This is a genomic window from Deltaproteobacteria bacterium, assembly GCA_019309545.1.
GTDB lineage: Bacteria > Desulfobacterota > Desulfobaccia > Desulfobaccales > Desulfobaccaceae > Desulfobacca_B.
The window spans coordinates 1-57,671 of record JAFDGA010000007.1; the positions used below are offsets into that span (position 1 = coordinate 1).

Below are 57,671 nucleotides of genomic sequence, written 5' to 3' on the forward strand. Positions count from 1 at the left end.
ACAACCAGAAGTTTCAGGTCGATTACAGCCGCCTGATCCGGGACTTCTACGGAGCCGGCGACCAGAACGACAACCGCTTCCGGGCCACCGCCTATTGGCTGTTCTGAGCGGCGGATTTAATTTTTTCCGATTCCTTTTTTAAATTGAGTTTCGAGGGTCTGGCCACTCTTAATCGGTGGCCAGGCAAGTCGTAAAGCCCTTAAAAGTCAAAAAGGGCCTGCGTTGACGTTTTTTTGAAAAACATTCATTAACGGGAAGTCCCGCAAATAGAGAGGATAAGCCGTGGCAACGATCTTAACCATCGATGCTGATCCAGATTATGGCACCCTGATCGGAAGCGTGCTGGGGAAAAAGGGTCATAAAATTATCAATTTTACCGAGGAGGAGGCGGCCTTGGCAGAGGCCTGGAGGCAAACGTTGGATCTGGCCATCTTAGAGACTCGATTCAAGAAGTCAAACTTGCCGGAGGTATTGGGACAGTTGCGCCAGCTCCATCCGGACCTCCGAGTGGTTATCCTGACTGACCAGCCGACAACGGCAACGGTCCGCCAAGCTATCCGGCAGGGGGTCCAGGAGTACCTGGTGAAGCCTGTGGATAGCGAAGAGCTTGAAACCAGGGTAACCCGGGTTTTGAAAGCGACTAAGCGTACTATTAAAGAGGCCCTGGCCCTTTAAAGGTATGGAGGTGGGGTGATGACCGCGACCAATGTGGAATTAAACCGGCAGCGAGCGCAAATATACCAATTACTATCAACTTTATATAGAGATGAACTTTCCTCGGCGCTTTACGAGAAATTACGGGGCGCAGAGTTTCTCCAGGGTTTAAAAAACATTATCACCCGATGCAGCTTACCAGAGCTGCGCATTGGGTTAGAAAGCCTGCTAACCTACTTGGAACATTGTGAGGCGCCGGATTGGGCCGACCTGCGGTATGAATACGCCGATATCTTTCTCAATGCCGGGCCCAATCCGGTCTTCCCGTACGCCTCCTCCTTTATCCACCGGGTCCCGGTGCTGATGGGGGCAGTCCCCGAAGTGAGGCGATATTATCGCCAGGCCGAGGTTCACAAATCGCCCCGCTATCATGATCTGGACGATCATCTAGCAGTAGAATTGGAGTTCATGCGCTTTCTAGCCGAGGCCAGCATTACAGGCGGGGCGTCGGCCGCGGATTGGGAAAAACTGCGATTCAAATTCCTAAGAGATCACCTGATGGGCTGGGCCCTCGAATTCTGCGCGGTGTTGGCCAGTTGTGCCCAGTCCGATTTCTACCGGGCCTTAGCTGAAGTTACCTTGCAAATACTGGTTCAAGACCGGGCCTTGGCATCTGCCCAGCATTCCGGTCAGGCCCTTCCCGGGGCTCCATTAGAGGCCTTTGCCGCTCTGGGGGAAGTCATCTCCACTCTTGAGCTCGATAAGGAATATTTCACGTTGGACAAAGGGGCAATCCCGGAAGAGCCGGAAAAAGTACTGCCCACCCATTGTTACATTTGCAATGCTCTTTGTGGAAAGACCGTCAAGCTGAAAGACGGGATCATTACCGGATTGGCCGGTTTAGAAGGCGACATTCGGGGGGGCGGTCGCCTTTGTCCCAAAGGGGGCTCTTCTAATTACCATGTCTATAGCGCCTACCGTCTCAAGACCCCGTTAATTCGAGAAAATGGACGCTTCCGAAAGGCCTCCTGGGATGAGGCCCTGGATCGGATCGCTCAGGGCTTAAAATCTTTAGAGCCCCATACCGTGGGATTCCTCCGGGGTAATGACTTTAATAACTGGCTCACCGAAGGGGTGATGAACGCCTATGGGGCGCATATTTGTACCCATCGGACCATGTGCGACAATCCCATGCGCCAGGCTAACGAGCACAACCTGAACGATAAACGGCCCTGGCTTAACTATCAGCAGTCAGATTATATCCTCAATTTCGGACACAATGAAGTGGCCACCAGCCAGAGTCAGCGCAAGCTCCGACTGCTTCGAGAAGCTGTGACCCGAGGGGCCAAACTAGTGGTGTTTGACCCCCGCCGGTCGGAGACTGCGGCCCTGGCCACCGAATGGATCCCGATCAAATCCTCTACCGATGGGGCAGTGGCGATGGCCATGTGTCACGTTATAGTCAAAAACGAACTTTACAATAAAGAGTTCGTCGAAAATTGGACCTTTGGCTTTGAGGATTTCAAGCGCCGCTTACTAGGGGAAGAAGATGGATTGCCCCGCACCCCGGAATGGGCCGAAAAAATCAGTGGGGTGCCGGCGGCCACCATTGAACGGATAGCCCTGGAGATCGCCCAGTCACGTCATCCGGGTGTGGTGACCTGGACCGGGGTGGCCCAATCACCCAACGCCTTTCATGGCACCATGGCGGTATGGGCGTTAAATGCCCTATTGGGTACTTTTGACGCCCCTGGAGGGCCAAGCTTGCCTTACAAACGCAAATTGTCCAGTCCCTGGGGGCCGGGCCAAGAAAAGCCCCCGGTCAAGCCCAAGGATAAAATGAACCAACTGAGGATGTGGGCCGGGTGGGCCTCCGGCTATTTCCCCGAGGATGTCGCCCAGCGCCGATTCCAGGGATTCCTGTGTTATTATGGGGATGCGGTGCTTTCCTGGACCAACCGGGAGGCCGCCGAGAAGGCTATCAAGGAGCTTAAATTTAAAGCCACCATCGATTCATTTATGAGCAACACCGCGGTGTTGTGCGATGTGGTGCTGCCGGGGGTAAGTTGGTTTGAGCAAAGCCGGGTTTACGCCGAATGGCTTTATGATGCGGCGATTCACCTTACCCAGCAGGTGATCGATCCGCTATACGATAACCGGTCGGATTTCTTTATTTTTACCGAGCTGGCCAAGCGTCTGGGGCTGGGGCAATATTTCCCCTGGACCGATATCGAGGACGCGATGCGCAACCAATTGGCCGGGACCCCCTGGAGCCTGGAAGAACTCAAAGCCAAAGGTTACATTATCACGGATCAGGCCGAATATTATAAATATCAAAAATGGGGCGGCTTCAATCCTCCCGAAGGCTATGGTTCATCTGGCAAGACCATAACCGGCAAATACAATTTCAAGAACCCGGTGGCGGAAGAGAAAGGTATGGATCCGCTGCCGGATTACCGCGATCCCTACGAAGATTGGCCCCTGCTTAAGCCGGATGAAGATTATCCTCTTATCCTGGGCAATTTCCGGTTCGCAGAACATGAACATTGCAGCACCCAGAACAATTTCTATCTGATGTCTCAGGTGGGGAAAAACCCCATCTGGATTAATTACCTGGATGCCAAAGCCCGGGGCATTGAAAACCACGACCCGGTTCGGGTGACTTCCCCCTGGGGACAGACGACTACCGAAGCCTATGTAACCTGGAATATCCGCCAGGGAACGACCGCCATGGGGGGAGGCTTCGGCCATATCCGGGGTCTGGAGGCGGATCCCAAATATCCCCAATTCGGGGGCTGCGGAGGCGTCGGAGACCTGATGCCTCCCAATGTGACCGATGTTTATGCCGGGACCGCCCCCCTAAAATTGATCAAAGTTCAAGTTGCCAAGGCATAATTACCAGGCCGAAGAATCCGATGTCGGGCCCGAACTTCAACCCCTCCCTCCATACCCTACCCAGCCGGCTGGACCTGTAAGGAGCCAGTCGGCTTTTTTCTATGCCCTATCCGGGAAGAAAACTTTTCCGGAAATGTCAAACTTGTGGATAACTCCAGAAAATTTAAGTTACTGTAATAATTGTCAATCTATCTGTAGAAGTGCAACGCTCAGTGGTGGGGCCCCCGGACTTCAAATCCGGTGTGCCGTCTGAGGAAGGCGGCGGGTGGGTTCGAGTCTTATGCCCTTACGCCGGTTTATTTAATAAATTCAATTATTAAATTTATAAAATGAGGTTATTTTTGTGTCCCCAATCTGTCCCCAGCAGTATTAATACCAAGTTGCGATCAAAGAGCTAATGCCCCCTCACACTCGGCCTCCCCCCCGCCAGCGGGGAAGAGGCGATATAAGGATAAAATTACTCAACTGAAAATAAAATATGTTCTTGGGGTGAGCGACGGGACTTGAACCCGCGACCTCCGGGGCCACAACCCGGTGCTCCACCGACTGAGCTACGCCCACCACCTATTATTTGTCTATCACAGAATGGCCTGATTTACAAGCCTCTTTAAAGGCCAACGAAATACTCGAAACAAGCCCTTACTCCTCCAGGGGCACTCCCAGTTCCTGCTTGAATCGGTCCAGGCCGATTTCATCGATTACCCTTCCCAAACGTTTTCTTTTCCCGGCCTGACTGAACCAATCAATGATGCGGCCAGAGAGCGCCAAGGCCTCTTCATCGTTAAGGCCTTTGGCAATCACATCGGCCAGCCGCGGCTTATGGCCGGAGGCAAAGCCACCTGCCAGCACCCGCCAGCCTTTGGCGGTACCCACCAGCCCCAGGTCCTTAATCGAACTCTCGGCACAATTATTAGGGCAACCGGAAACTCCGATCTTAAATTTAAACGGTAGAGGCGCACCATGGTATTTCTCATCCAGTTTCAGGCCTACTCCCACCGCATCTTGAAGGCCCATCTGGCAAAAGGTAGTGCCGGGGCATAACTTGATGGACCGGACGCAGAGGCCAATGGCGGCTCCAGGGACCATCCCCAGTTCCTGCCAGACCTGGTCGAGATCCTCAGCCTTGATTCCTACCAAGGCAAACCGCTCTGCTGAGGTGAGTTTGACAACCTTGACGCCATATTTTTCCGAGACCTCCGCCACCCGGCGCAATAATCCAAAATCGGTGATAATCCCCCCCGGAATATGCGGCGCGATGGCATAGGTTTCTTTATCTCTCTGGATAATGGCCCCTTTTTCAGGTAGATTTTCTGCCATTTAAAGCCTCCTCTGGACAAATTGGATAATTATTCAAAGATAATTAATAATAATTACTGGAAATTATATTAGCAAGCAAAAGTTTGACTTTCCCTACGGTCAGGCGGTCTGGAGGGATGCATCTTTGCCTCGGTTAGGTCAATCCAAGGGGAGGACCCAGATGGCCTGAGGGCCTTTATCCCCGCTTTCCAGGGCCAATTTTACCGGTTCTCCGATCTTAAGTTTATCAAAGCTGCCTTTTCGCACCGCGTGGGCATGAAAATAGACTTCCAGACCATCGGTGGTTTCAATGAAACCATAATCCTCTTCCGGGAACAGCCGCAGGATTTTGCCCAGCTGAGCATGGTCCTCATGGGCCTTGACCATGCGCTGGCGGATATGGGAGTGTTCTTCCAGACTTCGATCTAGTGCATCAAAGGCCTCGACGATCAGGGGCAGGACAAACTCCCCCTCACGAGTCAGGGTAATGGTATCTCCGGGGATGGATATTAGCAGATGAATTTCGAAGGCCCCGTGGCGGTGGTGACCAGAACCGATGATCTCCACCCGGGCGTGGAGGATCGGATCATAATAGTGTTTTTGCAGACGTTCCAGTTCTGTTTCGATTTTTTCCCGCCATTCCGGCAGGATTTCCACGTGACGGCCTGAGATGCGGATATCCTGGGGCAGCATGTTGGCACCTCCTGAGTATTTTCCGACTGACTTCTTTTTAACAGAGCCCAGAGCTTCTGTCGATATGGCGATCAGGTATTTTTAGCCGATCGACAGCCTTGGCCTTTACAATATCAGGTAAAAGCATTACTTTTAAACTAAAGTTCTTATCTGTTTGACCCCGCGGCAAACTGATGGTGAGGTAAAACTATGCAAGAAGCCAGATTTTATGAGAAACTTGAGGATAATAAGGTTCAGTGTCATCTCTGCGCCCATGAATGCCAGATCGATCCTGGCAAACGGGGCATATGTATGGTTCGGGAAAACCGGGAAGGCGTCCTCTATTCCCTGGTTTATGGCAAGCTCATCGCCCAAAATGTCGATCCCATCGAAAAGAAACCGTTATTCCATTTCTTGCCTGGCAGCCGGTCATTTTCGATTGCCACGGTAGGCTGTAATTTTCAGTGCCTGCACTGCCAGAACTATGATATTTCCCAATACCCGCGGCTGCACGAAAAAAAGATTATCGGTCAGGAGATGACCCCGGCGGAGGTGGTCGCCCAGACCCGGGCCAGCCATGCGGCCAGCATCTCGTACACCTATACAGAGCCAACTATTTTTTCGGAATTTGCATATGATACTGCGGTGTTAGCTAGAGAACAGGGAATCCGCAACGTCTATGTTTCTAATGGTTTCATGACCGAGACCTCGGCCACGGTGCTGGCGGAGGTGATTGACGCCATTAATATTGATCTGAAAAGTTTTTCGGATGATTTTTATCGCAAGGTTTGCAAGGCCAGGCTCCAGCCGGTGCTGGATAATATCGCCCGGATGAAGCGCTTGGGGGTCTGGGTGGAGGTGACCACCCTGGTGATTCCGGGATTAAACGACTCCGAGAGCGAACTCAAAGAGATCGCCGCCTTCATAAAAGGAGTGGATGCCGGAATTCCTTGGCATGTGTCGGCGTTCTATCCGACTTACAAGATGTTGGATCGCCCCCCGACTCCGACTGCAACGTTACTCCGGGCCAGAGAAATCGGCCTGGAAACCGGACTTCGATATGTCTATACGGGCAACATCCGGGGTGATGCCGGTGAAGACACTTTCTGTTACCAATGTCAGGCGCTGCTCGTCGACCGCCTTGGATATACTATCCGACACAACTATCTAAAGGAGAGCCACTGCCCTCAATGCGGGGCTTTAATCGATGGGGTCTGGAAATAGCGCCGCCCCCCGGATTAACTCCTCAGTCATCACGAGCCTTAAACTATAAAGGCCACTTCAGCAGAGCACGTTTCCTGGCGCCCTTGCCGTTAGGATTCAATCCCCTCCCGAGCGGGGATGCCGCGCTCGTAATAATGTTTCAGGTTCTTCATCTCGGTGACCAGATCAGCGGCGGCAATAATCTCGGGAGGGGCATAGCGGCCGGTTAACACAATCTCCACTTGGGGAGGACGGGACTGAAGCAGGTCAAGCACCTCGGCCACTGAAAGCAGATTAAAATAAAGGGCGATGTTGATCTCGTCCAGGATGACCAGGTCATATTCTCCGCTCTGGATCGACTGTTGCGCCAGGGCCAGGGCTTCCTGGGCCTGAGCCACGTCCTGGGGGTCGGGATGATCTTTTCTGATAAAGCCACAGCGGCCGAAGTGGCGGATGGTAAACTCCGGGGCTAGCCGCAGCGCCGCCAATCGTTCCCCGCTTTCTTCCCCTTTTAAAAACTGAATCATTAAGACCTTGAATCCCCGGCCTACCGCCCGCAGCGCCAGTCCCAGGGCACAGGTGGTTTTGCCTTTGCCGTCCCCGGTGTAGACCTGGACCAGACCCTGGGTCAATTTTGGGGTCATCGAGTTCTCCTTTCCGAATATTGGAGCAATTGAATTTTGAACCTCAAACCAGCCCCTCAAATTTTATCTCTAAACAGATTACGGGCAATAATTAACCGCATGATCTCGTTGGTGCCTTCATAGATCTGGGCGCCCTTGGCGTCCCGCAAGTGTCGCTCCATGGGGTAATCTTTCAGGTAGCCATACCCGCCCATGATCTGCACGCCCTCCACTGCGGCCCGCATGGCCACATCAGTGGCAAACAGCTTGGCCATGGCCGCCCCGGTATCGTAAGGCAGTCCTTGATCTTTGCGCCAGGCCGCTCTAAGGGTCAAGAGTTCCGCAGATTCCAACTCGGTGGCGATATCGGCCAGCTTCCACTGAATGGCCTGGAACTGGGCAATGGCTTGGCCGAACTGCTCCCGGCGGCGCGCATAGGCCAGCGCTTCCGTTAATACTGCCCGCCCCAGCCCCACTGCCTGGGCTGCGGTGCCAATGCGGCCGTCATCCAGAGTTCGAAGCATCACCTTCAAACCCTGATTTTCACCACCGAGAAGATTTGTTCCCGGAATGCGGACATTATCGAAAATTAAATCCACCGTGCCGGTGGCCCTAAGCCCCAATTTATCCTCCAAGGGTCCTACGGTAACTCCTGGGTTATCCTCCAAGTCCACAATAAAGGCGCTGATGCCTTTAGCCCCCAGCTCCGGTGCGGTACTGGCCGCCACCAGCCCGTAGCTGGCCACCTGGCCGCTGGTGACGAATTTCTTTTCGCCGGTGAGGATATAGTCCTGGCCCTGGCGGATGGCCGTGCATTGCAGCCGGCTCGGATCCGAGCCCGCTTCGGCCTCGGTGAGGGCAAAACAGGCCATTTTGTGGCCCTGAGCCACCGGGGGCAGATATTTCAGCTTCTGAGCCTCCGTCCCCCAACTATTTACTGTCCCGGCAAATAAGGTATGATTGACATGCATAATCAAGGCACAGGAGGTACAGGCCTGAGCAATTTCCTTCACCGCCAGCACATAACTGACAAAATCTTTTCCGGCCCCGCCGTAGGCTTCCGGGAGGGCCAGTCCCATGAAGCCCAATTCCCCAAGGCCGGCCAGAATCTCCGCTGGATGCCGGCCCTGGCGATCTAATGCCGCGGCCTGGGGCTGGATCTTTTCCTGGGCGAATTGTCGGGCGCTGTCCTGGACCTGTTGTTGGGATGGGCTTAAAGTAAAATCCATGACGGCAACTCCTTTGCTGTTTTATCTTAATCCCTAGAGCATGCCAGGTAAACCATATTTAACCAGATTCTCATCATAATTGCTCTTCCCTTTTATTTATTGGTTGCTAAAATTACCAATCAATTTTATATACCGGGTTAATCGGAGGAACTGGCCATGAAGCTGAGCTCGGGTTCGAGGCGAAAACTTTGTCGGCTCCTTATCCTGTTTTTTATTATCTCCGCCACTGGTTGGTTGATCCCGTCCTTGGCCAGGGCCGACAATTTGCCGGTAAAAGACCCGGCCGCGGCCGGACTAAAGGAGAAACCGCATCCGGTCTGTAATCTGTTCACGGTGGAGCAGCTCTATGCGGCGATCAAAGACGGCGACGAGCAAGGCCTGGCGTTTGATCTGACCGGCATTACTACCTTGCTGGACGGCACCGGCATCGACCCCACCAAGATCTACGGCTCGATTTATGTGGGTCCGTATCCCTTCGAGGGCCGCCGGACGGATTACGAGGTTAAACGGTTCCGGATAACAAGGACTGGCCGTGGTGCGGTTGGAGCTCTGGCGGGAAACGTCCCGGTCAGATAAAACCCTTGGAACTTATGATATTTTTGTCAGATTTAAAAGGACCCCGGCAGGCTTTGTCAAACTCCCCACCATCATCGAAGGCCCCTTGGTTAATCTGGTCTGTAGCGAGGCCAACGATCGGGTGGTCATTACTTTTCGGACCAGCGACCCGGGGGTGGGAAAGGTTATCCTGAATAACGGCCCGGTCTTTGCAGACCCGACTCCGACTACTCATCATGAAATCCGAGTCACTGGTCTTCAACCCCAGAGGGTCTATCGCTACCAGGTGGAATTCGACAATTTCAGAACCAACGCCTATACTTTCCGCAGCGCGCCGGCCCCGGGGCAGGGACCGGTCACCTTTGCCTTTCTGTCTGACAGCCGGGAAGGAATTGCGGGCGGCAACCATAAATTCATGGGTCTAAACTATGCGGCCTTGGACCAGAGCCTGAGATTAGCCTATCGCCGCGGAGCTGAGTTGATCATCTTCGGAGGTGACCTGGTCAACGGCTATTCAACCTGCCAAGACGACTTTAAAACGCAACTCTATGCCTGGAAACAGGCGGCCGCGGGGTTCTGGCACGAGCGGCCGGTCTATACCGGCATGGGCAATCATGAATCACTGATTAAAGCTTACCGCGATGGTTCAAAATACGGCACCGTGCTGGATAAATGGCCCTATGCCACGGACAGTGCCGAAGCGGTCTTTGCCGCAGAATTCGTAAATCCTGCCAATGGCCCGGTTCCGGCTGACCCGCGGCGGCCACCTTATAGTGAAAATGTCTATTCCTTCCAATACGGCCCGGTAAAAATTATTGCCGTTAATAATTGTTATTGGCTGTCCTGGAAGGCCGGCAACTGGGAAGCAGCCAAGGAATTCGGCGGTTCCCCGCAAGGCTACCTCCTGCCTGATCAGTTGGAATGGCTCAGAACCGAGCTCAAGAAAGCCGACAAGGATGCCTCCATAAAATATATCGTTCTCTTTGCCCATGAGCCGATTTTCCCCAATGACGGCGGCCTTAGAAATTGTATGTGGTACCGGGGCAACAACCGCGTCCGGGCCTATACCTATCAGGGCGGGGCGAAACCGACCCCGGACGGCCCGGGTATTATTGATCTGAGGAATGAACTGGTCCGGATGTTGGCCGAAAATCCCAAAGTGGCGCTATTCCTGGCCGGCCATGAACATTCGTATAGCAAGATTTTGATCCATAACCATGTCCTTATTGGTGACCCTGGCCCAGATGATAAAAACCACAACGGTAAGATCGGCGAAGCCGGGGAAACCTGTTCGCCCCTGCAAGACCTCAAATATCCGACCTGGTACATTACCTCGGGGGGCGCGGGGGCGCCCTATTGCGGGGAGCAATTGACTCCCTGGAATAAATACTGGAAAAAAAGCCCCCGCCATGGTTATTATTACTACTCAACCCAGGAAAATTTCTTGCTCTTCACTGCCGACCATAGAAAAATCTCCTTGCAGGTGGTCAATCTGCAAGGACAAGTCATAGATCAGATCGAGAACCTGATGGCGGTCAAAAAACAAAAATTTTAAACTCGGTTACCTCTGGCAGGAAAAAATATCGTTAACAGGGAAAGTTAGCTTGACCCTAAAGGTTGATAACTTCCGGTTGGCCCTAATCACCGGCGGGGCCAAAAGCGGCAAAAGCCGCTATGCCCAGAGGTTGGCCGAATCCCTGCCCCGCCCTTGGCTCTATGTGGCCACCAGCGAAGCCCTGGATGAGGAGATGTCTGACCGTATTGCCCGCCATCAGGCCCGGCGGGGGCCGGAGTGGACCACCAGGGAAGAGCCTGTGGCCTTGGCCCGGACGCTCCAAGAGGCGGACGGCCGGTATGGAGTGATTCTGGTTGACTGCCTGACGGTCTGGTTGTCCAACCTGATGACCCGATTGGCCCCTGACTCGGATATCGACAGCCTTGAAGTCATGGCTCTGATTAATGGTTTAGAAAACCTGAATACCCCGGTTATCCTGGTCACCAATGAGGTGGGATGGGGAATAGTTCCGGACAATATCCTGGCCCGCAAGTTCCGCGACCGGGCCGGAGACCTGCATCAACGGTTGAGTGAGGTGGCCGACCTGGTGGTATTGGTGGTGTGCGGCCTGCCTCTGATTCTAAAACCTGAGTCAACGGCCCCGTCCAGGTAAAGGACCATGTATGCCATTAATGATTGAACTTGAACAATTAATCGATCAGATCCAACCCCTCAACCCACACTGGTTCCAACAGGCCCAGCAGCGGCTCGATCAACTCACCAAACCCCGGGGCAGTCTGGGGCGGTTGGAAGAACTGGCGGCCCATTATGTGGCCATCCGGGAGGAACTTTTCCCAACCATTAATCGCAAGATGGTCTGTGTCTTTGCCGCCGACCACGGCGTGGTCGTCGAAGGCGTCAGCGCCTTTCCCTCGGAGGTGACCTTTCAGATGGTGGCTAATTTCCTGCGGGGCGGGGCGGCGATCAATGTGCTGAGCCGGCATGTGGGGGCCGAGGTGCAGGTGGTGGATATCGGCGTTAAGACAGATTTTGAGCCGCAGCCAGGGCTGATCTCCCGCAAGGTGGCCTATGGCACCCGCAATTTAGCCGCGGAGCAGGCCATGCGTTGGGAGGAACTAGCCCAGGCCTTGCAGGTGGGTCTAGAGCTGGCCCAGCACAATATTGCTGCTGGGGTTGATATTCTGGCTACCGGCGAAATGGGGATCGGCAATACCACCCCGGCTGCGGCCCTGGCCGCGGTGTTCACCGGCCAGCCCGTGGCCGCGGTCACTGGCCGGGGGACCGGCGTTGATGCGGCCACCTATCGCCACAAAGTCGGCGTCATCGAACGGGCTTTGGCGCATCATCGCCCTGATCCGCAAGACCCTTTGGCAGTGCTGGCCCAGGTCGGCGGCCTGGAGATCGCCGGTCTGACCGGTCTGATTTTAGGGGCTGCTGCGGCCCGGCGGCCAGTAGTAGTAGATGGTTTCATCGCCACTGCCGCGGCCTTGGTGGCCGCCAGACTCTGCCCTCGGGTTAAAGAGTATATGCTGGCAGCTCACCGGTCAGTGGAGCCGGGGCATCAGCTGATATTAGACAGCCTTGGTTTAAAACCATTGTTAAATCTGGGGATGCGCCTGGGAGAAGGCACCGGGGCCGTCCTGGGGATGAGTCTAATCGAAGCCGGGCTTAAGATCTATAAAGAAATGGCTACCTTTGCAGAAGCCGGGGTCTCGGACCGGACTGAAGGAGACGGGTCGCCATGACGGAGACTGCCTTAGTAGGCCAAGATATAATAAATCACATAGAGCCAGGACAAGATTCCATGAACTATGGCCCAAAATACTGATTTGTGCAGACTCCAGGAAATGGTGATGGCCAGTGCTGAACCAAAGGTCATGCCCCCGGTCGCAATATATCTACCGTACATGGTACTCCCTTTAAAGACTTGCATCTGCGAATTAGCAGGTAATATCAACGCAGCAACTCTTCACAGCCGTTGTTCTAGTCTGAAGGGCAATATACAATAAGGCTGCCCCAAACCGCAACTGTTAGTTTTGTAAGAAAAGGCCGGTTAACAGAAATTTATGAAAATGGAGCCTCTTAAGGATTTATGGTCCGTACTTTAGGGTTGGCCCTGACCTTTCTCACCATCTTTCCCTATCCCCGCCATCTGGAAAGTAACCCGGCGGAACTGGCCCGATCCATGGTATGGTTCCCCTTGGTCGGTCTGCTCCTGGGTCTGTTTCTGGGGGCGGTTTACTTAGGACTGGCACTCATCTTCCCCAATCCGGCGGTCGCCGCCTTCCTGGTCGCGGTCCTGGTGGTAGCCACCCGGGGGCTCCATCTGGATGGCTTGGCCGATACCCTGGACGGCCTGGGAGGCGGGCAGACCCCGGAAGCCCGGCTGCGGATCATGAAGGACAGCGCTTTAGGAGCTTTTGGAGTGCTGGGTTTGATAGTCATCCTGCTCCTCAAGTTTGCCCTGATTCTGGCCCTGATTGAACAGGCGGATGTTCGGGCGCTGGTGTTATTTCCGGTGCTCAGTCGATGGTCTATGGTCGCCTTGGCATATCTGTCGCCCTATGCCCGGCCGGAAGGCGGGCTGGGGCAGGCCATGACATCATTGGTTTCCGGGCGGTATCTGTGGGTGGCCAGCCTGAGCGCCTTATTTTTGGCGCTATTGACTTATGGGCGACGCGGTTTAGGGGCTTGGGGACTGATAGCCTTATCGACCTGGCTGGCCAGCCATTATTTCCAGCGCCGCTTGGGGGGTATTACCGGTGATGTGCTGGGCGCGGTCAATGAATTCAATGAAGTGTTAGCCCTAGCTGTGGCCCTGGCTTAAAATTGGCTGGGAAGATCCTCTGGTCTTTTTAAATTTGGCCTTATCTGTTATATTTAAAATATAATCCATCAGATTTGGGGGAATTATGTTATTTGATGTCTCAGAATTAAAGGCCCGTTTACAGGCCCTCACTCAGCGTCTGCATCAGCTTCGAGGTCGTCTTTGATCTGGACCAGAAAAAAACCCGCCTGCAAGAAATCGAAACCATAATAGCCAAATCCGACTTTTGGGAGGATACGGGTCGGGCCGCCATAGTATTAAAAGAACGGGGGTCTCTGATCCAACTGCTCGATCACTGGCAGAATCAACAACAACTGCTTGAAGAACTTGACCTCATGCTGCAACTGGCCCTGGAGGAAGAGGATAATCAGGCCTTAACCGAGGTGGTCGCTGACCTGGCTGCTCAGGAAAAGGCTATGCGGCAGTTGGAGCTCGAAGTCCTGCTCAGCGGCAAGGATGATAACAAAAACGCCATCGTTACCATCCACGCCGGGGCAGGCGGCACCGAGGCCCAGGACTGGACGGAAATGCTCCTGCGCATGTATCTGCGCTACGCCGAACGCAAGGGCCTGGAAACCGAACTTTTTGACCTGCTGCCGGGAGACGAGGCCGGGGTCAAAAGTGTGACCTTCGGCGCTGCCGGTCCCTATGCCTATGGCTATCTCAAAGCGGAAAGCGGCATCCATCGCCTGGTCCGCATCTCTCCCTTTGACGCCGGGGGCCGCCGTCACACCTCCTTCGCCGCGGTATTTGTCTATCCCGAAGTGGACGACAGCATCGACATCGAGATCAATGACAAAGACTTGCGCATTGATACCTTCCGGGCCAGCGGGGCCGGCGGCCAGCACGTTAACAAGACCAGTTCGGCGGTGCGGATCACCCATCTGCCGACCGGCATCGTGGTCTCCATGCAGAACGAACGGTCCCAGCACCGCAACCGGGAACTGGCCATGAAGGTGTTAAAGGCCCGCCTTTATGAAATAGAACAGCGCAAACGTCAGGAGAAGGTTCAGGAAGTTATCGACGCCCAGAAAGAGATCGCCTGGGGCAGCCAGATCCGCTCTTATGTGCTGCAACCCTATCGGCTGGTCAAGGACCACCGCACCAAACATGAAGAGGGCGATGTTGAGGCAGTGCTGGACGGCGACCTGGACCCCTTCATTGAAGCCTGTCTGCTCAATCCGGGCGAAGCTATTACTCAGGTCATAAATAAATGAGTTGGGGTTAAAATTAACAGATCTTGGGGGAGGGAGGGGGGCCAGCGCTCCCCCCTCCCTTCAAATTAACCTTTTAAATGCTCGGAGTAATAATTAATCTTAATCCATACCCTACCCTACCAAAGGAGGAGGAAAAATATAAAGTTTTCGAATGAAAGCTAATTAATATTTTGGGGTGGGTGCTGGGATTACACCGGCCCCCTGGCCTGTAACGGGTTCTGCCAATCTAAATTTTGCTTTCCTTTAAACCAGCAAACACATTTTCAGGTAGGTTGTGGATCGACTCTTCACCCAAGTACAGAACTTTATTCAGGTTACCCTATGGCAGTATAAAGCCACCGGGCTTGGCCAAGTGGGGCTGCAGGTCTTGCGGATTGGTACCCTAGCCGTCTGGGGTCTGATCCGCAACCAAGCCATGGTGCAGGCCTCTACCCTGGCCTATTACACCATGCTGGCCCTGGTGCCATTAATGGCCTTGTTGTTTGCGGTCTTCAAAGGACTGGGGTTGCAGCATCTGCTGGCCGATTATCTGTTGGAACGGCTGGCGCCCGGATCTCAAGATTTTGCCCACCAAGTTCTTGATTACATTGAAAATGCCGATGTGGCTGGGCTAGGTGCGATGGGGGTGGCCAGCTTGCTGTTGACTCTGGTTTTGGTGATGAATAATGTGGAACGGGCTATAAACCTGACCTGGGGGGTGACACAGACTCGCCCCTGGCGCCGCCGCATCAGTGACTATTTCAGCATATTCCTGCTGCTTCCCATTCTGGTGGCAGTAGCCGGAACTTTCAGCAGTGCCTTCCTGGGACTCCCCGAGGTCCAACAACTGCTCACCACCCTCTCCCCCGGTCTGTATAATTTCGCCACCAGTGACCTGGCCTCCTTAATAATTCTATGGGTCGCCTTTACCTTTCTTTACCTAGTCATGCCCAATACTCAGGTTAAACTGCAATCCGCTCTGATCGGCGGCCTGGTCGGGGGTAGTTTGTGGGAAATCGCCCGTTGGCTCTTTATCTATTATCAATCCACTAAGGAGGGCACAGTCTATTATGACGTCATCTACGGAGCTTTCTTCCACCTGTTGTTCCTGGTGCTGTGGATCTATTATAGCTGGGTGGTAGTGCTGATCGGCAGCGAAGTAGCCTGTGCGCACCAGAACCTGGAGCCTCTCAGCCGGGAATTTCGCCAACCCGCCGCCGCTTCTGAGCCGGTGGACGAATACCTGGCCCTGGCCGTCCTGTTAGCTATTGCCCGGCGTTTTTATCTTCAGCAACCTCCTCTCTCCCAAAAAGAACTGAGGCAGATGCTAGTCCACGACCATAACCTGACCGACAGAGTAATGAAATCCTTAACAGAGAGCAATCTGGTGGTCCTGATAACCGGACCCGATCAGGAGAATGGCCTTCGGTTTCTGCCCCTTCGGCCTTTAGAGCACAGCCAGGTGGAAGATATCTTAAAAACCTTGCGCCAAAGGCGGGGAGAAGCAGTATCATTGGCCCTGGCCGACCTACCCCAACTGACCGATGCGGTCAAAAATCTGGTGGAAAATAACACTCCCACCCAAAGGCAGGCCCTCGCCCTCCAGGATGTGATCAGGACTCTGGAATCCTAAGCAGCTTTAAACAAACCGAGGGGCGCCTAGAAATTCTCACCGCCCCTCGATAATTTATAGATTTTTATCTATTTGGCTGGCTTAGCTTTATGTCACTCTTCTTCAGTCTCGATGATCAGTGAATCAGCAATCAATTCCCAAATGTACTTGACTTCATAATCCAGGTTGAATTTTTTCTTGATGTTTTTCATAATGTTGTCCCGGCAATTGGAACAGGCGCAGATCACCAGATCGGCTCCCGTAGCGATGATATCTTGAGCCTTGAACCAGCCGTGTTCGGTCCGCACATCCTCATAAGGCCCGGGCCAGTTGCCGGCTCCGGCCCCGCAGCAATAGGCATCCATCCGGTTATGGGGCATTTCCACGAAATTTTCCATGTCAATGCAATAAGAGAGGATTTCCCGGGCTTCTTCAAAGCGATCGTCCCCAAAGGTAAGCCGGGCGGCCCGGCCATGCTTGCAAGAGTCATGATAAGTGACAATACGACCCGCATGGACCGATTTATCGACTTTAATACGTCCTTCCCTCAGGAACTTCAGGAGCACGTCGAACAGATAGACATAATTGCGGCCGGTTTCCGGGCCGAATTCATGTTTGAAATATTTCTCCAGATTGTAGCGGGTGCCCCAAGAAGAGCCGCCGCAATCGGGCAGAATCATGGTCTTGATGTTGAGATTCTTCATATGTTCCACCCGCCGCCGGGCGAACTCTTTGCTGGCAGGGAAGTCGCAGGTGAAAATCCCCCAATCCACCGACTCCCAGTTCTTGGAGACCGTCGTCCAACTGGCCTTGGCCGCGTAGAAGATCTTCCACCACCATTTCATGTCATCGGGTTCGGCATAGACTTCCTTGGAGTTTTCAAAGAACAGATACTCGGCGCCCTCTTTATCAATCGGGGTAACAAAGCCGGGGCATTCTTCCTCTGCCAATTCCTCTCCCAGTTCCTCCAGCAACATGAGATAATCTTCTTCCGGAATTCTCATGTTATTACCGGTTTCCACGTTGTTGTCCACGCCTTTTTGCAGGACGCCGGGCACCTTGTCGCGGGGCCGCAAGGATTTGGCCCGATACCAGAGGTCGGTGAGATGCACCCCCATGGGACAGCCGTAAACACAGCGATAGCAGGCGGAACAAGACCACACCCACTTGGAGTCAATCAGCTCCTGCTCCATGCCCAACAGAATCATGCGAATCGCCTTGCGGCAGTCCATATTCTGGTCTTTCAAACATTCCATATAGGTCAGGGGGCAACCGCCGGAGCAGGTGCCGCAGGTAAAACAGATATTGGCGTGGGTTTCGGTCAGCAGATCTGCGAACCGGCTTTCTTTTCTTATCTGCGGTAGAGTATTCAGATCCAGGGCTTCCATTAATCTCTCCTTAAGGTTTGGCAAAATTGGCCTTAGGTTTGGGTTGCTCCAAGCAATCTTGATTCAGCGAGCCAGACGATTTTCTGGCTGACATATTGGGTCTGAATGATTAAATCCTCGCCTGTGTATCCAAAAAAAACTTTATTCACAAAGCTCATTATTACTTGGGAATAGCTCGGCTGTCAAGCCAAATCTGTAAATCTTATTAATTGTTGGGTTGGCCCAGATACACTCTTACTTTCGGTGGTCAAGATTGGCTAGGACCTGACTTTAGTTGAACCAATTGCGGCGGGACCAGGCCCCGCGGGTTTTCTGGGTCATAAACCGCCCGCGCTCTGGGGCGGATGCGCAAGACTCCGGCTTCGGCCCGACGGATACGCCGCCGGGCAATTTCGCAGTACTCGGGCACCAGTTCGGCTCCCATCGCCCGCCGCTGATGCATCAGGGCAGCAATGGCAGTAGTCCCCACGCCCATAAACGGGTCCAGCACCCAGTCGCCGGGCTTGGTCAGGGCCAGCACCAGGCGCTCGATCAATTCCACCGGAAACTGGCAGGGGTGACTGGTCTTCTCCACGTGATTGGCTTTAACGTTAGGAATGTCCCAGACGTCGCCCGGGTTTTTCCCCAGGGGATGACCGGACAACTCCCCCCGCTTGGGGCCTTTGAAATACTTTTTGCGCGGATACTTCTGGGGTACCCGCACCACATCCAGATCAAAAGTGTAATCCTGCCCTTTGGTGAACCACAGAATGACTTCATAGCGCCCTGAGAAACGTTTGGCCGCGTGCAAACCATGCCCGAAGTGCCAGACGATCCGGTTCCGCAAGTGTAAACCGAGGGATTGGAAAATAGGATACAGTACGATGTCCAGGGGAATGATCTCCCCTTGGGCCACGTAATTGCCCACCTGCCAGCAGATGTTGCCGCGCTCCGCCAGCACCCGGACAGATTCGCTGATTACCTGCCGCTGCTGGGCCAGGTAGTCATCCAGGTCAAGGCGATTTTCATAGGGCTTGCCCAGATTATAGGGCGGCGAGGTCGCCACCAACTTAATCGCATTATCCGGGATCTGGGCCAGCAGCTTGCGGCAATCACCCTCGAATAGGATAAAGTCGGCCTGGGCATCAAAAATGGGAGAAATCTTTACTTGGTCCACTAGTATGGAGACTCAAATCGGCCAGGAATCTTTGGCATTGACATTTCTATATTCTTTTTTCCACCAGTTTTGCTCAAATTGAATCTTTATGTCAATTATTATTCCGAATATTTCAAAAGTTAATTTGAGGGGAGGACCGGCGCCAGGTGGGTCATCAGGGATAAATGCGATCCAGCAAACGCGGAAAGGGAATGGCCTCTCGGACGTGTTTCAGGCCGCAGAGCCAGGATACCAGCCGTTCGATCCCCAGCCCGAAGCCGCTATGGGGCACGCTGCCGTAGCGCCGCAGGTCCAGATACCACTCAAAAGGCTGCCGGGGCAATTGATATTCCTGCAGCCGATTGATCAACGTCTCCAGATCATCCTCGCGCTGGGAACCGCCGATGATTTCCCCATAACCTTCAGGGGCCAGGATATCGATACACAAGGCCAGGCGGGGATCGGCCGGATCCGCCTTCATATAAAAGGCCTTGCAAGCCCGCGGGTAACGATGCACCATGACCGGTCGATCATACATTTCCGAAAGCCTGGTTTCGTCGGCGCCGCCCAGATCCTGTCCCCACGGCAGTTGGTGGCCGGCTTCCTCCAGACGCTGACGGGCCTCGGCATAGCTCAACTGGGGAAATGGGGCTTGCACGGCCCGCAACGGCTCCAGGGGCCGTTCCAGGATCTGGAATTCGGCCTGGCGGCGGTCTAACACCCGAGATACTAGGTAACCGATGAGCGCTTCGGCTAAGGCCATGATATCATCCAGTTCGGCAAAGGCGACCTCGGTCTCCAACATCCAGAATTCGGTTAAGTGCCGGCGGGTTTTGGACTTTTCCGCCCGAAAGGTCGGCCCCAAACAATACACTTTCCCCAGCGCCATGGCTGCGGCCTCCAGATAGAGTTGGCCGCTCTGGGACAGATAAGCCTTGCGCTGATCAAAATAATCGGTCTGAAACAGGGTAGTGGTCCCCTCACAGGCCGCCGGAGTAAATATGGGAGTATCAATGAGAACAAATCCCTTATCCGCAAAAAAATCCCGACAGGCCCGGATTACTTCATCCCGGACGCGCAGGATGGCTTGCTGGCGGGGAGACCGCAGCCACAGATGGCGATGTTCCAGGAGAAAGGCAACCCCGTGTTCCTTGGGGGAAATCGGATACTCAGCAGCAATGTGGAGGGGTTGCAGGCTGGTCACCTCCAGTTCATAACCTCCGGGGGCGCGGGCTTCGGCCCGGACCTGGCCTTGCACCATCAGTGAGGATTCCTGGGTAAGCAGATCGAACTGCTCGAATTCCCCCTCTGGAAGGTGGCCTTTGACCATGACCCCCTGGACGATCCCGGTGCCGTCCCGGATTAACAGGAATCGCACCTTGCCACTGGAACGTTTATTATAAAGCCAGCCGCGGATGGTGACCGACTGGCCCTGCCGCTGGGATAAATGTGCGATATAGGCAAAGTTTTCCGGAGTGGTCATGCAGGCCGAATCTAATAAAGGATTTTAATGTGAGCCTTGTCGCGCAGGGTTTTGAGCCATTCCGAGAATTTTTTGGCCATCTGCTCTCTTAGCAGAATCCGCTCAATCTCTGGTTTAACCTCTGCAAAACTTTTGCTTCGGCCCGCGCGGCGATTCACCAGTTTAAACAGATGGAACCCCTGGGGGGATTCGATCGGAGCATACTCACCCGGGCAGAGGCGCTCAATTAAGGCATAGATATTAGGATCAATATCAGCGCGATCAACATATCCCAGATCGCCGCCATTGGCGGCATTAGGACCTTTGGAATATTGCCGGGCCAGGCTTTCAAAGGACGCCCCTTGACGGCATTCCTGTAGAATTTTTTCGGCCAGAGCTCGGGTTTCTGCCTTCTGGGTCTCAGTAGCACCAGGCGGATATGGTAAGACGATCAACTTTAAATGAACCTGACTGCCTCCCTGGCGGTAAACGTTATCGTAATATTCCCTGATTTTATCCTCACTGACCCTAACCTTACCCTTAACCGTATACTGGATGAGGCGTTCTTGTTGCATCTGTTCAGTAATCTGCTGGCGCAACTGGTCCAGGGTCATCCCCTCCTTGGCCAGAGCCTGCGCCAGAGCTTCATCATCAGGAAGGTTATTCTTTTTTTTGATTGCCTCTAAAGCCTGAGCTACTTCATTATCCGGAATGGTAATGCCCAAACGGTTGGCCTCCTCCTTGGCCAGTTTGCGATCAATCAGGACATCCAGCATCTGGCGCCGGGTAGCCTCATTATCCTGGATGCGACCCCCGGTCTGAGGGTTGGACCGCATGAATTTAATACTCTGCTCCACATCGGAGAGGGTAATAATCTCACCGTTGACCTGGGCCACGATGCGGTCGACGATCTCGGCCGGGGCCGGACCAACCAAAGCCAGAAATAAAACCAACAGGATTATAAATCGGCTCGATATCTTCATACCGTTTAATCCCTTTCCGCCTCGGCGGCTGAAGGGGTCGTCTCTTCCCCCTTAACAAAAATCTTGATTTCTTTCAAGCAGTTTTTTACCATTTCCAAAGGGCTGTCTCCTTCGGTAAGGTGCACCCGGATCTGTTGGTCCGGGGTGAGTCGGAAGCGCTGCGGCTGCCGGTGCAGCAAATCCACCAGGCGGGCCAAGTCAATCCTGCCGTTATCGGCAAAGGAAATGGTCACCTGGCTGTCACTCAGGTCCAGCCGCTTGATACCCAACTCCCTAAGGGTTACTTTGGTACGCACGACTTCCAGCAGATTTTCCGCCTCAGGAGGCAAGGGACCATAGCAATCACGCAGTTCGGCATCGATATCGGCAATCTCCGCTGGAGACAGTCGCCCGGAAAGCCGCCGGTAAAACATCAGCCGCTGGTCTATATCAGGCACATAAGCATCGGGCAGATAGGCAGCTAGGGGAAGGTGGAGCTCCGGCAGGGGACCCTCGTCGAGTTGGGGACCACCCTTCAGCTCCTGAACCGCCTGCTCCAGCAGTTGCAAATAGAGCTCGCAGCCCACTTCGGCAATGTGCCCGGATTGAGCCGCGCCCAACAGATTGCCAGCCCCCCGGATCTGCAGGTCATGCAAGGCAATCTTGAACCCCGAACCTAATTCGGTGAATTCCATCAGGGCCTTAAGGCGTTTCTGGGCCTCGGGGTTGAGGGCTTCCTCTTCCGGAACCAGCAGGTACGCATAAGCCTGCTCCCGGCCCCGGCCCACCCGTCCCCGTAATTGATAGACCTGGGCCAGCCCCAGGGCATGGGCGCGGTTGATGATGATTGTGTTGGCGGAAGGGACATCCAACCCGGCCTCGATAATCGCGGTGCAGACTAACACGTCTACTGTGCCGCGCCAGAACCGCCACATTATCTGCTCCAGTTCTTTGGCCGCCATCTGTCCATGCGCCACCGCCACCCGCGCTTCCGGCACCAGACGCCGGATATAATTGGCCCAGGTATCGATATTTTGCACCCGATTATGGACAAAAAAGGCCTGTCCGCCCCGACGCAATTCCCGGCGAATGGCCTCCATGATAACCGTGTCATCCGGACGGCACAGATAGGTCCGAATCGGCCGCCGCGCCTCCGGCGCGGTGTCGATAGTACTCAGGTCCCGGATACCGGTCAGGGACAGTTGCAGGGTACGGGGAATAGGCGTGGCGGTTAAGGTCAGGACATCCACGGTCTGGCGTAACTGTTTGAGCTTTTCCTTCTGTTTGACTCCGAACCGCTGTTCCTCATCGATAATCACCAGTCCCAATTCCCGAAACTGCACATCTTTTTGCAACAGCCGATGCGTCCCAATAACGATGTCGGTCTGCCCCGAGCTTAACTCGGCCAGAATCTGTTTTTGCTCCGCCGTGGTCTTGAACCGGCTCAGCATCCGGATCTGCAGTGGGTAGGGCCCCAGGCGCTTCCGGAAAGTTTCATAGTGCTGTTCCGCCAGGACCGTGGTGGGCACCAGAATGGCCACTTGTCTGCCATCCATGGCCGCCTTAAAGGCCGCCCGGATGGCCACTTCGGTCTTGCCATAGCCGACATCGCCGCAGATCAGCCGGTCCATGGGCTTGTCACTGGCCATATCCAGGAGCACCTCCTGAATGGCCTGCAGCTGATCAGGGGTTTCTTCATACTCGAAAGTGGCTTCAAATTCCCAAAACACCGGATCCGGGGGAGAAAACTGATGCCCCTGGACCACCTGGCGGGCCGCGTAAAGTTGCACCAGTTCCCGGGCAATCTTTTCAACCGCCTTGCGCACTCGTTTTTTGGTCTTCTCCCAGGACTTACCTCCGAGCCGATCTAAAGGCGGAATCAGCCCTTCCACGCCCAGATACTTTTGGACTAGGTGAAGACGGTCAACCGGCAGGTAGAGTTTATCGCCGCCCAGATATTCGAGCCTTAAAAAATCATTGACCTCCTGACCTACGGTCAGTTTCTCCAGACCGCGATAAAGGCCGATGCCGTGGTCCAGGTGGACCAGCAGGTCTCCCACTTTTAACTCGGCAAGTGATGACAGCAATTGGCCCGGCCGAGACCGCCGCGGCGGCCGCCGCTCTGGCTCAGCTCCCAGAATCTCCTCGGCGGTGAGCAGGACCAGCCCCCAGGCCAGAGAGCGAAATCCGGCTGACAGGCCGTTCCAGGTCAGTTGCAGGCGGCCCGGCAGGTCCCAACCCGGCGAGCCGGTAACCTCAGCCTTAACCTCCTGATCGGCCAGCAGGAGTCCCAGGCGTTCGGCCTGCGAACGACTACGGCACACCAACACTACCTCAAAACCGCTGTTTAGCCAAGGTTTCAGGTGGGCCGCCAGGGGCCGGACCAATCGGCCCTGATCCGCGGCGGCCGTAGCCAGGGCAGCGGCCAGATCCTGGTTGGTCTCGATAGCAAAATAAAATGAGCGGCGAGCTTCGCCAGGTTCGGTGGAAAACTCCAAACTGTGACAACGGATGGTTTGAAAACGGTTGATCCGGCCCTCGAAGGCCGATATTGCCAACCCGGCTGATCCTTCCGTTTCTTGGGCCTGGATTTCGGTCAACCGTCGGACTTCCTGGGCCAGATTGAGCGGGTCCCATTCCACCAACAGGGCTTGATCCGGCAGGTAATCCCATAGGGTCTCCGGTTGCGGATAAAAATAGGCCAGATATTTCTCGATTTCTGGAAAATGACGCCCTTGTTTAACGTATTCCCGTAATTTGGGGTCTTTAAAAACTCGCAGGCGATGGGCGGCATATTTTTGCGTCTCCGGGTCCAGAATAACCTCATTGACCGGCAGTACTAGCAATTCCACCAAATGACCCAGGGAACGCTGGCTGGTGGGATTGAAATACCTGAGCGACTCAACCTCATCGCCCCAAAACTCCAAACGTACCGGATAGGGCTGCAGCGGGGGATAAAGATCTATCACTCCACCCCGGACGCTGTACTCCCCTCGGGCCTCCACCAACGGACTTCGTTCATAGCCACCGGCGATGAGTTGCTTGATAAAGCGCTCCCGGTCCAGTTCTTCGCCGGGGACCACGTAATCAATGGCCGCGGCCAACCGTTGGCGGGGCGGCAGAGGTTGCAGGGCCGCCAGCGCCGAGGCTACCACGATCGGAGCTTTACCCCTGGCCGTCAGCGCATAAGCGGTTTCTAGCCGGGCACTGCTGACCCGGGCGTCCATGGTCAACTCTTTAAAAGCAAGCTGTTCATGGGCCGGAAAACTGAACAAGGCCGGAGCCTCTGCCGAAACAGAGCCGTTCTCTTTGTCTCCCTGACCCAAAAAAAAGGACAGGTCCCGATAAAAGGCTTCCTGTTGAGCGCTGCTGGGCACCAGCACCAGCAGAGGCCGTTGTAATGTGCCCACTAGCCGAGCTAGGACAAAGGCCCCGGCAGCCGGGGTAAGGCCGTAAAAATCAATCCTTCCCACCCCGGTGGCGATGGCCTCCAGGGCCTCCTGCCAACCCGCCCCTTGGTTGCCAGTTTGGTGAGCAAATTTTTCCATGGATCGAAAGGTCATGTTTCTTAATAAGGTGAGCCTGTACTAGTATTAAAGATAACCTGCCCGTGGCAATAAAGCAAATTAGGAGGTGAATAGACCTAATGGCCGATAATTTACGATTTCGGCTGCGAACTCTTCCGGAAAATCCGGATGACCTTGATTTATCCGCCTTAATATCGGACTCAACTAAATTAATTTTGAAGATATTAAAAAGACAGATTGACTTGCCTAAATGCCCCGGGCTGAGTAAAATAGGATAGCTTCTAAAGGAGGAAATAAGATGAAGATAACCCGGATTGATCATCTTGGCATCGCCGTTAAGGATCTGGAGCCAGTAAAAAAACTTTATGGCGATAATCTCAACCTCACTTGCCATCATGAGGAAGTGGTCGAATCTCAGAAGGTCAAAGTCTGTTTCTTTAAGGTCGGAGAAACCAATCTGGAACTGCTGCTGGCCACCAGTCCCGACAGTCCGGTGGCCAAATTCATCGACAAAAATGGGGAAGGCATCCATCATATCGCCTTAGAGGTCGAGGACATCGTTGCCGCAGTGGAAGAACTCAAGGCCGCCGGGGTCCGGATGGTCGATGAGCAACCTCGGGAAGGGGCCCACGGCGCCAAAGTCGCCTTTATCCATCCCAAATCCACCCACGGAGTCCTAATCGAACTGTGCCAGCATATTCATAAATAAGCGATAGAGGCCAGGGGAGATGGTGCCTGATTCGCTCAAAGACCAGGTCCAGGTCAGCGTCCCGTTTTCGTTGCTGGTAAAATACTATCTCCCCACCTTTCTCCAGAGGCGTCTCAATCCCGAAATCAGCATTGATGCGGACAGCCTGGAGCAGTGTTCTCAAGCCGATTTTGCCCAGGTGGCCCGGCAATTTCAGGAAGCTGGGCTGATCATCACCCTCCATGCCCCCTTTCAGGACCTGTGGCCGGGAGCACTGGATGGATTGATACGATCCGCTAGCCGGACCCGGCTCAAGGAGGCCTTGGCCCTGCTGGAGATCTTTCAACCCTCCAGCATTGTCTGCCACCTGGCCTATGATGACAACTATTACCATCACTGCCAGGACCTGTGGCTGGACCATAGCCTGGCCACCTGGGGAGAGATGGCTGCCTTGGCGGCCGAGTATAATACTCGGCTGATGCTGGAGAATGTTCGGGAGCCGCATCCCCACCTGTTGCTGTCCTTATTCTCTCGGCTTACCGCCTCCAACGTGGGATTTTGTTTGGACGTCGGCCACCTGCAAGCCTTTGCCGGCGGCCGTTTTCAGGATTGGCTGGAGGTTCTCTGGCCTTATGTTGAAGAACTGCATCTCCATGATAATCATGGTCAGGCCGATGAACATCTGGCCCTGGGGGCCGGGATCGTCCCCTTTGCCTTGATTCTCAACTTCCTGGCGGCAAAAGGCCGACGGCCGCTGATCACCCTGGAACCGCACCAGGAAGAGAGCCTGGAACCTTCTCTAGCTTATCTGGCCGACATCTGGCCCTGGTGAGATTATCTGTTTTCGGTTTCCTGGAGAATATTGTGGAGATTATTTATAAGTTGGTATCATTAGTTTTTCTTCTGAAACCAAAACTGGTATTAAACCTCTGAGTCCCGGTTCCGCCGGTGCCTTTCTGGCCGGGCAAATTCTTGACATCGATATTTCCTGTGATAAGATAAAGTTTGTGGGCGATTAGCTCAGGTGGATAGAGCGTTGGTCTCCGGAACCAAAGGCCGGGTGTTCGAGTCACCCATCGCCCACCAAAGAAATCAAGGGGTTAGCTGACATGCTGCCTCTTTTATTGCCTTGGTGTCCATGCCTCAGATTTTCTCCACCACCAGGGTCTTTAATTCCACTTTGCTCACTGGGTTATAGCGCTTTAATACTCAACTTGATAAAGCCGCTCTTAAGGTCCACCTGGTCCCAAGTACCGTTTAATACCAAGTTGCGATCAAAGAGCTAAAATGGTATTAAAATTATTATGTTATCAGGAAGATTGCAAAGTTTACGGGTAATTGGGGCCGTGGGGCGGCCTGGCACGGCCAGGATTGCCAAAAAGCCTTGCCTTGCTCCTGTCCATGCCAGGCCCGATCAATCGAGCAGTAAAGATAAAGAAACGTTGTGGCAGCGAGGGTTAATCAGCCTTATTTTCTCTTGACATTTTCCCGGATAAAATTAACGATGTCGGTGGTTTTGGCGCCCGGACCGAAGATTTCGGCAATGCCCGCGGCCTTGAGGGCGGGGATATCCTCTTCCGGAATGATGCCGCCACCCAGGACCAGAATATCGTCAATGCCCTTGCTTTTCAAGATTTCAGTGACCCGGGGAAACAGATAATCATGAGCCCCGGACAGGCAGCTCATGGCGATGACGTCGGCATCCTCCTGGATGGCGGCGCTGACGATCTGCTCCGGGGTCTGTCGCAGCCCGGTATAAATTACTTCCATCCCGGCATCCCGCAGGGCGGCACAGATTACCTTAATGCCCCGATCATGGCCATCCAGGCCCGGCTTGGTGGTCAGCACCCGGATCTTTTTCTCTACCGGCATGATTTTCTCCTTATTCTCTGAGTTTCATATAGCTCAGGTTGTAAAATAAGATTGATTGAGCTGAGATGTCGCTGGACTCAGACAATCGGAGCAGCTTCATATTCTCCAAAAACCTCGCGCAAGACATTGCAAATCTCTCCTAAAGTGGCCAGAGATTTGACCGCCTGGAGGATGGGGGGCATGAGATTGGCCTCGGTCTGAGCCGCCTGCTTAACTTCCTGCAGGGCCTTAGTTACTGCCGCGGCATCCCGCTGGGATTTTAAAGTACTCAACCGGGCAATCTGTTTTTCCCGCACAGTGGGGTCCACCCGCAGCAGTTCCTTGGGCCGTTCCTCGGCCACCTGATACTTGTTGAGGCCGACAATAATTCGCTCCCCGGATTCGATCTCTTTCTGATAGCGGTAGGCGCTTTCCTGAATCTCTTTCTGAATATAGCCCTTTTCAATGGCCGCCACCGGGCCGCCCATTTTTTCAATGGTGTCGATGTATTCCTGGGCCTTGGCCTCGATTTCGTCGGTAAGTTTTTCCACATAATAGGAACCGGCCAGGGGATCAACCGTATCGGTGACTCCGGTTTCATGGGCGATCAATTGCTGGGTGCGCAGCGCCACCTGGACGGCCAGCTCGGAAGGCAAAGCCAGAGCCTCATCCATGGAATTGGTATGCAGAGACTGGGTGCCGCCCAAAACCGCGCTCATCGCCTGAAAGGCGACCCGGACAATGTTATTTAACGGCTGCTGTGCGGTCAGGGTGCAGCCCGCGGTCTGGGTATGGAACCGCAACATCAGCGAGCGGGGATTTTTGGCGCCAAAGCGCTCTTTCATAACCCGGGCCCAGAGACGCCGGGCCGCCCGGAACTTGGCCGCCTCCTCAAAAAAATCATTATGGGAGTTGAAGAAAAAGGACAGGCGGGGGCCGAACACATCCACATCCAACCCGGCCTGGATGGCGGCCTCGACATAGGCAAAGCCGTTGGCCAGGGTGAAGGCAACTTCCTGGACCGCGGTTGACCCGGCCTCGCGGATATGATAGCCGCTGATGCTGATACTGTTCCACTGGGGCACTTCCTGGGAACAATAGGCAAAGATATCGGTGATGATGCGCATCGACGGCCGGGGCGGAAAGATATAGGTGCCCCGCGAGGGATATTCCTTCAAGATGTCGTTCTGAATGGTGCCCCGCAGTTGATCAAAAGGGATGCCCTGGTTCTCGGCCAGGGCCAGATACATGGCCATGAGGATGGCCGCCGGTGAATTGATGGTCATCGAGGTGCTGACCTTGTCTAGGGGGATACCCTGGAACAGGGTCTCCATATCCCAGAGGGAATCAATGGCCACCCCGACCTTGCCGACCTCTCCCTGGGCCAACTCGTGGTCCGAGTCATAGCCGATCTGAGTAGGCAGATCAAAGGCCACCGACAGCCCGGTCTGTCCGGCCTGCAGTAAATAATGATAGCGCTGGTTGGTCTCCTCCGCCGAGCCAAACCCGGCATACTGGCGCATGGTCCAGAAGCGGCCCCGATAGGCCGTCGGCTGCACCGCCCGGGTATAGGGATATTGCCCCGGCATCCCCAGCTTCTCCAGATAATCATAATCCTCCAGGTCTAGCGGCGTATAGACCCGTTCCACCGGAATGCCCGAGGTATTGACAAACTCGGGTCTGCGCTCCGGCATCTTCTTCAGAGTCTTCTCCACCGCCTCCTGATATTTCTCCAGGGCGGCGCGGAGCTGCTCCAATTTCTGTTTATCAAACATCGGCTTTCCTCCCTCTCCCGGATGAGTGGCGCAACTCATCCTGGTAAGTTACATATGCTAAATATGGATGGTTGAAAGTAGAAAGTAATTGTGCACTGACCACCTAAAAATCATTCTCCAAAGATTTATTCCTAAGGACTACTTTATAGTCTCCTGTCTCCGTATCAAGTTGCAATATTTCCACATAGTTACCCGAGTCGTTTGCTACCGCCTCGAAAAGACCTATAATATACCCAAGCTCAATGTATTAGAGGGCCTTGTCCCTGGTTCGATCCGAAATGACTGGTAACCTTGAAAGACCGCCGGCTTCTCCAAAGGTAGGCGAGAATACGTAACTGTGTCCAACTGGGTTGGAAATCCACTGAATAGATCGGATTTGATGGTTAGGCGTTCAAAATCATAAAGTTGATCAATATTGTGCCAGTTTAGATGATTTACAGGTTCACCCCTCCAGGGAAAGGCAGTGGCCGGTATGGATCTCTTAACAACATCGATCGTGAGTTTCTTAGCCTCTAGCAGCTTGCGTATCGAATAGAAGCCGATCATCATATTCTGCTCCAGTTTCGCAAGGAACCGATCCGGCCAGCGCCGCTGATTGACTCTTTTCCTCAAGGCAGCGCCCTGCCTCACAAGTTCCCTCTTCCAGTAGGACAATTACCAGATCATATCTTCAGCCCGGTAGGGTGGGCACTGCCCACCTTATGGAGCGCATTCCTCATTTGAATAAACCTGTGGTGGTGATGCCTTCCTACGCTTGCTAACAACTAACAATTAACAATTAACAACTCATAACTCAACCCCCGCATATGGCCCACAGGATACCGGCGGTCAGGGTGGAAGCGATCAGGCCGCCCAGATTGGAGGCCAGGGCGTGGATATACAGGTAATTATGGGGATCTTCCTGACGGCTGACTAAATGCACCATCTGGGCGGCATCCGGGACCAGGCCCAATGCCGCGGCCCCGACCAAAGGGTTGATCTTTTGGTTGAGTATCAGATTAGCTAGTTTTACCGCCATAATACCGATAAGGGTGACCAGCAGTAAGGCCGCCACTCCTAAGCCGATTATTTTAATAAAGGTCAATGATAACAATAGGCCGGCCTGACATCGGGTTCCCAGGTCAAAACTAAAGAGGACGATGACCACATCCAGCATACCCACCGCGATAGTGCGGGCCAGACGATCAGTAACGCCGGATTCTTTGATAATATTACCCAAGAAAAACAGACCGGTCAGGAGTATGGCGCGCGGGACCAACAGCCCGGTAATCAGCAGCCCGCCCACGGCAAAGCCCAGGCACTCACTTTTGGGCACTTTACGCATCGGCGGCATATAGATCATCCGTTCGGCGGGAGTGGTCAGCAGGCGGATCAGGGCAGGTTGGACCAAGGGCAGAAATCCTATAGCCAGAAAGGCCAGCAATCCTAAAGGGCCTACCAGTTCCGTCGCCAGATGAGAGGCCAGGAAGACGGTGCTTATGGCTTCGCCCCCGCCGATGATGCTGATGGCTCCGGCTGTTGCCAGGTTAAATCCCCCCCCCCAGGCCAAGAGGAGGGTCAGAAAGATGCCCAAAGGAGCCACCAGGGCCAGGAATAACTGGCGGGGATGAGCGATTACACTGCTTAAATCGGCGTTGGCTCCCCAGCCCAAAAAGATCAGGGCCGGGTAGAGACCGTTATCGAGACCGGCATGGAGTATGTCCAGAAAAGGCTTGAGGTGGTATTTTAAGCCAGGGTCAGGGAGGTTGGCCAGGATCATCCCGGCAGTCAACGGCAGCAAAAATTGGGGTCGGAGACGTTGGGCAATAGCCAGATAGAACAACAACAGGGCTAATAAGGTCATAAAAGCCGGGGCCAGAAGCGGGAAGCCCTGAGTTGCTGCTTCCGCTACCCCGGCGTGGGCCGCCACTCTCAGGCCTCCGCCACTACGACCAGAACTTCTCCGACCGAGACGCTGGCCCCTTTGTTCACCCGAACCTCGGTTACCGTTCCGGAAACTGAGGTCTTAAGATCATTTTCCATCTTCATTGCCTCCAGCTTGACCACTGTGTCGCCGCTTTTAACCTGGTCGCCGACCTGGACCAGGACATCCAGAATTAATCCCGGCATGGGGGCGACCACGGTCCCAAGCCCGACGGGTTCGGCCATCACCATCGGCTTTTCGGGCGGCGGCGATGGCGTCGGAGTCGGAGTTACGGGCGGTGGTGAGGGGGTCGGTGAGGCCGGCCGGGGCGACTCGGTCAGTCTGGGACTCGGCTGCCGGTCCCGAGGCCGGAATTGGGCATCATAGAGCACCCCGTTGACTTTAACCCGGGCACGGTCACCGGTTACCTCCAGAATCTCAATATCAAACTCTTCCAAGCCGATGGTGATGTGGAAATGGCGCACGGGTTACCTCTTTCTAACTGTGAGGCGAGCATTCATGGCCTGCCAGCGTCCGGCCAGGGTCCAGGGGGAGCTGGGTCTGAGACCAGGTGGCTGTATTGGTTCCACGCCCGGAGAAGTTTCCAGATATAAGGATAAGGCCAGTCCGACCGCAGCCACCGTTTTGGGATCGGTGAGCTCAGCCTGGCTTTCTTGATCCCAGGCCACGGTGCGCGGCGGTATGGGGACCTCCTCCCCTTTGACGGGCATTAGCGCGGCAGACAAGGGTTCGGACTCTTCCGAGGCTTTCATGGGGGAGACTGCTCTTTCCCCCCGGTTAAGAAAGGTAGGGAGAAGATAGAGAAACAGGGCCAGCAGGCCGCCGACCAGCAATAAGACCGCCAGCCCGCCTATCAAGGTCCCGATGACTTCCCCGAAATACATTCCAACACCGTCCTGACTGTTAAGGTGGCCAACTTTATGAGCAATTATGGTTTAATGGCAAAGGCAAGTGCTCATTGCTCCTGTCGGACAGCTAAAACTTCGTCTTAACCGGACTAGATTCCTTGGCATCAGCATCAAGCTCGCCATCCCGTTCCATTTTGGCCAGGGCCTCGAACCGGATGTCCATACCCAACACCCCCTGGATTTCATCATCATCATTGCGGACGGGTACGCTCACGGTGATACATAAGGCCTTGGTAAAGAAAGATGTGTAGAAATCAGAGACATAGACCTTGCCAGACTTTAACGGCTCAATAAACCAGGGGCGATCCGAAAAATCCTCATCCAGCTTCATGGTCTCATACTTGGACCGGTCCACAATATGAGTAATATTCCGAGTAATCTTTTTGCCGTCCAGATTGGTGACATACATGAATTGGATAAAGGGGTTGGCGTTCAACACCTCCTGCATTATGGGTTCCTGGGTGTTGGGAACCATGCTGCGGATTTCTTCCCGTTCGGCCAGATCCTCGGCCAGGTGAGCGGCCACTTCGCGGGCCTTCTTCTTTAACAGATCGAATTCCGAGACAAACAACTCGGGGAGATGTTTACGGGCCAGGGTCTCCATCTCATTGTTGGAAATGGAGGTCACCCGCCCTTCGTTATACATTTCAGTGATGCGATTCGAGATCTTGATGACCCCGGGATGACGCTTGTCGATAGCCTGATCACCGGTCAGCCCCAGGCGGCTATTGAGCCAATGGGCAATCCCGGCCCGACCGGTCTTGTCAGTGATAGTAATGGTGATCGGCCGCCTCAGGATCTTATCAGTATCAAAAATATTGTAGATTTCCGGATTTTTCATCAGGCCGTCAGCGTGAATGCCGGCGCTGGTGGCATTGAAATCCTTGCCCACAAATGGATAGTTGGGAGGAATATGATAATGCAATTCCCGTTCGAAATACTCGGCGATGTCGGTGATCACCGTGGTATCGATGCCGTTGGTGTCCCCATGCAAGGCAATGTATTCGATGATCAAGGCTTCGATGGGAGTATTACCGGTACGTTCGCCAAATCCCAGCAGCGAGCCGTTGACCGCGCCGCAGCCATACAGCCAGGCGGTGGTGGCATTAATAAAGACCTTGTGGAAGTCATTGTGGCCGTGCCATTCCAATAAATGGCTGGGGACCCCGGCATCCTCAACAAAGGCCCGGATCAACTTGGGAACCCCCCGCGGCAGGGCGGCGCCGGGATAGGGGACGCCGTAACCCAAGGTATCGCAGAGCCGCAGCTTGATATCAATTCCTGATTCTTCCCGCAGTTTCATCAATTCGATGGCAAAAGGGACACAGAAGCCGTAGATATCGGCTCGGGTGACGTCCTCCAGATGACAGCGGGGGATGATTCCCAGTTCCAGGGCAGCATTGACGATCCGCAGATAATTGTCAAAGGCGCGACGGCGATCCAGGTCCATCTTGTAAAAGATGTGATAATCCGAAGCCGAAGTCAGTATCCCGGTTTCTTTCAGGCCCATCTCCTTTACCAACGGCAGGTCCTCAGGTTTGGCCCTAATCCAGCCGGTGATCTCCGGATATTTATAATCCCGCCCCAGGCAACGCTCGACCGCCTCCTTGTCTTTTTTGCTGTATAGGAAGAACTCGCACTGCCGGATCACCCCACTTGGCCCCGACAGTTTATGTAACATATCGAAGATATCCACAATTTGCCGGACTGTATAGGGCGGCCGGGCCTGCTGCCCATCCCGAAAGGTGGTGTCGGTGATGACCATTTCTTCGGGGGGACAGGGCATGACAAATTTATAATCAAAGTCGATGCGGGCGATTTCGGTATAAGGAAAAACCCCGCGCATCAGGTTGGGACGATCGACTTCCTGGAGGCGATGCTGCCAGAAGCTGGTGTGTTCATGATCGAGGAGCCGACGCTCTTTATTCCAACGGGCCATTCTTAGACTCCTAATTATAAAAATTCCAGCAAAAGCTTGTTTTTGGGTATTGCAATAAGTAAAGCCAATTAACACCGGACCCTATCGATTAAGGCATCTTCTAGTAAAAAATTATTAGTACTATTGGCTACAGTTCAGATATTTTAATGAGCAAAATCTACCATAGTTTTTAACCTTGTCAAGGCGGAGCTTGGCTGGAGAAAAACTGCCTTTCGCAAGTTGTAAAGCTGCGGCCAATTTTTTATCTCCATCTTAAATAGCCTTTTCCAGGCAAACGTTACCGATCGAGTCTTATCCCCAGCTCCAGGAGCTGGCCTAGATCTACCGGGGCCGGGGCCTGGGTCAGCGGACAAACCGCCTTCTGGGTTTTGGGAAAGGCGATCACTTCGCGGATAGATTTAGCTCCCGCCAGGATCATCACCAGCCGATCAAAACCAAAAGCCACACCCCCATGTGGCGGGGCGCCGTATTCCAGGGCCTCCAACAAAAAGCCGAAACGTTGCTGAGCCTCATCGGCCGGGATACCCAGAGTCGCCAGGATACGTTCCTGGAGATCGCGGCGATGGATACGAATACTGCCGCCGCCGATCTCACAGCCGTTCAGGACCAGATCATAGGAGCGGGCCCGCACCGCCTCGGGATTGGTGTCCAACAGCTTTAAATCTTCTTCCAAGGGCGCGGTGAACGGGTGGTGCACCGCCACATGCCTTTTTTCTTCATGGTCATATTCCAACAAGGGGAATTGGGTGACCCAGACAAAATCGTAGGTGTCGGGATGAATCAGCTTTTCTTTTTTCCCCAGATGCAGACGCAACTGGCCCAGAGCGGTGTTGACCACCGGGGGCAAATCGGCAACAAACATCAGCAGGTCACCGACGCCGGCATCCAGACGTTGGTTAAGCGCTTCTTGCTGACCGGAAGTGAAATATTTGGCCAGGGGCGATTGCCAGCCTGATTCGGTCAGCTTGATCCAGGCCAGTCCCTGAGCGCCGTAAATACCGACAAAATCGGTCAATTCATCCAATTCCTTTCGGGTTAAGCGGGCCAGACCGGGGCCCCGGATGGCCTTGACAATCCCTCCTTGGGCCACCACCTCGGCAAACTGACGAAACTCGGCCTGCCCGACGATATCGGTAACCTCGGCCAGTTCCAGGCCAAACCGCCGATCCGGACTATCCACTCCGAAGCGATCGAGACATTCCTGACAGGTGAGGCGCGGGAAAGGCAATGACAGCTTTTTCCCCAACAATTCCTGGAAAAGAACCGCCATCATCCCTTCCACCACCGCCATGATCTCCGCTTCTGAGACAAAGGACATCTCCAAGTCAATCTGAGTAAACTCTGGCTGGCGGTCAGCCCGTAAATCTTCGTCTCGGAAACAACGGCAGATCTGATAATAACGATCGACCCCAGCCATCATCAGCAATTGTTTAAACAGCTGGGGGGATTGGGGTAGGGCAAAAAACCGCCCCGGGTTGGTGCGGCTGGGCACCAGATAATCCCGCGCCCCTTCCGGAGTGCTGCGAGTCAGGATCGGGGTCTCGACTTCGATAAAGCCTTGGTGGTTGAGATAATTGCGCACTATCTGGGCGGCTTCATGCCGGAGTAGCAAATTATGCATCAGGGTAGGACGGCGCAGATCCAGGTAACGGTAACGCAGGCGGATGGCTTCGGCAGTATCGGGCTTATAATTCTCCAGCTCAAAAGGCGGAGTTTTTGATAAATTGAGCAGCCGCAATTCCTCGACTGCCACTTCGATCTCTCCAGTTGGCAGATTGGGATTGGCCATCCCTTCCGGTCTCATAAAGACGAAGCCGCGCACGGCCAGGACAAATTCGTCCCGCAAGATATGGGCTTTTTGATGAGCCTCGGAATTAACCTCGGGGTTGAAGACCACCTGGGTGATCCCTTCCCGGTCCCGTAAATCTACAAAGATCAATCCGCCATGATCACGTCGACGCAGCACCCAGCCCATCAAGACCACTTCCTGCCCAAAATTCTTGGCCCGTAAGGCCCCGCAGGAATGGGTGCGGGTTAAGCCCTGTAGAGAATCCAACACCTCAGGCTCCTTTCTTTAGGGCGACCTGGGTAGTCAATGTTGGGACCACGTCGTCCAATGAAATAATTTCCTGGTCACCACTCGCCATCTGACGCAGGGGGGCCTGCCCGGCTGCCAATTCGCGATCACCCAGAATCAACACATAATCGGCTTTGCGGCGATCCGCAATAGTCATCTGGGCCTTCAAAGAGCGATCCGTAAAGTCCATTTCTGCTGCCCATCCCAACTTCCGAAATTCCTGCAAGAGTTGAAATCCCCGGCTGCGGGCGGCCGCGCCCAGGGCGGCGATAAATAGTTGCGGGTGCGGTTCCGCAAAGCGACGAAAATCAGTTATTAACGCGGCCAGCCGTTCCTGACCAATGGCAAAGCCCAGGGCAGGCAGATCTGGTCCGCCTAAGGCCTTAACCAGGCCGTTGTAACGCCCGCCGCCGGCAACGGCATCCTGGGCCCCCAACTGCGTGGTCAACACCTCGAAAGCGGTTCGGGTGTAATAATCCAGACCCCGCACCAACCGGGGGTTCATCTCAAAAGCGACTCCAAAGCTGTCCAGTAGCTCTAACACCCGGTCCAGATGCCCACGGCACTCCAGGCACAGATGTTCTAGCAGGATGGGGGCCGCGGTGACGATCTGCTGACAGGCCTTGGATTTGCAATCGAACACCCGCAAAGGATTGCTGCTCACCCGGCGTTGACAGTCAGGACACAGTTCACCGGCCCGGTGGGCCAAAAAGGCGGTCAATTCCTCTTTAAAGCCCGGCCGACAGCCGGGGCAACCCAGGGAATTGACGACCAGACGGACCTGTCCGAGGCCAAATTTATCCAGCATATCCATCAACATCAGGATCAGCTCGGCATCCAACTCGGGGGCGTCTTCCCCAAAGGCCTCGCAATTGATCTGATGGAACTGACGGTAGCGACCTTTCTGGGGCCGTTCGTAGCGAAACATCGGGCCGATGGTAAAATATTTTTTAACTCCAGCACCCTGATCAAGATGATTTTCAATAAAGGCCCGGACCACCGAAGCGGTGGCTTCCGGCCTCAAGGTGAGGGAATCCCCATGCCGATCCATAAAGGTATACATCTCTTTTTCCACAATATCAGTGGACTCTCCGATGGAACGGGCAAAGAGTTCGGTCCGTTCCAGCAAAGGCAAGCGCAACTCCTGGAAGCCGTAGCACTGAAAAACCTGACGGGCCTGCTGTTCGATGGCGTACCAGCGGGCCGCCTCCGCAGGCAAAAGGTCCTTCATGCCCCGGACGGCCTTGATCATCCCGGACTCCTCGAAAAGACTGTTCAAAATTTATAAATTTAACAGCTTAAACGCATCACTGTCAACAATTTTGTGTTTTTGGTAACTTGTTGCTGGGAGAGAGACAGTTGTCGGCGGGTTGGTTAGGTCGGGGTAAGGGCAAAAAACGCCAAAGCTCCGAAGTTTGGCAGGGCTTCGGAGCTTTGGCGCTCAGTATGTTATTAATTTCTTTAAATTTTTACCACATTTCGGGCTTGGGGACCCTTGTTTCCCTGGACTACTTCAAACTCGACCTCCTGATTTTCCTCCAATGAGCGAAATCCTTCCGATTGGATGGCACTATGATGCACAAATACATCTGGACCGTTCTCTCGGGAAATAAAGCCATATCCCTTGGAGTCATTAAACCACTTTACTTTGCCTTTCTCCTTCATTATTCTAAGGAACCTCCTAAAAATGTAAAACAGTTGCCTGCCCGCCAGGCAGGACCAAGAGAGCAGCCAGATAAAAAAACCGGGACTCCGCTGACTGTCGTCCCGATTCCGTCCAGGGCCACAGCCCCAATAATGCCTGACCTGCTATCTACTAAGCAGCTAATACCATTGCCGCCACTTTATGTCAATTAAAAAAGTTCGCTTGTGGCGATATTGGTACTTAATTTCGTCAATCAAGGCCCCAGAGCAGTAGTCATTATTATCCATGATATAAACAATCATGAAAATTGTCAAAACCGCGGCCGGGACCGCGGTCTGCTGGCTGAACAGGGTAAGGGCCAACCGCCGGCCAGCGCATAGTTTTTCAGGGTGCCCAGCAAAACCAGGCTGGTTATCAGGGGCGGTTTAACGCCTCCCAGGCGGGCGAGGCGATCGATCACCGTCCCCAATATGAAGGTGCTGGCCAAGGCAATGAGGGCCACCGGTAGCAAGGTATGGTTTCTCTAATAAGCGCAGCGAGGCGTGTTCGGCCAGACGCGGGTAAATCCTGGGGAACAGCCGGGTCCAGATGCTTTCCAGGTCGTTTACCCGGACCAGACCCTGGTCGAGGAGATGGGCCAAGGCCACCAGACCGCCACAGGGAGGGGCGTCAGCCGCTCCGGCCGGGTCAGCAAAGTCGCAGCCATGGATGCGAAACACGCAGCGGGAGCATAAAAACTTTGATAGCTGATCCAGGTGGCCTGCGTCCTGAACCGGGCCGCCAGGCGATTCGGCCAGGGCATTTACCAAGCGAGGCTCAAACCCAGCCCAAGCCGTCAGGAACTCGAAGCCCAGACATTTTTCCGGTTCGTCATGTGTCGCCCGGGTAGCAAAATCTCGAACAGCGATGGCTCTGGCTAGGGCCGATGTCCCATTACATTAATTTGTTTTCATAATCAAAGCTGTGTGTTATGCTGCCCCCTTAAAGAACCCAATCAGCCCAATTTTTCCAATCTAACTTAAGCTTACAAAGTTTAACGCGGTTGATGAGGAAGGAACCGGATGTCACAGGCTTTGCGTAGAGACCCGGCCCTCCGCCGTAAGTTACTGGTGGTGGCGGTGCTCTATTTTGCCGAGGGTGTGCCTTATGGGTTTATCAATATCACTCTCTCGGTCTATTTTCGCACCCAGGGAATGCCTCTGGAGCAGATCGGTTTCTTGAGCATCCTGGGACTGGCCTGGAGCTTAAAAGTATTGTGGTCGCCCCTGGTGGATCGCTACGGCACCCGGGCCGGCTGGATGGCGCCGGCCCAGGTGGTTATTAGCCTCTGTATGGTGGCGATTACCGGCTTTGAGGTATCGCCGGCCCCATGGAGCTTTTGGGCGCTGATCGCCCTGTTGTGTACCGCCTCGGCCACCCAGGACCTGGCCATAGATGCCTATACTATTGATCTGCTGGAAACCCGGGAATTGGGGGTGGCCAACGGGGTTCGCATCGGGGCCTACCGGGTGGCCCTGATTGCTTCCGGCGGCGGTTTGGTTATGCTGAGCGCCGCCCTGGGCTGGCCTGCTACCTTTATCGGGGTAGCGGTGATGATGGCCGCCTTGGCCCTGACGGTAATAATTTTCCGTCCCTTCCACCAACCCCGCCCGCTGCACCTCAAGGCCAATCCCGCCGCCTCGCAGGGGCAACTGTGGGCGGCCATTCAGGGCATCGGGCGACTGCCCCAGATCTGGGCGATCATCTTGTTTACCTTGCTTTTTAAGGTCGGGGATGCCATGATGGGGACAATGATCAGTCCCTTCTGGGTGGATCAAGGCTTCAGCCGCACCGAAATCGGCCTGGTCTCAGGAACCTTTGGGGCCGGGGCCACCATTGTCGGATCCATGATCGGGGGTCTCCTGACCAGCCGTTGGGGCATTGCCCGCGGCTTGTGGGTGCTGGGCGCGTTTCAGGCCTTGTCTAATCTGGGCTACTGGATCGCGGCCCTACCTGGCATGTGGCGCTATACCACTTACCTGGCCTCAATCGGCGAAAGCTTTACCGGCGGCATGGGTTCGGCGGCCTTTATGGCCTTCCTGATGAGTCTCTGCGACAAGCGCTTTAGTGCCACCCATTACGCCTTTTTCAGTTTCCTCTTCGGTTTTAGCCGCTCTATTGCCGGATTTTTGGGAGGATTGGGGGCTGCCCATTTCGGATATGCTCATTTCTTCTTTTATACTTTTTTGGCCGCCCTTCCCGCCTTTGCCCTGCTGCCCTGGGTGTTGCCGGTGGTACGAGGGTTAGAGGAAGGGCCGTGGGCGGTGGCAAAGGAGAGCTGAGATGGACAAAAACACTTATGCTGACAAATTACAGGCCTTAACCGACATTTTTCAGGGGGACGGACCATATGCCAAGAAGGTCCTGGATCAGTGGCTGCAGAGCAAAAAGGCCGAATTCGAAGCCGAAATTATTGCCGAGGTCAACCGCCGTCTGGAAGGGCTGACTTCGATCGTGCCGGTGACCATGCGGGTGGTAATCGATGCCAGCGGCATCCATCTGCCCCAGGCCAAGGCCAAGCCTGCCCCCCAGAAAGCCAAACCAGCAAAGCTCGAGGTCGCCGAGGCGGGCAAAAGATAGATATTTGAGACTCAGGATTGGACCGCCAGGAATATGAAAAACGTCTGGCCACTGCCATCCGCCTGTTAGGAGAGGAAGCCGGCCATCGTTACATGGAACAACGGCTGGTGGAACTGCGCGGTAAAATCGCCACCCAGATGCGGCAGGCAGTACAGGCCCGGCTCCAGGGGCTACATAGCTTATTCCCTCTGGAGTTGTCGGTGGAAATCGGCCCGGAAGGGGTTCGGGTCCAGCGCCAACGCCGGACCTGGAACCAGTTGATTTCCTGATATGGAAAGCTATGCCAAATTTGTCCGGGTGCTGCTGACCGGGCTGCCGCGCAGCGGCAAGACCACCGCGGTGCAGCGGGTGGTGGCTGACTTTTGGGGGCAGGCGGCCGGATTCTATACCCGAGAGATACGCCACCACGGGACACGGGTCGGTTTTGAGATCATTACCCTCGCAGGTCAAACCGCCGTTCTCAGCCACGTTGATTTTCCTGGGCCCTTACGGGTCGGCAAATACGGCGTCAATCTGGAGAATCTGCACCAGGTTGCTCTCCCCGCCTTAGTTCCCGCCCCCGGCCTTGACCTGATCGTGGTCGATGAAATCGGCAAGATGGAATGTCTGTCACCCCGGTTCATCGCGGTCATGGAAAACCTGTGGCGGGCCCCGGTGCACATCTTGGCTACCATCGCCGCCAAAGGCGGGGATTATATTCAGACGGTAAAACAGAAACCAGGGATTATCCTTTTAAACATTAATCCCCAGAATCGGGAGGAAATTCCAGCCAAAATCCTGAACCTGTTATGGTCAAGCCAGAGAAAATCGGAATAGATGGACCATAAAGCCGAAATCAGCCGCCGCCTGCAAGAGCACGTCAGTTACTTGAGTCAGACCGTCGGGGAGCGCAGCATCTATCGCCCCCAGGCCCTGAAGGCCGCCGAAGATTATGTCCGGCAGACTTTTGTGTCCCAAGGCTACCAGCCGGAACGGCAGCCGTTTATTTACTTACGGCAAGAGGTGGCCAATGTGATTGCTGGTCACCGGCCAGCCCCGGGATATTATCTGCTGGGGGCCCACTTTGATACGGTTTCCGGGACGCCGGGGGCCGATGACAATGCCAGCGGTATTGCGGTGCTGCTGGAGGTGGCCCAGCTGGCTCGAGATCTTCCGCAACCACTGCCCTGGGCCTTTGTCGGCTTTACTACCGAGGAACCCCCGGCCTTTTTCACCCCCTACATGGGCAGCCGGTTTTATGCCAAACAGGCCCGGAAAAATAAGGAAAATATCAAGGGCATGCTCTGCCTGGAGATGGTGGGGTATTACCGCCACGAGCCCCACAGCCAGGACCTGCCTTTCCCCCTGCGGTTCATGGGCTACCCTACCACCGGCAACTTTATCGGTCTGATCGGCAACCGCCGCTCTCGGGACCTGTTGACGCGCCTGGAGCAGGCTGTTCGCCAGGGCTGCCAACTGCCGGTGGAAACCCTGGCCGTTCCCTTTGGCGGCTATCTGTTGCCGGAGACTCGCTTGAGCGACCATGCCTCTTTCTGGGATCAGGGCTATCCGGCCATCATGCTCACCGATACCGCCTTTTTGCGCAACCCCCATTATCATGGTCCGGGCGATGTTATGGAAAATTTAGACTTTGCCGCCATGGTCGAACTGACCCTGGGCCTAGTGAATTTTGTCCGGTTGACCAGCCAGTCCCTTTAACTGCGCGGCTTTGGGTTTAGTTAGTCTCAATCCTCCGTTTTAGATTTATCTTCCAGTCGCCGCCCTCTATACCAATCGATCTGGCGGCAGATGCCTTTGATTACTTGCACCTCCCGGGCCTGGAGGCCATGGCGGGAGAAAAAACGCCGTATATTCCTCATCCAGTGTTCCGGGTTCTGATGACCGATATAGTTAATTCTGACCAGCGTTTCCTGTAAGATGGCGTACATACTCTCCAACTCCCAGGAGTTTGCCAACCGGGGTGTTGAGCCAGCGGGTCGATCGTTGCGGGCCAGATAGATTTCATAGGCCAGGATCAACACGGCCTGGGCCAGATTGAGGGAGCGGAAAGGGGCAGTGGGGATGCTCACCAAAGTATGGCAGTAAGTCAATTCCTGGTTAGTCAAGCCCCAGTTCTCAGGACCAAAAAGCAAGGCGATGTGGTTGCGCTGCGAGTAGTCGATCAGTTGCACCGCCAGTTCCCGGGGACTGATGACACTCTGGCGGACCCCTCCTAAACGGGCGGTGGTGCCGACGATATACTGGAACGGCCCCAGGGCCGTCCCCAGATCCTCATATATCATCAGCTTGTCGATCAGATCAGCAGCGCCGATGGTAGCCATCCTGAGCATGCGCTCCCGGTCGAGGACTTCAGGTTGGACCAGAATCAGACGGTTCAGCCCCATATTTTTGGCGGCCCGGGCCGCGGCCCCAATATTTTCCGGGGAGCGGGGCTTATGGAGCACAATGGCCAGGTGCTCCAGTCTGACCCGGAGCGGGAAGGCAGTGGAGATATTCTGCATATGGACTCAAATCTCAGAGTTATAGTATTTCTCAAAACTAACTTCGACATCCAGCCGATTATAATTCGTCGGGGTACAATTCATTGTACCCCCAAGAACTTAATTTTCCAGACTTTTTGGCAGGGCTTGATAAATCAAGCATTACATTTTACCCAGCCGATCAGCAAGAATTTTTGAGATTCCTGATAATTTAAATATCTGGTCCCGGGCAATCAGCCTATAAGTAACCAGATCACCACCAGCCACAGCCGGGCCTCAAGGCTAATATTACCAGGATCCTCCAAAATTTGGAGAGCTAAATGTTTTGAGACTTGAGATAGTTTTCTTTTAGGGGAATAGGCATTAAATGTTATCCAGCCTGAAGCCAATCAGTGGCATTGATTAGCTGTAAAGTAAGGGAATTTTGATTAGCAACCTCCTTATCGGGCTTGCGGAACCGCCATTTTCGCGGTAAATATTATATATGTTACTTACTTGTCGGAAATCGGATAGGCTAGGATGGCTCATAATTGCGATCCTGGCCATGATTATAGTGGGGCTGGTCCCCCTTCCGGGCCAAGCCCGGGTTTATACTGATCAGTTGGGACGCCAGGTTTCGGTTTCCGATAATCCGCGACGGGTAGTCGCCCTGGCGGCCAGCATCACCGAGATCATTTTTGCCCTGGGACAGGGCCAACGCCTTAAGGGGGTCACCCAATTCAGCAATTTCCCTCCGGCGGCCAAATCTCTGCCCAAGGTCGGCTCTTACATTCATCTTGACCTGGAGCGGATCATGGCCTTGCGGCCGGATCTGTGCATTGCCACTAAAGATGGCAATCCCAAGTATGCGGTGGACCGGTTGACCGATTTGGGAATTCCGGTTTACACGGTAGATCCGCGGGATATGCGCGGGGTGATGAACTCCATCCGGGAAATCGGCCACTTACTCGGGGCTTCGGCTCGAGCCCGGGAACTGGTCGCGGACATGCAGCGCCGTCTGGATCGGGTTAAATCCCTGGTGGCCCACAGTCCTCTTCGCCCCCGGGTCTTCTTGCAGATCGGCATTGCTCCCATTGTTTCAGCCGGTTCCAATACTTTTCTTGATGAACTCATTTCCCGGGCCGGAGGACAGAACCTGGCGGCTGGACCGGTGGCCTACCCCCGGTTCACCCGCGAGCAGGTCCTGGCCCTGCAGCCCGACGTCATCATCATCACTTCCATGACCCGCGGCGCCGCTTTTGACCAGATCAAAGCTGAATGGAGCCAATGGGACCATCTGCCGGCCTCCCGGCAGCATCGTATTTTTGTGGTGGATTCGGATATTTTCGATCGCCCTTCGCCCCGGATGGTCGAGGCCCTGGAAACCTTGTTTCGCCTTATCCATCCTGAGCTTGGGAGCCAGTTGCCTTGAACCCGGGCCAACCCCCGCTGTTAAGGCGTCTGTTGAGGGTCTCAGGGCTGCTGACCGGTTTGCTCCTGGTCAGCGTGGTGCTGGGACTGGGTCTGGGATCGGCCCAACCCCACCTTTTCGAGAGTCTGGCGGTGTTGTTCGGCCAGGCTGATCCGGAGTCGATCACTGCCGCCATTATTTGGCGTCTGCGTCTGCCTCGGGTAATCCTGGCCGCTCTGGTGGGGGCCACCCTGTCGCTGGGGGGACTGGTATTCCAGGCCCTGCTCCGCAATCCGCTGGCCGAGCCCTACATACTCGGGGTATCAGGCGGCTCCGCGGTAGGGGCCATATTGGGGATTTTGCTGGGCCTGGCCCCTTTTCCTGGGGTTGCCTTGCTGGCCTTTGCCGGCAGCATGGCCACCCTGGTTTTGGTCCTGATCCTGGCCGCGGGGCGGGCCGTTTCCCAGAAAGGCTCGCTGTTATTGGCCGGAGTCATGGTAAACGCCTTCTGTTCGGCGGTTATCATGTTTTTTATCTCCATTACCCAGGACGCCCGCCTGCACAATATTATTTACTGGCTGATGGGTGATCTGTCCCAGGTAGCGCCGGAACGCTTGGTCCTGCTGTTCTACCTCTTGCCCCCCTGTTTTGTCCTGATTTTTCTGCTGGCCCGCCCCATGAATCTGCTGGCCCTGGGGGAGGAGGTAGCCATGTACATGGGCATCAATGTCAAGACCGTCTCTTATGTCCTATTGATCACTACCTCGCTGATGGTCAGTGCAATTGTCTGTCAGTCAGGATTGGTGGGGTTTGTCGGGCTGGTCGTCCCGCATCTACTGCGACTAATCCTGGGGCCTGATCATCGTCTGTTGATTCCCGCCTGTGTGCTGGGGGGCGGCAGTTACCTGGTGTTGTGCGACCTACTGTCACGAATTCTGCCGTCGCAAGGAGAAATGCCGGTGGGGGTAATTACCGCCATCATCGGCGCACCCCTGTTTATCCTGCTATTGCAAAGGAGCCGGGGATGAAACCGGCGGTTATAATTGAACATCTCTATGTGGCTTACGGGAAGCGGCTCGTATTGCAAGACCTCTCCTTTCAGATCGACGATGGCGGCTTTTTTATTATTATCGGTCCCAATAGCTCGGGCAAAACCACCCTTTTGAAAACCATGGCCGGGGTGGTCCGGCCGCAACAGGGTTATGTGGAAATTTTAGGTAACCCTCTGGCCAGCTATGCCAAGAGAACCTTGGCCCAGCAAGTTGCCGTGGTCCCGCAATACACCCCTACGGACGTGCCTTTTACCGTCCAGGAGGTGGTGCTGATGGGCCGCTCCCCCCATCTGAGCCTAGCCGGTCTGGAGCAGAAGAGAGACCTTGCGATAGCCCAGGAAGCCATGGAGATAACCAAGGTAGCCCACCTGGCCGGGCGGCGACTGGATCAGCTAAGCGGCGGGGAGTTGCAGCGGGTGGTCCTGGCCCGGGCCCTTTGCCAGCAGCCCCGCCTGATTATGCTGGACGAACCCACCGCCTCCCTCGATCTGGCCCATCAGGTCAATATCATGGACCTGCTGGAGCGGCTCCAGCAAGAGCGGGGTCTGACGGTAATCATGATCTCCCATGATGTCAACCTGGCTGCCATGTATGGCAATCAACTGCTGCTGATGAAAGAGGGCCGGATAGTCAGCCTGGGGCCGCCTCGGGAGGTGCTTACCTATGCCCAACTGGAGCAGGCCTACGGTTGCGTGCTGTTGGTGGATGATAACCCCGTGAGAGATGTGCCCCGTGTGACTCTGGTACCTAAGAAGATGCTTCATTCTTTCTTTTGAGCAATGATCTTAACAGTCTTTAAGATCTTCCGGTAAGCAACCCCTGGGCTACCCCAGAATTTGCTGGCCAACGGCTTCCTTCCCAAAACTAAGCCCCCGCAATTCCGGTCGACAGCAAAAAATTACCAAGCAAGCCAAACCAGCCGTACTGCTGCCCAGGCCCACGGTCAGGCAGGGCCCCCAGTAGTCCGCCAGGGTGCCGAACAGCAGACTTCCCACCGGATTGAGGCCGATCAGGATCAGACTGAATAGTGACATAATCCGCCCCCGCAGTTCATCCGGAACATTGAGCTGCAACAAGCTGTTGGTGGTCGAGATGTTGATGACCATGCCCAATCCGGCCAGAAAAAGCCAGCCCAAGGCCACCATATAATTCCGACAAAAGGAAAAAGAGATTAAGGACAGGATTAGCAGTACCGCGCCGCCCCAGAAAAAGGGCATGGGCGAGTGGCGGCGCAGGCGGTTGGCCAAAATCAGCGCTCCTAAAAAGGCCCCCAGGCCGGTAGCGGCCATCAGGAAGCCATAGCCCCGGGCCCCGGTCCCCAGGACATCCCGGGCAATCATCGGCATCAGGACCAGAAAGGGCATGACCAGAACCGAAATTATCCCCATCACCACCAGCATCCAGGTCAGGTCCGGGCGGCTGCGAAGATGGCTGGTCAGCTCCAGCATGCCCGTCCAGGTGCGGGGTCGAGGCCGGGAAACCGTGCTAATGGGGAGGCGCATCAACATCAGTCCCAGGACCGGGGCCAGGTAAGTCAGGGCATTGATAAAAAAACAGTTGGCCATCCCCACTGAGGCAATCATCAACCCAGCCACCGCGGGTCCCAGCACCCGCGTCCCATTGAACAGGCTGGAATTGAGGGCAATGGCGTTGGGCAGATCTTCCTTGCCCACCAATTCCACGATAAAAGACTGGCGGGCCGGGATATCAAAGGCCATGACCGTGCCCAATCCTAAGACGATTAATAAAATATGCCAGATCGCCACCCACTTTAAATAGACCAGCAGGCCCAGCAGCAGGGCCAGCAACAGGGCGGCGGTGTTGGTGACAATCACCATCACCCGGCGGTTGACATGATCAGCCACTACCCCGCCCCAGAAGGAAAATAACAGGATGGGCAGGGTGGACAGTGCTCCCACCAGACCCAGCAGGAAGGCGGAGTTGGTCAGTAACAGCACCAGCCAGCTCTGGGCCACCGATTGCATCCAGGTGCCGATCAGGGAGATGGCCTGGCCGAAAAAAAACAGGCGATAATTGCGATGCCGGAAGGAAACAAAGGTGTCGGCCAGATATAATGGCATCTCAACTCCGGGCCCGCTTAACCTTCGCTGCCAGGTTGGGGCGGTCACTGATAATGGCGCCATCCCGCAGCACCAGCAGACGGTTGGTATAGGCGGCGATATCGGGGTCATGGGTGACCAAAATGATGGTCAGACCCCGCTCTTGGTTTAATTGCTGAAACAGGGCCATGATTTCCAGGCCAATAGCGGTATCCAGGTTGCCGGTGGGCTCATCAGCCAGTAGCAACACCGGATTATTAATTAAGGCTCGGGCGATCGCCACCCGCTGCTGCTCCCCGCCGGAAAGCTCTGAGGGTAAATGGTCTTCGCGGCCGGCCAGGCCGACCTGCGCCAGAGCCTGCCGGGCTTGGACCCGTCGCGGACCCGAGGCCAGACGGGTATAAAGCAGTGGCATTTCAACGTTCTCCAGGGCACTGAGGCGGGGCAGCAGATAAAATTGCTGAAAGACAAAACCGATCTTCTGGTTGCGGATCTGGGCCAGGGCGTCTCGTTCCAAGGAGGATACATCCCTCCCCTCCAGATAGAAGCGCCCCTGGCTGGGGGTATCCAGGCACCCCAGAATATGCATCAAACTGGACTTGCCCGATCCCGACGGCCCCATAATGGCCACAAATTCCCCCTGCTCCACCTGGAGATTAATGTTTCGCAAGGCAGTGACCGAGTGTAACCCCCGCGCATAGATTTTGGACAGTTCACTTATGTGGATCAGGGCCATGGTGTAATGTCTTAAAACGGTCGGCGTTGGCGCGTGGGAGAGCGACGTTCCGGGTTTGCAGCTTCCTCTTTCGATATCTGGGCCACAATGACCTGATCGCCTACTTTGAGATCACCCTCGACCACTTCGGTCCACTGGCCGTCGCTGAGACCGGTAACCAGAGGGACCGGTACTGGTTGGTTGTCCGGGCCTAAACGCCAGACGTGGTTGCCCTCCGGGAGGGGAGGGGCAGCCGGCGCTCGGGGCCGGAAGCGCAGAGCTGCATTGGCCACGGCCGTCACTTTTTCCCGCCGGGCGACTTGAATTGCGACGCTGGCGGTCATGCCGGGTTTAAGCAGCAATTCGGGGTTTTTGGTCTCAATGACGACATTATAAGTTACCACATTTTGCAGGGTTTGGGGAGACAGCCGGACCTGGGTGACCTGGCCGGTAAAGGTCTGGCCGGGATAGGCATCCACCGTAAAGGTGGCAATCTGGCCTTCCTTGACTTTGCCGATATCGGCTTCGTCCACCGCGGTATCGACCTGCATCTGGGTCAGGTCCTGGGCAATGTTAAACAGGGTAGGAGTCTGGAAACTGGCAACCACGGTCTGGCCGACGTCAACGTCGCGTGACACCACTACCCCATCCACCGGCGACACAATGGTGGTATAATGCAAATCGGTTTCGGCGCTCTTCAGGTTGGCCGCGGCCTGGGCCACCTGCGCCTGGGCGGCGTGCAGTTCGGCGCGGCTGGTTTCATAACGGGTATAGGCATTGTCCAACTCATCGCGGGCGACCAGATTCTGCTCCCAGAGCTTCTGGTAACGCCGGTAATCATTAAGAGCATCTTGCAGGTTGGCCTGGGCTTTGAGGACATTGGCCTGGGCCAACCGATAGTTGCCCTGGGCCTGAGCTACCCGGGCTTTGAACAGGGCCTGGTCAATCTGGGCAATGACCTGACCTTTTTTTACCTCGGAATTATAGTCGGCGTAGATTTCCTTGATCATCCCGGTTACCTGAGTGCCGACCAAGACCGTGGTTACCGGGTTAAGGGTGCCATTGGCCACTACATTGACTTCCAGGTTAGTCTGGCGCACCGGTTCCAACTGATAGCGCATCTGCGGCTGTCGGTCGCGGAACCACAGCCACCAGCCTCCGCCCACTAAAACTAATAACCCCAGAGCCAGCAGTTTGAAGGTACGATTAATCCTGATCATTTATACCTGCCGCTGCCAATCGAAAGATATTTTATGGTATCAAAAAAATCATTACAACTCATTCACGACAATTTTCAGCCGCTTAAATAACCCCCCAAAAGGGAATTCTTACTTTATTATAGATTGGCAGATCGATTTATTATATCTTTTATGTCTGAAATGCCCAAGGAGAGAGATGTTACTCAGTTAATTAACTGAATCGGGAACAGGATTCTTAGGGTAATAATTACTTCCCGGCCGAAAAGGGGCGTTCCGGCCGGAATAGTCAGCCATAGTGAGTATATTAGTGCGTGCCTTGTTCTCTCCACAGTCGGTAGCGTTGATCGGGGTGCCGCGGCAGACCGGCGTCGGTGCCTATAATGGCCTGGAAATGCTGCTGCGATATGGTTATGCGGGGAAAATCTTTGTGGTGCATCCCAAGGCCACCGAAATTTTGGGTTTTAGGGCCTATCCGCGTATTCTCGAGGTGCCCGAGGTGCCGGAATTGGCGGTCATTGCCGTGGGCCGGGACCGGGTCTTGCCGGTCTTTCAAGATTGTCTGGTGCATGGCATCCGTTGGATTATCATTATCTCCCAGGGATTTGCCGATGCCGATGCTCAGGGGCAGGAATTACAGGCCCAATTGGTGAGCGAAGCCCGGCGCTATGGGGCCCGCTTCCTGGGACCTAACACCATGGGCACCATGAATGCCTTTGCCGCCTTTACCACCGCGTTCATCGATCAGGTTCGAGATCCCAATCCGCCGCCGGTTACCCTGGTCGCCCAGAGTGGGGCCCCGCAGGTAGGATCGGAATCCTTTACCGGCCGGCTCGGCAAGGCCATTGACCTGGGCAACGCCGCTGACCTGGGATTCGTCGAGGTTCTGGAGTACCTGGAACACGACTCCGAAACCGAACTGATTGTCCTGCATATGGAAGGCCTAAGCGAAGGGCGGAAATTCCTGGAGGTGGCCTCCCGCATTACCCGAAACAAACCCATTATCGTCTTCAAGACCGGCCGCAGTGAGGCTGGGGCCCGGGCGGCGCTGTCCCATACCGGCTCCCTGGTGGGTGAGGACGCGGTGTTTACCGCCGCCTTTGCCCGGGCCGGTCTGGTGAAGGTTAACAGCGCCACCGAGTTATTGGATACGGTCCAGGCCTTCCGCCAACTGGCGCCATTGAAAGGCCCGCGTCTTGGGGTGGCAACGGCCAGCGGCGCTTTGGGAATCATGGCAGTAGATGCCCTGACCCAGGAAGGGCTGACCCTGGGGCGGTTAGCCAAGACTACCCGTAAGATGCTGGAAGACAAGGGCCCGTACTGGCATCGTTTGCAGAACCCGGTGGATCTTTGGCCCATTGGTATGGTCAGCGGCGATTTTATCGGCTGTGCCGAAACCGCCCTGGCCGGCTTTCTGGCCGATCCGGAAATAGATGGAGTAGTGGGCTTGCTGCCCGCGCTCTCTTCGCCCCTGCACCAGGATATGTTGACCACCCCCAAAATGATCAATCGCCTAGGCCCGGAGCGGGTCGGTAAACCCCTGGTGCTATCGCTCTATGGCGATCACCGGGAGCAGACCTGTCAGGATTTAGCCCAAGTGCCGGGAGTAGCCTGCTATTTTGCCGTGGAACGGGCGGTGGCCGCCTTAGGCAAACTATATCGCTATCATCAGGCCATTATCTCGACGGCGGAGTCCTGGGGCAGCGCCAGGCCGCCTGTTCCCTGCCCACAGATGCCACGCCCAGTCCGAGAGTCTGTCTTGCTGGGCCAGGCCGCCCTGGAGTTCCTGGCAGCCTATGATATTCCCGTCCTCCCCAGTCGCTTGACCAAGACCGACCAGGAGGCAGTGGATATTGCCGAGGCTTACGGCTATCCGGTGGTTCTCAAGGTGGTGTCGCCCCAGTGGCTCCATAAATCTGATCTAGGCGGGGTGGTGTTGCATCTTTCCGGTCCGGATCAGGTGCGCCAAGCTTTTCTGCGCCTGCAAGCCGCGGTGGAATGTCATACCCCTGGGGCGCTCCTGGAAGGCATTTTGGTCCAGAAGCAGCTGAGCGGCAAGGAGATCCTCCTAGGCATCAAGCAGGATGCCACTTTCGGGCCGGTAGTGGTCTGCGGCCTGGGCGGCATCTATACGGAAATCCTCCAGGACGTGGCCCATAACCTGGCCCCGGTGACAGTCCCGCAGGCCCAGGCGATGCTGTTAAGCTTAAAAGCCTATCCATTGCTCTTGGGGGGGCGCGGCGAGCCCCCGGTGGCCCTGGAAGAGCTGGCCCAAGCCTTGGCCAATCTCTCGGAACTGGCGGTATCGGTGACTGATCTGCAAGAGTTGGATATTAATCCAGTGATCGCCACTCCAGCAGGGTGTTGGGCGGTGGATGCGCGGATCGTCTGGCAGAAAAAGCCAGAATAAGAAAACCCAATAAAGGCAATCAAAATATTAAATCAACCCCGGCACCGGTTCGGTCTGGCGCTCAATTTTGGTCCCCAGACTGGCGGCGCAAAAGACACATAAATACTCATGCAGCTCGCCATCCGGAAGGATCAACAGGAGGCGCTTGCGGACCGGCACGGCCTGTTGACATTGCGGACAGTAGAGAGCGGAAGCCTCAAGTTGCTGGAAACTGGGTTCCGGTCGATAATCGGCTGACATGTTGTTAACCCCGCACTCCCGATCTTAAGGTAAATTATCAAAAAGCTCGTGGAGTTGCAACTCCAGGGCCTGACATATCTGAGGTAGGAAATACTTGGCCTGGGCTGATCTTAACTGGGATGCCAGATCAGACGGCAATCCCAGTTGCGGCCAGACCACTTCCAGAGCCAAAGGTAAAAATCTTTCCTGCAGGCGGGTTCCGGCCGGACTTGGCCAAAAATGTTCCAGGGCCATAAAAAAGACCAGCAGGCGACGGAACAGGTTCAGGTCATAATTTTCTAACCCCAAGTCATAGCGGTGACGCCCGATGAGCCGTTCCCCTAAAGTTCGAAACGTTTCATAGAGTTTAGTCCGCCCGGACACCCGCAGCGACGCCTCCAGCAGCGAGAACTCGGCAGCAATTTCATGATATTGATCTAGGGAATAATCGGTCAAGGTCAGGCGCTGCCGGAAGTATTCGACAAAGACCGCTTTGCTCCAATCCATGGCCATCAGAAATTCGGTTTCCTGACGCCAGCCCTTCAGCACCATGAGCGGGGTGCCGGTAATCTCGGCAATCCAGGCCAGGGAAAACTGCCCCAGATAGGCCTGCATCAAGGCGGTAGCGTATTGCCGGAGGGGCATGATCAGGATTCGGCCCTTCAATTTAGGGGGTTTATGGGTGGCCGAATAACTTTGTAAGGTATCGCAGAGCCACTGTTGGTAAAGAAAAACCGGCTTCATATCAAATTCTGGGAGTGAGTCAAAACCTCAATGCAGCAGATGGATATTGCCCAGGTTGACGTGTCTGACTCCGGCCTCCAAGGCCACCTGTTTGGCCTGAAAAGCAAAGTCGCGGGAGGTAACCGGTAGGTCATTGAGGTAAAACTGGGGGTAAAAGCCCAACAGGCTGTAAGGAATATCCGGGTTGAGGGTGGCGATGAACCGGGCCAGGCCGTGGATCTCTTCTAAATCAATGTAACCGGGGACCAAAAGGGTGCTGGCGGTGATCAACGGCACTTCTGGCCGCTCTTCCCAGTGGGTGGCCAGCAATGCAAAATTCTTCAAGGTCTGAGAGTTGCTGACCCCGCACAGGGCCAGGTGAATCTCTTCGCTGAAGGACTTGAGATCAAATTTAATAATCCCGCCGTTGTCCAGCGAGCTGTCGATCAGGGGCTGCAGCCAGCGCTCCATTAGGGCGCCGTTGGTCTCCCAACAGATGCGCCGCTGGGGTCCGGTGGCGGCTGACTGCTGCTGGATGAAGCGGGCCGCGGCCAGGGCATGCGGCAGTTGCGGAGTGGGGTCACCGCCAAAGTAGCAGATACAGGCGGTGTTCTCCTGGACGGCGGCGGCCAACTGGCGGGCTGAAATAGCCGGACTGTTGAAGGTCAGTCTTTTAAAGTGCCAGTTCTGGCAATACAGACAGTTGAAATTGCAGGCATGGTAAAAGACGGCCAGATTGACATAGCCGTGCTCCGGGCCAGGGCGACGGGCATAGCGGGGATAGCCCCGCCCCGTCCCGCCCGGGCAGAACCAATCGGCCACGCAGTTGGTGGGCAGGGGATCGTTATAATGGCTGAGGCGGGCCCCGGCTGGGCCGCCGCCCCGGAGCTGGCCATTCTCCACCCGCCGGGCCCCGCAAAAGCCATAGCCGCCTTCCGGGATGCGGCAGGCATGGAAACACAGGCTACAGAGCTTGCCAGTGGCTTCCTGCGGCGGCCGCACCGGCAGGCCAAAAGCCTGGCGGCTGGCTTGATGCAGCTTTTCGATCTCCGGCCCTACTTCGTTAAAGTGCTGGCGGATACAGACAGCACAGAATCCCAGGGTCTGGGAAATAAAGGGGCTTTCCTGGCCACAATAGCGGCAACGGCCCATGCGGATCGGTGTTTCAAGCTTCAAGGTACAGACCGCTCAACTGGTTATTCATTCAAATAAACTCGGATATAGAACCTTCCTATGGGGTTTACCGAAATACTCATAGGCCAGACGGGTGGCCATGCGGCCCCGGGGGGTGCGATGCAAAAAGCCGCACTGGATCAGAAAGGGTTCGTAGACATCCTCCAGGGTATCCCGCTCCTCGCACAGGGCCGCCGACAGGGTGTCAATTCCCACCGGACCGCCGTCAAATTTATCCATGATAGTCAATAAAATCTTACGATCCATGCGATCGAAGCCCCGGCGATCGACTTCCAATAGGTTCAGGCCGGCATCGGCGACCTGGCGGGTGATGCGGCCATCTTCCCGCACCTGGGCATAATCCCGCACCCTTTTTAACAGCCGGTTGGCAATGCGCGGCGTCCCGCGGGAGCGTTGGGCAATCTCCCGGGCCCCCTCCGGGTCAATCTCTACCTGGAGGATGGTCGCCGTCCGTTTGGTGATGATTTCCAGATGATCAGGGTGATAAAATTCTACCCGGAGCATCAGGCCAAAGCGATCCCGCAGGGCTGGGGTGAGCAGTCCGGCCCGGGTCGTGGCCCCTACCAGAGTAAAACGGGGCAATTCCAGCCTGATGGCCCGGGCCCCCGGCCCCTGGCCGATAATCAGATCCAGCCTGAAATCCTCCATGGCCGGATAGAGGATCTCTTCCACCACCCGCGGCAACCGGTGGACCTCATCAATAAACAACACATCGCCGGGCTGGAGGTTGGTCAGCAGCGCGGCCAGGTCCCCGGCCCGTTCGACCACCGGCCCGGAGGTGGTTTTGATCCCTACCCCCAGTTCATGGGCGATAATACAGGCCAGGGTGGTTTTCCCTAGACCGGGATGACCATGCAGGAGGATATGGTCCAGCGCTTCGCCCCGGCCCCGGGCCGCGGCAATGGCGATCTCCAGGTTCTTTTTAACCTCCTCCTGCCCGACGAATTCGGCCAGCGACCGGGGCCGCAGCCCAGGTTCCAGACCCATGTCTTCCGGCTGTCGCTGCGGACTGACGAAGCGCTGCATTTCTTCCATAATACGCCAGTTTACCGCACTAGGGTTAGAATTGCAAGCAAACCTAACCTGGTGGGCACAGGGAGAATCACCCCCTTCTTGCCCGGCCATCCAGAAAGCCATTGCTGATTAGTGAATTAATCTGTTAAATTTTAAAAATTTAAACCTAAGCACGGTGATTTTATGGAATTAGCCATTGCGGCCCGGGGCATCGACAAGGCTTATCGCCGCGGCTTTTGGCCGCGGCAGGTCAAACCAGTGCTCCTAGATTTGGATCTGGAAGTTTCTCAAGGAGTAATCTTTGGCATTCTGGGACCCAATGGGGTGGGCAAAACCACCCTGATTTCGATCCTGGCCACCCTGCTTGCTCCCGACGCCGGTGAGGTTTCCATCCTGGGCCTGGATATCCGCCGCGAGGTGCAGCGATTGCGCCAGCGAATCAATCTGGCCGGCGGCGCCGCCAAATTCATCTGGTCCCTGACGGTAACGGAAAACTTGCGGTTTTACGGCCGACTCTACGGGCTCTGGGGGCAGCCCCTAACCGCCCGGATCGAGGAATTGATTGAATTATTTGAGCTCCAACCATATCGTCGCGTACCCTTTGACCGGTTGTCTTCCGGCCTCAAACAACGCTTGGCACTGGCCAAGTCCTTGATTAATGCGCCGCAGTTGTTATTTCTGGATGAGCCAACCAGCGGTTTGGACCCGGTGATGGCTCAGCACACCCGGGACGAAATCCGCCGCCTCAACCAGATTACCGGCCTGACCATCCTGCTCACCACCCATAATATGCGGGAAGCGGAATATCTGTGTGATGAGGTGGCTTTTCTCCAGGCCGGGCGGATTATGGCCCGCGGCACGATCCCCGAGCTGCAGACCCGTCTGGGAATCGGCGATCAGCTGATCCTGACCTTTGAAAAAACCCCGGACCGCCTGGATTACAGCCGCTTTCCAGGGCTGCTGAGCTTTCAGGAGCGTCCTCCGGTGGTGGAGCTGGTGGTCGATCAGGCCGAACTGCGCCTGGCGCCGATTCTGACCGAGTTGCAGCGTACCGGCAATTCCCTGGCTAAGGTTCAGCTCCGAGAAGTGGACCTGGAGGTGTTGTATCGTGAGATTACTCACTGAATTCATTAAAATCTGGGCCTTTGCAGCCCGGGGCGGGATCATGAATCGCCGCAATTTCTTTGCCGTATTCGAGATGTTTTTCTGGCCCCTGGTGGCGGTGTTTTCGGTCGGGCTGCTGACCCAATTTCTGCAACTGGATGAGGCCACCGTCTCTTTTGTATTGATCGGCGCGTTGGCCATGAACACCATGCAGATTGTCCAACTGGACATTTCCTATGCCTTGCTCTATGATGTCTGGAGCAAAAGCCTCAAACATGGGTTTATCGCCCCCATCCGCCTGGGCCATATTGTCCTGGGGTCGGGATTAGTTGGCTTTGTGCGCGGCCTGCTGGTATTTGCCATCATGGGAGCGCTGAGTATTTGGTATTTTAATATGGAGCTGTGGCGGCCCGGCCTGCTGCCACTGCTGTTTTTTTTGGTCGGCTTATTTCTGATGGCCGCCATTGCCGGAGTTCTGGTCATCGGGTTGGTGCTAATTTTTGGCCACCGGGCCGAAATCACCGCCTGGGCCATCACCTATCTGCTGATGATCCTTTGCGGCCTTTACTATCCGGTGTCCCTGCTGCCCACCGGGGTGCGAGGGCTGGCGGAATTAATTCCGCTCACCTATTTCCTGGAGTATTTTCGCAGTTTTTATGGTTTCCCGGCCTCGGTAGCCCATCCTTTGGAATGGGGTCTGCTGCTCGGCCTGGTTTATTTGGTGGTCAGTTACGGCCTTATGCTCCTGAGCCTGAAGGCCTCGCTCAGGCAGGGAACCTTGGTCAAGCTGTCGGAATAATCGAGGTATCTATGATTGGCGTCTTTGACTCCGGCTTTGGCGGTCTGTTGGTGTTGAAGGAATTATTACGGCTGCTGCCCGACTACGATTACCTTTATCTAGGGGATAACGCCCGTATCCCTTATGGCACTCGTTCTGATGAAGTGGTCTACCGTTTTACCCTCCAGGCCGTCGATTATCTGTTGCAACAGGATTGTATCCTGATCATCCTGGCCTGCCACACGGCCTCTTCCAAGGCCCTGCGGCGGATTCAACAGGAATATCTGCCGGCTCACTATCCGGACCGGCGGGTACTGGGAGTAGTAATCCCCACCGTCGAGGCCGCCCTGGCGCAAAGCCCCCGGGGACGCATCGGGGTCATCGGCACCGAGGGCACTGTGGCCTCCAACTCCTTTGCCATTGAATTGAAGAAATTAAAGCCGTCAACCCAGGTGTTCCAACAGGCCTGCCCGCTGCTGGTCCCTCTTATCGAAGCCGGCGAGCAGGATTGGGAGGGCACTGAACTGATCCTCAAAAGGTACCTGGCATCCCTGCAACAAGCCCGCGTCGATACCTTGATTCTGGGATGCACCCATTACTCCATCGTCAAATCCCAAATCCGGGCCATCATGGGCAATGACCTGAAGATTATCTGCTCGGCGGAGGTGACTGGGGAGAAGTTGGCCGACTATCTAAGGCGGCACCCCGAGATCGAGACCCGGCTCTCCCGTCAGGGAGGTCGTCGCTATATGACCACTGATCTGACCCCAGGTTTCCAGCGGCTGGCCAGCCTATTTATGGGACAACCCATTGCCCCGCAGATTCTGGAATTGTAAGTTGCTTCTTTAGCTTAGCGGTTAACGGGAAGGTCGTTGATAAGAATTGCTTTGTTAACCAATGAATATCCCCCCATATTTATGGGGGGCCGGAGTTCACCTGGAGTATCTGGGCCGGGAACTGGCCAATCTGGTGAATCGCCAACATGCCATAATCATCCTCTGTTTTGGCAAACAACAGCTGATTTCCGACAATGTCACCGTGCAAGGCATCAGCCCGGATTTTACCTTTTCCTTTCAGGACCAGCGCCACCTGAAGGTTTTCGATGTCCTGCTGCGCAACCTTTTCATGGCCGGGGTCTTGCAGGAGGCAGATATTCTG

At 55.1% G+C, this 57,671-nt stretch carries 53 protein-coding genes, 3 tRNA genes and 1 pseudogene (1 of these 57 running past the window's edge); 27 read left to right on the forward strand and 30 right to left on the reverse strand.

The features are described from left to right. The first annotated feature begins 282 nt into the window (after window positions 1–282). The 3 genes from JRG72_03290 (at window position 283) to JRG72_03300 (ending at window position 3,840) form a co-directional block, all read left to right on the forward strand. On the forward strand, window positions 283–675 hold the full coding sequence (locus tag JRG72_03290; protein ID MBW2134248.1) for a response regulator: 393 nt from the start codon (window positions 283–285) through the stop codon (window positions 673–675). 18 nt (window positions 676–693) lie between these two features. After that, the gene (locus tag JRG72_03295; GenBank protein MBW2134249.1) at window positions 694–3,549 is read left to right on the forward strand and encodes a molybdopterin-dependent oxidoreductase; all 2,856 of its coding nucleotides are present in this window, start codon (window positions 694–696) and stop codon (window positions 3,547–3,549) included. Window positions 3,550–3,746: 197 nt separating this feature from the next. Beyond that, window positions 3,747–3,840 (forward strand) — tRNA-Sec (locus tag JRG72_03300). 194 nt (window positions 3,841–4,034) lie between these two features. Here the strand turns inward: JRG72_03300 and JRG72_03305 are convergent. From JRG72_03305 to JRG72_03315, 3 genes are all read right to left on the reverse strand, one after another. After that, window positions 4,035–4,110: transfer RNA gene (locus tag JRG72_03305), tRNA-His, on the reverse strand. 78 nt (window positions 4,111–4,188) lie between these two features. Next, window positions 4,189–4,866: an NAD(P)/FAD-dependent oxidoreductase gene (locus tag JRG72_03310; protein ID MBW2134250.1), complete on the reverse strand. Its 678-nt coding sequence runs from the start codon at window positions 4,864–4,866 to the stop codon at window positions 4,189–4,191. Window positions 4,867–5,004: 138 nt separating this feature from the next. Next, window positions 5,005–5,538 carry an HPF/RaiA family ribosome-associated protein gene (locus JRG72_03315; protein ID MBW2134251.1) on the reverse strand — a complete coding sequence of 178 codons (534 nt, stop codon included), beginning with the start codon at window positions 5,536–5,538 and terminating at the stop codon, window positions 5,005–5,007. A gap of 189 nt (window positions 5,539–5,727) precedes the next feature. Here JRG72_03315 and amrS point away from each other — a divergent pair, with 189 nt between their 5' ends. Beyond that, window positions 5,728–6,741 (forward strand): AmmeMemoRadiSam system radical SAM enzyme, encoded by a 1,014-nt coding sequence (gene amrS / locus JRG72_03320; protein ID MBW2134252.1) that lies wholly within the window; start codon window positions 5,728–5,730, stop codon window positions 6,739–6,741. An 89-nt stretch (window positions 6,742–6,830) separates the two neighbouring features. Here the strand turns inward: amrS and cobO are convergent, their stop codons facing one another. Next, the gene (gene cobO / locus JRG72_03325; protein ID MBW2134253.1) at window positions 6,831–7,364 is read right to left on the reverse strand and encodes a cob(I)yrinic acid a,c-diamide adenosyltransferase; all 534 of its coding nucleotides are present in this window, start codon (window positions 7,362–7,364) and stop codon (window positions 6,831–6,833) included. A 56-nt stretch (window positions 7,365–7,420) separates the two neighbouring features. After that, a complete protein-coding gene (locus JRG72_03330; GenBank protein MBW2134254.1) occupies window positions 7,421–8,572 on the reverse strand; it encodes an acyl-CoA dehydrogenase family protein in 1,152 nt (383 codons plus the stop codon). 156 nt (window positions 8,573–8,728) lie between these two features. Here JRG72_03330 and JRG72_03335 point away from each other — a divergent pair, with 156 nt between their 5' ends. The 4 genes from JRG72_03335 to cobT all read left to right on the forward strand — a co-directional run bounded on the left by JRG72_03335 (window position 8,729) and on the right by cobT (window position 12,388). Further along, a complete protein-coding gene (locus JRG72_03335) occupies window positions 8,729–9,148 on the forward strand; it encodes a hypothetical protein (protein ID MBW2134255.1) in 420 nt (139 codons plus the stop codon). After that, entirely contained in the window at window positions 9,105–10,682 is a 1,578-nt protein-coding gene (locus JRG72_03340; GenBank protein MBW2134256.1) for a metallophosphoesterase, read from the forward strand. The genes JRG72_03335 and JRG72_03340 overlap by 44 nt, the downstream gene beginning before the upstream one ends. A 76-nt stretch (window positions 10,683–10,758) precedes the next feature. Beyond that, a complete protein-coding gene (gene cobU, locus JRG72_03345) occupies window positions 10,759–11,295 on the forward strand; it encodes a bifunctional adenosylcobinamide kinase/adenosylcobinamide-phosphate guanylyltransferase (GenBank protein MBW2134257.1) in 537 nt (178 codons plus the stop codon). 19 nt (window positions 11,296–11,314) lie between these two features. Then, window positions 11,315–12,388 carry a nicotinate-nucleotide--dimethylbenzimidazole phosphoribosyltransferase gene (gene cobT, locus JRG72_03350; GenBank protein ID MBW2134258.1) on the forward strand — a complete coding sequence of 358 codons (1,074 nt, stop codon included), beginning with the start codon at window positions 11,315–11,317 and terminating at the stop codon, window positions 12,386–12,388. 11 nt (window positions 12,389–12,399) lie between these two features. Here cobT and JRG72_03355 read toward each other — a convergent pair whose 3' ends face one another. Continuing rightward, window positions 12,400–12,552 carry a hypothetical protein gene (locus tag JRG72_03355; GenBank protein MBW2134259.1) on the reverse strand — a complete coding sequence of 51 codons (153 nt, stop codon included), beginning with the start codon at window positions 12,550–12,552 and terminating at the stop codon, window positions 12,400–12,402. Between the two features lie 183 nt (window positions 12,553–12,735). On the opposite strand from JRG72_03355, the gene cobS reads away from it, so the two are divergent. The 3 genes from cobS (at window position 12,736) to JRG72_03370 (ending at window position 16,299) form a co-directional block, all read left to right on the forward strand. Next, entirely contained in the window at window positions 12,736–13,470 is a 735-nt protein-coding gene (gene cobS, locus JRG72_03360; protein ID MBW2134260.1) for an adenosylcobinamide-GDP ribazoletransferase, read from the forward strand. A gap of 143 nt (window positions 13,471–13,613) precedes the next feature. Then, window positions 13,614–14,687, forward strand: a complete 1,074-nt coding sequence (prfB, locus tag JRG72_03365) for a peptide chain release factor 2 (protein ID MBW2134261.1) — start codon at window positions 13,614–13,616, stop codon at window positions 14,685–14,687. Window positions 14,688–14,961: 274 nt separating this feature from the next. Continuing rightward, window positions 14,962–16,299, forward strand: a complete 1,338-nt coding sequence (locus tag JRG72_03370) for a YihY/virulence factor BrkB family protein (protein MBW2134262.1) — start codon at window positions 14,962–14,964, stop codon at window positions 16,297–16,299. A gap of 92 nt (window positions 16,300–16,391) precedes the next feature. Here the strand turns inward: JRG72_03370 and JRG72_03375 are convergent, their stop codons facing one another. The 5 genes from JRG72_03375 to mfd all read right to left on the reverse strand — a co-directional run bounded on the left by JRG72_03375 (window position 16,392) and on the right by mfd (window position 24,788). Further along, the gene (locus JRG72_03375; protein MBW2134263.1) at window positions 16,392–17,666 is read right to left on the reverse strand and encodes a (Fe-S)-binding protein; all 1,275 of its coding nucleotides are present in this window, start codon (window positions 17,664–17,666) and stop codon (window positions 16,392–16,394) included. Window positions 17,667–17,913: 247 nt separating this feature from the next. After that, entirely contained in the window at window positions 17,914–18,774 is an 861-nt protein-coding gene (locus tag JRG72_03380) for a site-specific DNA-methyltransferase (GenBank protein MBW2134264.1), read from the reverse strand. A 202-nt stretch (window positions 18,775–18,976) separates the two neighbouring features. Continuing rightward, window positions 18,977–20,284 carry an asparagine--tRNA ligase gene (gene asnS / locus JRG72_03385; protein MBW2134265.1) on the reverse strand — a complete coding sequence of 436 codons (1,308 nt, stop codon included), beginning with the start codon at window positions 20,282–20,284 and terminating at the stop codon, window positions 18,977–18,979. A gap of 11 nt (window positions 20,285–20,295) precedes the next feature. After that, window positions 20,296–21,246 (reverse strand): SurA N-terminal domain-containing protein, encoded by a 951-nt coding sequence (locus tag JRG72_03390; protein ID MBW2134266.1) that lies wholly within the window; start codon window positions 21,244–21,246, stop codon window positions 20,296–20,298. Window positions 21,247–21,251: 5 nt separating this feature from the next. Then, entirely contained in the window at window positions 21,252–24,788 is a 3,537-nt protein-coding gene (mfd, locus tag JRG72_03395; GenBank protein MBW2134267.1) for a transcription-repair coupling factor, read from the reverse strand. A gap of 262 nt (window positions 24,789–25,050) precedes the next feature. Between mfd and mce the strand changes: the two genes are divergently transcribed. The 3 genes from mce (at window position 25,051) to JRG72_03410 (ending at window position 26,526) form a co-directional block, all read left to right on the forward strand. Continuing rightward, window positions 25,051–25,461 carry a methylmalonyl-CoA epimerase gene (gene mce / locus JRG72_03400; protein MBW2134268.1) on the forward strand — a complete coding sequence of 137 codons (411 nt, stop codon included), beginning with the start codon at window positions 25,051–25,053 and terminating at the stop codon, window positions 25,459–25,461. A gap of 19 nt (window positions 25,462–25,480) precedes the next feature. Further along, entirely contained in the window at window positions 25,481–26,272 is a 792-nt protein-coding gene (locus JRG72_03405) for a sugar phosphate isomerase/epimerase (GenBank protein MBW2134269.1), read from the forward strand. 177 nt (window positions 26,273–26,449) lie between these two features. Continuing rightward, a tRNA-Arg gene (locus tag JRG72_03410) sits at window positions 26,450–26,526 on the forward strand. 381 nt (window positions 26,527–26,907) lie between these two features. Here JRG72_03410 and JRG72_03415 read toward each other — a convergent pair. The 11 genes from JRG72_03415 to JRG72_03465 all read right to left on the reverse strand — a co-directional run bounded on the left by JRG72_03415 (window position 26,908) and on the right by JRG72_03465 (window position 38,368). Beyond that, on the reverse strand, window positions 26,908–27,312 hold the full coding sequence (locus JRG72_03415; GenBank protein MBW2134270.1) for a cobalamin B12-binding domain-containing protein: 405 nt from the start codon (window positions 27,310–27,312) through the stop codon (window positions 26,908–26,910). A gap of 77 nt (window positions 27,313–27,389) precedes the next feature. Next, window positions 27,390–29,066, reverse strand: a complete 1,677-nt coding sequence (locus tag JRG72_03420) for a methylmalonyl-CoA mutase family protein (protein MBW2134271.1) — start codon at window positions 29,064–29,066, stop codon at window positions 27,390–27,392. Between the two features lie 793 nt (window positions 29,067–29,859). Next, entirely contained in the window at window positions 29,860–30,975 is a 1,116-nt protein-coding gene (locus JRG72_03425) for a sodium ion-translocating decarboxylase subunit beta (GenBank protein ID MBW2134272.1), read from the reverse strand. Between the two features lie 2 nt (window positions 30,976–30,977). Beyond that, on the reverse strand, window positions 30,978–31,220 hold the full coding sequence (locus JRG72_03430) for a hypothetical protein (protein ID MBW2134273.1): 243 nt from the start codon (window positions 31,218–31,220) through the stop codon (window positions 30,978–30,980). Window positions 31,221–31,457: 237 nt separating this feature from the next. Next, the gene (locus JRG72_03435; protein ID MBW2134274.1) at window positions 31,458–31,874 is read right to left on the reverse strand and encodes a hypothetical protein; all 417 of its coding nucleotides are present in this window, start codon (window positions 31,872–31,874) and stop codon (window positions 31,458–31,460) included. A gap of 91 nt (window positions 31,875–31,965) precedes the next feature. Then, a complete protein-coding gene (locus tag JRG72_03440; GenBank protein ID MBW2134275.1) occupies window positions 31,966–33,837 on the reverse strand; it encodes a histone-lysine N-methyltransferase in 1,872 nt (623 codons plus the stop codon). Window positions 33,838–34,114: 277 nt separating this feature from the next. After that, complete coding sequence (aspS, locus tag JRG72_03445) at window positions 34,115–35,896, reverse strand: aspartate--tRNA ligase (protein ID MBW2134276.1); 1,782 nt, start codon at window positions 35,894–35,896, stop codon at window positions 34,115–34,117. A gap of 1 nt (window position 35,897) precedes the next feature. Beyond that, window positions 35,898–37,166 carry a histidine--tRNA ligase gene (locus tag JRG72_03450; GenBank protein ID MBW2134277.1) on the reverse strand — a complete coding sequence of 423 codons (1,269 nt, stop codon included), beginning with the start codon at window positions 37,164–37,166 and terminating at the stop codon, window positions 35,898–35,900. A 209-nt stretch (window positions 37,167–37,375) separates the two neighbouring features. Further along, window positions 37,376–37,579, reverse strand: coding sequence for a cold-shock protein (locus JRG72_03455; protein ID MBW2134278.1), 204 nt, complete (start codon window positions 37,577–37,579; stop codon window positions 37,376–37,378). Between the two features lie 159 nt (window positions 37,580–37,738). Beyond that, window positions 37,739–37,921 carry a hypothetical protein gene (locus JRG72_03460; protein MBW2134279.1) on the reverse strand — a complete coding sequence of 61 codons (183 nt, stop codon included), beginning with the start codon at window positions 37,919–37,921 and terminating at the stop codon, window positions 37,739–37,741. 63 nt (window positions 37,922–37,984) lie between these two features. Then, window positions 37,985–38,368 carry a hypothetical protein gene (locus JRG72_03465; GenBank protein MBW2134280.1) on the reverse strand — a complete coding sequence of 128 codons (384 nt, stop codon included), beginning with the start codon at window positions 38,366–38,368 and terminating at the stop codon, window positions 37,985–37,987. Window positions 38,369–38,620: 252 nt separating this feature from the next. Between JRG72_03465 and JRG72_03470 the strand changes: the two genes are divergently transcribed. The 5 genes from JRG72_03470 to JRG72_03490 are packed head-to-tail and all read left to right on the forward strand — an operon-like array spanning window position 38,621 to window position 41,876. Continuing rightward, a complete protein-coding gene (locus JRG72_03470) occupies window positions 38,621–39,880 on the forward strand; it encodes an MFS transporter (GenBank protein ID MBW2134281.1) in 1,260 nt (419 codons plus the stop codon). Window position 39,881: 1 nt separating this feature from the next. Next, on the forward strand, window positions 39,882–40,178 hold the full coding sequence (locus JRG72_03475; protein MBW2134282.1) for a hypothetical protein: 297 nt from the start codon (window positions 39,882–39,884) through the stop codon (window positions 40,176–40,178). Window positions 40,179–40,195: 17 nt separating this feature from the next. Continuing rightward, window positions 40,196–40,447 (forward strand): hypothetical protein, encoded by a 252-nt coding sequence (locus JRG72_03480; protein ID MBW2134283.1) that lies wholly within the window; start codon window positions 40,196–40,198, stop codon window positions 40,445–40,447. 1 nt (window position 40,448) lies between these two features. Further along, a complete protein-coding gene (locus tag JRG72_03485; GenBank protein ID MBW2134284.1) occupies window positions 40,449–40,994 on the forward strand; it encodes a hypothetical protein in 546 nt (181 codons plus the stop codon). Continuing rightward, window positions 40,995–41,876: a M28 family peptidase gene (locus tag JRG72_03490; GenBank protein MBW2134285.1), complete on the forward strand. Its 882-nt coding sequence runs from the start codon at window positions 40,995–40,997 to the stop codon at window positions 41,874–41,876. It begins immediately after the preceding gene. 26 nt (window positions 41,877–41,902) lie between these two features. Here the strand turns inward: JRG72_03490 and JRG72_03495 are convergent, their stop codons facing one another. Then, complete coding sequence (locus JRG72_03495; protein ID MBW2134286.1) at window positions 41,903–42,679, reverse strand: RNA methyltransferase; 777 nt, start codon at window positions 42,677–42,679, stop codon at window positions 41,903–41,905. A gap of 523 nt (window positions 42,680–43,202) precedes the next feature. On the opposite strand from JRG72_03495, the gene JRG72_03500 reads away from it, so the two are divergent. Genes JRG72_03500 through JRG72_03510 form a run of 3 tightly spaced genes read left to right on the forward strand, consistent with a single transcriptional unit; the run spans window position 43,203 to window position 45,876 of the window. Continuing rightward, window positions 43,203–44,069 carry a cobalamin-binding protein gene (locus JRG72_03500; protein MBW2134287.1) on the forward strand — a complete coding sequence of 289 codons (867 nt, stop codon included), beginning with the start codon at window positions 43,203–43,205 and terminating at the stop codon, window positions 44,067–44,069. Next, the gene (locus tag JRG72_03505) at window positions 44,066–45,076 is read left to right on the forward strand and encodes an iron ABC transporter permease (protein ID MBW2134288.1); all 1,011 of its coding nucleotides are present in this window, start codon (window positions 44,066–44,068) and stop codon (window positions 45,074–45,076) included. Before JRG72_03500 ends, JRG72_03505 begins: the two co-directional genes overlap by 4 nt. Further along, entirely contained in the window at window positions 45,073–45,876 is an 804-nt protein-coding gene (locus JRG72_03510; GenBank protein ID MBW2134289.1) for an ABC transporter ATP-binding protein, read from the forward strand. Before JRG72_03505 ends, JRG72_03510 begins: the two co-directional genes overlap by 4 nt. A gap of 48 nt (window positions 45,877–45,924) precedes the next feature. On the opposite strand, the gene JRG72_03515 is transcribed toward JRG72_03510, so the two are convergent. Genes JRG72_03515 through JRG72_03525 form a run of 3 tightly spaced genes read right to left on the reverse strand, consistent with a single transcriptional unit; the run spans window position 45,925 to window position 49,095 of the window. Beyond that, on the reverse strand, window positions 45,925–47,181 hold the full coding sequence (locus tag JRG72_03515) for an MFS transporter (GenBank protein ID MBW2134290.1): 1,257 nt from the start codon (window positions 47,179–47,181) through the stop codon (window positions 45,925–45,927). Between the two features lies 1 nt (window position 47,182). Beyond that, the gene (locus tag JRG72_03520) at window positions 47,183–47,896 is read right to left on the reverse strand and encodes an ABC transporter ATP-binding protein (GenBank protein ID MBW2134291.1); all 714 of its coding nucleotides are present in this window, start codon (window positions 47,894–47,896) and stop codon (window positions 47,183–47,185) included. An 11-nt stretch (window positions 47,897–47,907) separates the two neighbouring features. After that, entirely contained in the window at window positions 47,908–49,095 is a 1,188-nt protein-coding gene (locus JRG72_03525; protein ID MBW2134292.1) for an efflux RND transporter periplasmic adaptor subunit, read from the reverse strand. A 286-nt stretch (window positions 49,096–49,381) separates the two neighbouring features. On the opposite strand from JRG72_03525, the gene JRG72_03530 reads away from it, so the two are divergent. After that, window positions 49,382–51,481, forward strand: coding sequence for an acetate--CoA ligase family protein (locus JRG72_03530; protein ID MBW2134293.1), 2,100 nt, complete (start codon window positions 49,382–49,384; stop codon window positions 51,479–51,481). A 27-nt stretch (window positions 51,482–51,508) separates the two neighbouring features. Here JRG72_03530 and JRG72_03535 read toward each other — a convergent pair whose 3' ends face one another. The 4 genes from JRG72_03535 to ruvB are packed head-to-tail and all read right to left on the reverse strand — an operon-like array spanning window position 51,509 to window position 54,643. After that, window positions 51,509–51,721, reverse strand: a complete 213-nt coding sequence (locus tag JRG72_03535) for a cytoplasmic protein (protein MBW2134294.1) — start codon at window positions 51,719–51,721, stop codon at window positions 51,509–51,511. A 24-nt stretch (window positions 51,722–51,745) separates the two neighbouring features. Then, window positions 51,746–52,444, reverse strand: coding sequence for a hypothetical protein (locus tag JRG72_03540; protein MBW2134295.1), 699 nt, complete (start codon window positions 52,442–52,444; stop codon window positions 51,746–51,748). 27 nt (window positions 52,445–52,471) lie between these two features. After that, window positions 52,472–53,575 carry a radical SAM protein gene (locus JRG72_03545; GenBank protein MBW2134296.1) on the reverse strand — a complete coding sequence of 368 codons (1,104 nt, stop codon included), beginning with the start codon at window positions 53,573–53,575 and terminating at the stop codon, window positions 52,472–52,474. 48 nt (window positions 53,576–53,623) lie between these two features. Next, window positions 53,624–54,643: a Holliday junction branch migration DNA helicase RuvB gene (gene ruvB / locus JRG72_03550; protein MBW2134297.1), complete on the reverse strand. Its 1,020-nt coding sequence runs from the start codon at window positions 54,641–54,643 to the stop codon at window positions 53,624–53,626. Between the two features lie 171 nt (window positions 54,644–54,814). On the opposite strand from ruvB, the gene JRG72_03555 reads away from it, so the two are divergent. The 4 genes and pseudogenes from JRG72_03555 to JRG72_03570 form a co-directional block, all read left to right on the forward strand. Continuing rightward, on the forward strand, window positions 54,815–55,756 hold the full coding sequence (locus JRG72_03555; GenBank protein ID MBW2134298.1) for an ABC transporter ATP-binding protein: 942 nt from the start codon (window positions 54,815–54,817) through the stop codon (window positions 55,754–55,756). Continuing rightward, window positions 55,740–56,534, forward strand: a complete 795-nt coding sequence (locus JRG72_03560) for an ABC transporter permease (GenBank protein MBW2134299.1) — start codon at window positions 55,740–55,742, stop codon at window positions 56,532–56,534. Before JRG72_03555 ends, JRG72_03560 begins: the two co-directional genes overlap by 17 nt. Window positions 56,535–56,545: 11 nt before the next feature. Beyond that, window positions 56,546–57,349, forward strand: coding sequence for a glutamate racemase (gene murI, locus JRG72_03565; GenBank protein MBW2134300.1), 804 nt, complete (start codon window positions 56,546–56,548; stop codon window positions 57,347–57,349). Window positions 57,350–57,388: 39 nt separating this feature from the next. Continuing rightward, a pseudogene (locus tag JRG72_03570) lies at window positions 57,389–57,671 on the forward strand (glycosyltransferase) (it continues 339 nt past the right edge of the window).

Coding starts and splice junctions, on each gene's coding strand:
- JRG72_03295 (MBW2134249.1), top strand. CDS start 694: ATGACCGCGACCAATGTGGAATTAAACCGGCAGCGAGCGCAAATATAC.
- JRG72_03310 (MBW2134250.1), bottom strand. CDS start 4,866: ATGGCAGAAAATCTACCTGAAAAAGGGGCCATTATCCAGAGAGATAAA.
- JRG72_03315 (MBW2134251.1), bottom strand. CDS start 5,538: ATGCTGCCCCAGGATATCCGCATCTCAGGCCGTCACGTGGAAATCCTG.
- amrS (MBW2134252.1), top strand. CDS start 5,728: ATGCAAGAAGCCAGATTTTATGAGAAACTTGAGGATAATAAGGTTCAG.
- cobO (MBW2134253.1), bottom strand. CDS start 7,364: ATGACCCCAAAATTGACCCAGGGTCTGGTCCAGGTCTACACCGGGGAC.
- JRG72_03330 (MBW2134254.1), bottom strand. CDS start 8,572: ATGGATTTTACTTTAAGCCCATCCCAACAACAGGTCCAGGACAGCGCC.
- JRG72_03335 (MBW2134255.1), top strand. CDS start 8,729: ATGAAGCTGAGCTCGGGTTCGAGGCGAAAACTTTGTCGGCTCCTTATC.
- cobT (MBW2134258.1), top strand. CDS start 11,315: ATGATTGAACTTGAACAATTAATCGATCAGATCCAACCCCTCAACCCA.
- JRG72_03355 (MBW2134259.1), bottom strand. CDS start 12,552: ATGTACGGTAGATATATTGCGACCGGGGGCATGACCTTTGGTTCAGCA.
- cobS (MBW2134260.1), top strand. CDS start 12,736: ATGGTCCGTACTTTAGGGTTGGCCCTGACCTTTCTCACCATCTTTCCC.
- JRG72_03375 (MBW2134263.1), bottom strand. CDS start 17,666: ATGGAAGCCCTGGATCTGAATACTCTACCGCAGATAAGAAAAGAAAGC.
- asnS (MBW2134265.1), bottom strand. CDS start 20,284: ATGACCACTCCGGAAAACTTTGCCTATATCGCACATTTATCCCAGCGG.
- JRG72_03390 (MBW2134266.1), bottom strand. CDS start 21,246: ATGAAGATATCGAGCCGATTTATAATCCTGTTGGTTTTATTTCTGGCT.
- mfd (MBW2134267.1), bottom strand. CDS start 24,788: ATGACCTTTCGATCCATGGAAAAATTTGCTCACCAAACTGGCAACCAA.
- mce (MBW2134268.1), top strand. CDS start 25,051: ATGAAGATAACCCGGATTGATCATCTTGGCATCGCCGTTAAGGATCTG.
- JRG72_03405 (MBW2134269.1), top strand. CDS start 25,481: ATGGTGCCTGATTCGCTCAAAGACCAGGTCCAGGTCAGCGTCCCGTTT.
- JRG72_03415 (MBW2134270.1), bottom strand. CDS start 27,312: ATGCCGGTAGAGAAAAAGATCCGGGTGCTGACCACCAAGCCGGGCCTG.
- JRG72_03420 (MBW2134271.1), bottom strand. CDS start 29,066: ATGTTTGATAAACAGAAATTGGAGCAGCTCCGCGCCGCCCTGGAGAAA.
- JRG72_03430 (MBW2134273.1), bottom strand. CDS start 31,220: ATGGTGATGGCCGAACCCGTCGGGCTTGGGACCGTGGTCGCCCCCATG.
- JRG72_03435 (MBW2134274.1), bottom strand. CDS start 31,874: ATGTATTTCGGGGAAGTCATCGGGACCTTGATAGGCGGGCTGGCGGTC.
- JRG72_03440 (MBW2134275.1), bottom strand. CDS start 33,837: ATGGCCCGTTGGAATAAAGAGCGTCGGCTCCTCGATCATGAACACACC.
- JRG72_03450 (MBW2134277.1), bottom strand. CDS start 37,166: ATGATCAAGGCCGTCCGGGGCATGAAGGACCTTTTGCCTGCGGAGGCG.
- JRG72_03455 (MBW2134278.1), bottom strand. CDS start 37,579: ATGAAGGAGAAAGGCAAAGTAAAGTGGTTTAATGACTCCAAGGGATAT.
- JRG72_03470 (MBW2134281.1), top strand. CDS start 38,621: ATGTCACAGGCTTTGCGTAGAGACCCGGCCCTCCGCCGTAAGTTACTG.
- JRG72_03475 (MBW2134282.1), top strand. CDS start 39,882: ATGGACAAAAACACTTATGCTGACAAATTACAGGCCTTAACCGACATT.
- JRG72_03485 (MBW2134284.1), top strand. CDS start 40,449: ATGGAAAGCTATGCCAAATTTGTCCGGGTGCTGCTGACCGGGCTGCCG.
- JRG72_03490 (MBW2134285.1), top strand. CDS start 40,995: ATGGACCATAAAGCCGAAATCAGCCGCCGCCTGCAAGAGCACGTCAGT.
- JRG72_03495 (MBW2134286.1), bottom strand. CDS start 42,679: ATGCAGAATATCTCCACTGCCTTCCCGCTCCGGGTCAGACTGGAGCAC.
- JRG72_03500 (MBW2134287.1), top strand. CDS start 43,203: ATGATTATAGTGGGGCTGGTCCCCCTTCCGGGCCAAGCCCGGGTTTAT.
- JRG72_03510 (MBW2134289.1), top strand. CDS start 45,073: ATGAAACCGGCGGTTATAATTGAACATCTCTATGTGGCTTACGGGAAG.
- JRG72_03515 (MBW2134290.1), bottom strand. CDS start 47,181: ATGCCATTATATCTGGCCGACACCTTTGTTTCCTTCCGGCATCGCAAT.
- JRG72_03520 (MBW2134291.1), bottom strand. CDS start 47,896: ATGGCCCTGATCCACATAAGTGAACTGTCCAAAATCTATGCGCGGGGG.
- JRG72_03525 (MBW2134292.1), bottom strand. CDS start 49,095: ATGATCAGGATTAATCGTACCTTCAAACTGCTGGCTCTGGGGTTATTA.
- JRG72_03535 (MBW2134294.1), bottom strand. CDS start 51,721: ATGTCAGCCGATTATCGACCGGAACCCAGTTTCCAGCAACTTGAGGCT.
- JRG72_03540 (MBW2134295.1), bottom strand. CDS start 52,444: ATGAAGCCGGTTTTTCTTTACCAACAGTGGCTCTGCGATACCTTACAA.
- JRG72_03545 (MBW2134296.1), bottom strand. CDS start 53,575: ATGGGCCGTTGCCGCTATTGTGGCCAGGAAAGCCCCTTTATTTCCCAG.
- ruvB (MBW2134297.1), bottom strand. CDS start 54,643: ATGCAGCGCTTCGTCAGTCCGCAGCGACAGCCGGAAGACATGGGTCTG.
- JRG72_03555 (MBW2134298.1), top strand. CDS start 54,815: ATGGAATTAGCCATTGCGGCCCGGGGCATCGACAAGGCTTATCGCCGC.
- murI (MBW2134300.1), top strand. CDS start 56,546: ATGATTGGCGTCTTTGACTCCGGCTTTGGCGGTCTGTTGGTGTTGAAG.